Here is a 56,865-nt window from a genome sequence, read left to right as displayed (position 1 = left end):
AAGCGGAACTGAGGCCCGAACCCATGGCCCAAGACACGGTGCGCCGCACGCCGCTTTCCTCGCTGGCCTGGCAGGGGATGGCCGGTTCGGCGCTGGTGGCGGCCGCCAGCTGGGGGGTGGGCTGGTTCCCACGCAACCAGCTCTCGCAGCTGGCCCGTACCGGGTTTTTCATTGAGTTCCGCACCGAGCTGCTTGGCGTGCTGGTATGCATCGCGGCCATGGCGCTGGGCATCACCTGGCTGATGCGCGCCTGGCTGCTGACCCGGCCGTGGGTGTCGGATACCGGCAGCATCAGCGAACGCCAATTGCGCGGGCTGCTCATCGCCTGGGGTGCCCCGCTACTGGTCAGCTTCCCGATCCTCTCCCGCGACGTGTACTCCTACCTGGCCCAGGGACGCATGCTGCATGCCGGCAAGTCCCCGTACACCGAGGGGGTCTCGGCCCTGCCCGGATGGTTCGACGGAGGATCGGACGGGCTCTGGGCGCAGTCGCCCTCGCCCTACGGCGTGCTGTTCCTGGTCGCCTCCCGGGCGGTGTTCTTCATTTCCGGCGGTAGCCCCGAAATCGGTGTCGGGTTGTTGCGGGTGCTGGCCGTGGCAGGGGTCATCGGCTGCTACTACGCCACCGGCTGGCTGGCCGCCAAGCTCGGGCATAACCCGCGCTGGGCGTTGTGGGCGATCGTGGGTAACCCGCTGTTCCTGCTGACCATGATCGGCGGGGTGCATAATGACGGGCTGATGATCGCGGCGACCTTCTGGGCCTTCGGGCTGGCCGTCGGCGGGCGGGCGCTGTGGGCCACCCTGGCCCTCGCACTGGCGGTGAGCATCAAGCCGATCGTGCTGGTGCTGCTGCCCTTCCTGGGCCTGGCGATGTTGCCGGCCAACCCGTCGCTGCGTGCCCGGATCGCGGTGTGGAGCAAGATCAGCGCGATGAGCGCGGGGTGGTTGCTGCTTTTCGGCGCACTCACCAACCTCTGGTTCGGCTGGTTGCCGGCCATGTTCACCTCCGGGTCGGCCGCCTTCCCCTACGCCCCGGTGGGGCTGTTGGGCACCGTGCTGGGCCATCTGGGATCGATCTTCGGGCTGGACCCGGCCATGATCGCCACCGTGGTCTTCTCCCTGTTCCGGCTACTTTCGCTCTATCTGGTGGCCCGGCTGGCCCTGCACGGCGATACCTCCAGGCCGTTGCGGCTGGCCGCGTGGGCGCTGTGCGCAGTGGTGCTGCTGGCCCCGATCATCCAGCCCTGGTACATCCTGTGGATCTTCGCGCTGTTCTTCATCAGCGACCAGGTGTCCTGGCCCAGCGAAAGGCTGATGGCCTGGTTGACCATGGCGATCACCCTGGTCGTGTTCGTCGACCAGCTCTCCATCGAGCAGTGGCATTCGATTTGGCTGCTGAAGGCCGGCGCCGCGGTGCTGGGTATCGCGCTGATGGTGCTGCTGGTGCGCGTGGACCGGCCGGTGCGCCGGATGCTGGCCTCGGCCCCCTTCACCGCCGGCAGCCCGGGGCACGGGGCCTAGCGAGCCGGATCTCACACCCGGCGGATGCCGGATGTGACCAGTGGATGGTTTTACCCTAGGGTATGCAAAGGATTACGGAAATGCTGTGGCCAGGGGCGATTGCCATCCTGTTCGCCGGACTGTTCATCATGGCCGCCGGCATCTTCCTGCTGGCCCTGCAGTACCACAAGCACGGCCGGCTGTCCTGGCGCCGGACCATCACCAGCCTGGTCGTGGTCATCTACGTGTTCGGTTTGTTCAGCTATACGATGCTGCCGCTACCGGAAACCCGCGACGCCTTCTGCCGGCCCGGGGTGGCGCAAACCCAGCTGGTGCCCTTCCAGTTCCTCCAGGATTTCGAGCTGGCCCTGCAGGGCGGTCGGCGCGCCTTTGCGACCAGCTTCGCGCTGTGGCAGGTGCTGTTCAACGTGCTGCTGTTCATCCCGGTGGGGATCCTGGCGGTGCGCTGGGCGCGGGCCAATATCCTCACCGGCACACTGATCGGCGCCGCGCTCTCGCTGGTCATCGAGGCCACCCAGTTCACCGGCATCTGGGGGATCTACACCTGCGCCTACCGGGTGGCCGACGTGGATGACCTGATGGTCAACACCGCCGGTGCCTTCGTGGGCACGCTGCTGGCCTACCTTCCGGTCTTCGCCTTCCTCTCCGCGCCGAATGAGCGTGATGCGGCACGGCAACCACCCCGCCCGGTGACCCGGGCACGCCGGGCCATGGCTTCCTTCTTCGACCTGGCCTTCATCACCGCGGGCGTCTTCGGCCTGTCGCTGCTGCTGGAGGTCGGCGAACGGTTGGGCATGGATTCTCAACGGGTCACCATGCTGCAGGGCGCGGGAACGGTGGCCGTGCTGCTGGCGGTGGTGGTGATCCCGGCCTGCGCCCCGGCCCGGGCCACCCTGGGCCAACGCTGCAGCTGGTTCCAGGTGCGCGACCGGGCCAACCGCCCGATCGGAGCAGGCCGGGCCCTGGTACGCACGCTGCTGGGACTGGGCGGGATCTACCTGGCCAACACGCTGCTGCAGCTGCTGCCCGCCGAACACCTGCTGGGGCTGCTGTCGCTGCCCGTCACCGGATATGCCGTGCTGTCCCTGGCCTGGCTGGTCTTCGACCCGTCGGCGCGCGGGCTGTCCGCCCGGATGACCGGCACCCGGTTCACCGATCGGCGCGCGTAGCGTAGCTCACGGTGCAGTTCATGGTTGACTGGGGCTAAAATGACAGTTGGCGCCGCCGACTCGCAACCCGGCGCTTCGAAGTCACCAATGCCTGTTTCCCATAGACAAGTTAGGCCTGCCACCACGCATGGATAACCAGCCAGAAATCCCGAACGAGCCACATCGCGCCGTGTTGCGCACCGCAGTAGGCGCCACGGTGCTGATCGCGGTGGGCGCATTCGTGCTCTCCTTCGCCGCCCTGACCGACCTGGCCGAACGCTCGGGCATCGAACCGTCGCTGGCCTGGATCTGGCCGATCATCATCGACGGCATGATCGTGGCCGCGACGGTGGCGATCGTTGCGCTGAACGGATTCCCGCGCAAGGCCATGGTCTACCCCTGGGCCTTGCTGTTCTTCGGCGCGATCGTCTCCACCGCGGCGAACTCCACGCACGCGATCCTGACCGTGGACTCGATCTCCAACGGGGTGCCTCCGCTGGTTTCCGCCCTGGTCGCCGCCATGCCGCCGGTGGTATTGCTGGCCATCACCCACCTGACCGTGCACATGTACCAGAAGAAGTCCGAAGCCGCGAAACTGCGTGCGGCCTACGAATTCGATGCCGAGGCCGAGGCCGCCGAGAAGTACGGCGTGGCCTATGACGACGGCTACCAGGCCGCGGTGGGCGACACCCAGTCCGCCGAGGCCGAGCGCCTGGCCGAACTGGAACAACAGCACCAGGACGCGCTGGCCCGTACCCGCGCCGAAACCATGGCCGAGGCCCGCAAGGCCGCAGCGCAGGCCCCGGCACGGAACACCGCCGCAGCCCAGGCCAAGGGCCAGTCCAACGGCCAGGCCAAGGTCACGGCGACCACGGCGGCCACCGTGGTCGACGAGAAGGCTCCGCTCTACGACGACCTGGCGCAACGGCTGAACCAGAACTGAACGCGGGCCGCACACACCCAGACTCACAGCAACACCACCTTGAGGGGAGCAGCTGATGGCCGAACCGGTCGAGGCAGAGCATGATTTCGACGCGCTGATCGACGAATCGGTGGCGCGCTACGCCATGGTGCGGGACCAGCTGGACGAGGTGCTGGCTGCGATGCTGATCCGCATCCGGGCGCTGTTCGATGAGCACACCGAGATCCAGCCGCTGTTCATCACCGGTCGGGTCAAGACCGTGCAGTCCTTCCGCTCCAAGGCCGCCCGGGTGCTGCAGGGTGATCCGCAGGCCGAACCGGTGCTGGAGTTCCCCAATCCGCTGCGGGAGATCCACGACATGGTCGGCGTGCGCATCATCGTCCAGCTGCCGCACGAGATCCAGCAGGTGGCCAACATGATCAAGGCCCAGCGCGCGGATTTCGACTGCCGCAGCGACCGCGAGAAGGACATCGGCTCGGTGGAGTCCGGGACCTACGGGTACTCCTCGCGCCACCTGCTGCTCAAGACCCGCAACGAACCCACCGTGCGCCGCTTCCAGGAAAGCCTGGGCAAGCCCGTGGTACCCAGCGGCAACTTCACCTTCGAGGTGCAGATCCGCACCATCCTGCAGCACGCCTGGAGCGAGATGGAACACGACATCCGCTTCAAGAACACCGGCCGCCAGGTCTGGAGCCCGCAGCTGGACCGCCAGTTCACCGCCACCGCCGCGATGCTGGAGACGGTGGAGAACTACTTCACCGAGATCGACGAGCTGTACACCACGCTGGGGGACTACCAGGACCACAACGGCCTGGGCGGGCAGCCGCTGACCGGTGAACGCATCGGCGAGATCTGGCAGACCCTGCTGCCGCATGTGGACCGCAAACGCGATGACGACTGGACCTGGGCCGCGGAACTGCTCGGCGCCCATGGCATCAGCGCCACCTGGCAACTGGCCGAACTGTTGGACCCGAATGTGGTCACCGAGGTGCGTGCGGCCCTGGACCACCGCTATTCACCGGGCCCGGACCGGCTGCTGGATGACATGCTGCTCTGGCACTTCGGGGGCAGGCACATCGAGAAGACCAGCGGGGATGACGAACGCCGCGAGGCCTCGCTGCGCCGCCGGCTGATCCAGATGAACGACCACCGCAACCGGCAACGGTAGCCGCTGCCATCGATGCCCGTACCCCTGGCCGGGTAGGCGGGACCGGTTTGTTAGCTTGTGCACGTTGGCACCGGGTTTGCCCCGCACACCGGTAAACTGGACAAGTTGCCCGCATCGGGGCATGTCTAACTTGCATCCTTCGAAAGGGGTTCACAGATGATTTCCGTAGCCAACCTTGAGCTACGCGTCGGCGCGCGACTGCTGATGGACGAAGTGAACTTCCGGATCGACAAGGGTGACAAGATCGGCCTGGTCGGACGCAATGGCGCCGGCAAGACCACCATGACCAAGGTGCTGGCCGGCGAATCCCAGCCCAGCGGCGGCGAGGTCGCCACCCGCGGCTCGATCGGTTACCTGCCGCAGGATCCGAAGACCCCGGATATGGAACAGCTGGCCCGCGACCGGATCCTCTCGGCCCGTGGACTGGATGTCATCATCAACAAGCTGGCCAAGGCCCGCCTGGATATGGCCAGCGAGGACCTGGACGTGGCCGCGAAGGCCATGCGCCGTTATGACCGTCTGGATGCCGAGTTCATCGCCGGCGGCGGGTACGCCGCCGAATCCGAGGCCGCGGCGATCTGTTCGAACCTGGATCTGCCCGATCGCATCCTCGACCAGCCGCTGCGCACCCTCTCCGGTGGCCAGCGCCGCCGTGTGGAACTGGCCCGGATCCTGTATTCGGATGCCGGTACCCTGCTGCTGGACGAACCGACCAACCACCTGGATGCCGATTCGATCATCTGGTTGCGCGATTTCTTGAAGAACTACGCCGGCGGCGTGTTGATGATCAGCCACGATACCGGTCTGCTGGAAGCCACCGTGAACAAGGTGCTGTACCTGGATGCCAACCGCGCCACCGTTGATGTCTACAACATGGGCTGGAAACGCTACCAGGTGCAGCGTGAAACCGATGAGCACACCCGCCGCCGCGAACGGGCGAACGTGGAGAAGAAGGCCAGCACCCTGCTGGCCCAGGCCAACAAGATGAAGGCCCGCGCCTCCGGTGCCTCGGCGGCGCAGTCGATGCTCAAGCGCGTGGACCGCATGCTGTCCGGGCTGGAGGAGGAGCGCACCAGCGATAAGGTCGCGGCGCTGCGCTTCCCGGATCCCGCCCCCTGCGGCAAGACCCCACTGATGGCCGAGGGGCTGTCCAAGTCCTACGGGTCGCTGGAGATCTTCACGGATGTCTCACTGGCCATCGACCGCGGCTCCAAGGTGGTCATCCTGGGCCTGAACGGCGCGGGCAAGACCACCCTGCTGCGGATGCTCGCCGGGGTGTCGCAACCCGATACCGGCGCGATCCTGCCGGGGCACGGGCTGAAGATCGGCTACTTCGCGCAGGAACACGACACCCTGGACACCGAGAAGACGGTGCTGGAGAACATGCGCCGCTCGGCACCGAGCGAACTGGGCGATGCCGAGGTCCGCTCGATCCTGGGCTCTTTCCTGTTTGTGGGCGATGACGTGCACAAGCCGGCCGGGGTGCTCTCCGGTGGCGAGAAGACCCGCCTGGCCCTGGCCACCATCGTGGCCTCCAGCGCGAATGTGCTGCTGCTGGACGAGCCGACGAATAACCTGGACCCGGCCTCGCGCGCCGAGGTGCTCGGCGCCCTGTCCAACTTCTCCGGCGCCGTGGTCATGGTCTCGCACGACGAGGGGGCCGTCGCGGCCCTGAATCCCGAACGCGTGGTCATCCTGCCCGATGGCGACGAGGACCTGTACAGCGAGGAATACCTGGAACTGGTCTCACTGACCTAGCCCATACACACCAGCCGGCACCCCACGGGGTGCCGGCTGGTGAGTTCACCTTCGCCAACTGTCCTGGCAGATAGTGGGCGGCATCTAGGTGGCTTGTGCGGTTCGCTCGACTTCAAAGTTCAGCAATGCGGCGGTTCGCACGTTATTCTCGACACCCAAGGCGTCGTTCAGTCGGGCAATATCTTTCGCTCGAGCCGCAAGATCCTCAACCTGCGCCCCGGACAGCGGCCGGCTTAGTTCCTTGCCGTCCGTGCTGTGCAGAATAAACAGGTCTTCGTCGATCGGCACCAATTTTGCTGTTTCCCCACGACCCTGCTCATGAAATTCGCCTGAGACATTGCCCGCGGACAGTCTCACGTGTGCTCGCCGCCCTTCATCTCGGATGTGGAATCAATGGTATCGATTGCACTCTGCATTTTCGAAGAGTGCTTCGGTTGCACGTTGCTCAATGGGTCCTATCGCGGTCCAATATCCGTTCCATCAGACCACGTAGATACCGTGTTTCCCTGGCAGGAACTTTCCAGAGTCCACGGCTTCGCAGGGCGTGGAGGAGGCGGTCGCCCGGGCCTCCTTCAACCCCCGGTGAATCGCGAGATCGTTGCAGGCCGAGTAGCTTATGTGCTTCGTTGTTCAATGGTGCCTCGGGATCATTGGTCGGGTCTAGTGCGTACTCGACCCGCTTCCACCATTGATCGGATTGGTCAACACGCAACCGAAGCCAGAGCGTTCGGAAACCGGCAATGGCGACAGGCAGCGCGACGAATAAGGTCCCTGACGGTGCCAAGAGGATGATCATTTTCACCGGATCTGGCAGAGAAGTCAGCATACTGTTCCAGGGGCTACCCCATATTCTGGAGTGATTCTATTTCCCTGAAGACTGCTTGATCCGATGCCATCCGATACAGGCATGTTTCATGGGTATGTTTGCGAGCCTGAGGATTGGCTAAAGAGAATCATCGAGTCCGGATATCGATATGCCTGCTTAGTGGTCGCACGAACATCGGATGTTGCGACAGTTCCTCATGCCGGGTCGCGGCCAAGGTTTCTCCCTGCTCACGGTCGCTCGCGGTCCATCGCACGACGGTGAGTGAATCGTTCGGCGCAAGTACGGGTCATGACACCTGATATTGAGCTGTCGTGGGGCTCCTGCAGCGTCCTGATTCCTGGGTGTGCCGCGCACCGTTTATGCGGTACGCGGTGATGAGCAGTCCACCTGGTGCGATACGACTTCCGGGCTTTCAATACCCAGCTGGTTCCGCGCAGGCCGTGTGATCATCGCTGGACGACCTATCAGCCGGTGCCGGAGGCGGGCCGCCTGATTGCAGCACAGCGGGTAGTCCTGGCGGTTTCCCCGGCGGGGACCGACCTCCGACCCCGTTGCAGCCGGCACTTTGGGATTCCCTTGTGGCCGTCGTGCATGAGGGAAAGCGTCGGGTATGGTTTTTTCCAGCTCAAGGATTCCAGCGCAGGGGAGGAACCATGGTCCGGATATTGCTGACCGGCCTGTCCGGGGCCGGCAAGAGCACGCTGCTCAACGAGCTGGTGCGCCGCGGCCATGACGGTGTGGACACCGACTACGGAGGCTGGATGCCCCTGGGCGCCATCTGGGATGAGTCGCGCATGGATGCGCTGCTGGCCGATCCGGGGTACCAGGACGGTGCCGGGCACCTTCTGGTGGTCGGCACGGCCGAGAACCAGGGCCGCTTCTACGACCGCTTCGACACGGTGGTGCTGCTCAGCGCCCCGCTGGCGGTGCTGCTGGACCGGGTCAGCGGGCGCAGCAACAACCCCTACGGCCGCAGCGCATCGGATCGTGCCGAGATCGTGCGGTACTTCCACGAGGTGCAGCCGCTGCTGCGCGCCGGCGCAGATGTCGAACTGGATGGCACCCACTCGGTGGGTGACCTGGCCGATACCATCGAGTCGCTGTTCGGCAATGCCGGCTAGGGACGCCGCGTCGCGACAGGCAGGAAAGTTTGGCGTCGGGACCGGCGGTACTCAACAGACCGAGGGTCGCTGGCCGCAGATGTTCGGGGCTCACCACATCTTCACAAGCGCCGAATAGCCTAGGGTGCCTCATGTTGACTCTTCAGGCGATCCCGACACCCATAGCCTACTGCGAATCCGGAGATTGTCCAGAGCCTGCCCTGCAGAGGTTCCGGACGTTTCGGCCACAGCTCGCTTAACGGTCGCCCGCGCCCGGCCCGGCGACCTGGTCACTGCCATCGAGCATGGCGTCCTCGATGGCCTCATCGGTCAGACTGCCGTCGCGGCGGTACCTCTTGACCTGCTTGGTGCGGATCTTGCGGACCTTGTGGATCGGCTCGTCGAATCCCGCGGCCTTGGCCTCGGCCAGTTCCTCGGCATCCTCACGGTTCAGCCGGCGCTGCTGCTTGGCCGCGTACCAGAAGCCCACGAAAGCCAGCAGGCCGAAGGCGAACCACTGGTAGGAATACGACAGGTGCGGTCCCTCGTCGGTGTCCGGCTCGTCCAATGGTTGCGGTGCGGTCGCCGGAGCCGGGGTTTCGGCGTACATGATGCCGTACGCCCCCTGGGCGATCGGGTAGTCCAGGACCCCGGCGTAGGTGGGCAGGTTGACCGTGGCCAACTGCCCTTCGGGGGCCTGGCGGTCCAGGGTGGGTTCCCCGGGTTTCAGCCGGACCTCCACCTGCACAGTGCCGGCCGGTGGTTCGGGGATCTGGTCGGGCCAACCGGCCCGCTCATCGCCGATGGGCAGGTAGCCGCGGTCCACCACCACGGTGCGCCCATCGGTGAGCCGGAAGGGGACCAGCACCTCGTAGCCGGGGCGGCCGGCCTTGATGCGGTTGCGCACCACCCGGGTGTCCTCGGCCAGGTACTGCCCTTCCAGGGCGACGGTGGTCCATTTCTTGTCCGCGGGCAGCTCCTCGAAGAGTGCCAGGGCCTCGGGGGAGGAGCTGGCCGGGGCGAAGTAGTTCTCGTTGACATGGGAGATCTCGGTGAGCACCTCGGCCCGCCGGTCCATCTGCCAGCGGCCCAGGAAAACACAGGCGCCAGCGAAGATGCATACCAGCAGCAGCCAGCCGATCCAGCGGGTGCTGGCCAAAAAACGGTACATGGGTGTGTGTCCTACTCCTTTGCCGCGTCGTCGGTGGACGGTGCGGCCTCCGGCTGGGCCGCGTCCTGGATCGGCAGGGTCTGTTTGTACAGCAGTCGCTCGCGCAGGTAGGTTTCCAGCCAGTCACGGTGCCCGGGACAGGCCAGCCAGGTCTTGCGCCGTTCGGGGGTGTGGATCTTGGGGTTGTTCCACAGCAGCTTGTAGGCGGCGTCGTCGCGGCAGCCCTTGCGGCTACAGACCAGCCGTTCGGCAACCGGTGCGCCACCCAATGAGGAGAGCAGATCCATCAGGCCGCACCCCCGCCGGATCGCGGGTCGCCCCGTTCCCCGGTTTCGCCGGGGGATTTCGAGGTATCGGCAGTGGCCGCATCGGCCCAACTGCCATCGATCACGATGGTTTCGGCCCCGGCATCGTCCGGTTGGCCGGCTTCCGGCTCCCCGGTCTCCAGCTGGGTGGGGGCCTGCTCGGTGAAGAACTCGGCCGGGGGTTCGCGTTTGGTCACATCCGCCCCGCGATTGGCGATGACCACCGCGATATACGGCAGCACGATCGCGCCGACCAGCATGATCCATTGCAGCGGACCGCTGGTGAAGAAGGCGGCGATGAAACACAACACGCGGATGGTCATGGAGATCGTGTATTTGCGCACGCGCGAACTCTGGTCCACGGTATGCGCCTCGTGGGCCTCGGTGATGCGGTGAACGGGCACCGGATTGTTCTCACGGTGCGAACGGGGATGGGCCATTACCTCAGACTATGCTTCTCTCACGGGATTCCGTAGTCCATTCTCTCACCGAAGGCTGTGAGAAACGTAATTTCTACCCGGCGTCGAAGTAAGAATACCGCTGGGTAAGCAATAGGATGACAGGTGATGCTAGTTTTCGCCTCCCACCTGCCCCGACGGTCCAACCCATGTCACCGGGCGGTCGCTGGCGATATCAGGAACGAATTGGAGTACAGATGAGCAATGGGACCACGACCGGGCGCAGCGTCCTGGTCACCGGCGGAAACCGCGGCATCGGGCTGGAAATCGCCCGGGCCTTCGAAGCCAATGGCGACAAGGTGGCGATCACCTACCGCAGCGGCGGGGTGCCCGAGGGGCTTCTCGGAGTCAAGGCCGACGTGACCGATACCGCCTCCATCGATGCGGCCTTCACGGAAGTCGAGGCCGCGCACGGCCCGGTCGAGGTGCTCATCGCCAACGCCGGGGTGACCAAGGACACCCTGTTGCTGCGGATGAGCGAGGAGGACTTCACCTCGGTGATCGACACCAACCTGACCGGTGCCTTCCGTGTGATCAAGCGCGCCTCCAAGGGCATGCTGCGCAAGAAGTACGGTCGTGTGGTGCTGATCTCCTCGGTGGTGGGCCTCTACGGCTCGCCGGGGCAGATCAACTACGCCGCCTCCAAGTCGGGCCTGGTGGGCATCGCCCGCTCGCTGACCCGCGAACTGGGCTCGCGCAATATCACCGCGAACGTGGTGGCCCCGGGCTTCATCAACACCGACATGACCGCGGCGCTGCCCGAGGACGTGCAGAAGAACTACCTGTCCTCCATCCCCGCCGGCCGCTTCGCCGAGGCACAGGAGGTGGCCAAGGTGGTGCGCTGGGTGGCCAGCGACGAGGCCGGCTACATCTCCGGGGCCGTGATCCCGGTCGACGGCGGCCTGGGCATGGGCCACTAGGCCCCACGGCTACAGCCCCACAGCACACACGAACAACCTAGGAGAAGAAGACTTTGAGCGAATACAAAGGCGCAATCATCACCGGTTCCTCACGCGGCATCGGCTCGGTGACCGCGCAGATCCTGGCCGAGCAGGGTATCGGCGTGGTCATCAACTACCGTTCCAAGGCCCCGCGGGCGAACAAGATCGTCGCCGGGATCCAGGACAAGGGCGGATCTGCCGTGGCAGTGGGAGCCGACCTGACCACCGCCGAGGGCCCGGCGGCGCTGGTTGCCGCCGCCGTGGAGAACTTCGGCTCGCTGGACGTGCTGGTGCTCAACGCCTCGGGCGGCATGGAAACCAATATGGGCGAGAACTACGCGTTGCGGCTGAACCGCGACGCGCAGGTGGCGATGCTCGAGGCCGCGCTGCCGGCGCTCAGCGAGGGCGGCCGGGTGGTCTTCGTGACCAGCCACCAGGCGCACTTCATCAACGAGGTCTCCACCATGGAAGCCTACGACGCGGTGGCCAAGTCCAAGCGTGCCGGTGAGGACGCCCTGCGCGCGCTGATCCCGAAACTGGCCGAGAAGAACATCACCTTCGTGGTGGTTTCCGGGGACATGATCGAGGGCACCATCACCGCCACCCTGCTCAACCGCATGGAACCCGGGGCGATCGACGCCCGCCGCGAGGCCGCGGGCAAGCTCTACTCGGTGGAGGAATTCGGTGCCGAGGTCGCCAAGATGGTCTTCGCCGAGGTGGAAACCGGGCATACCGAACTGGTCGGCGGGGCCGGGGACTTCCTCAAGGCCTCGGGCAACTAGCAGACGCCCCGCCCCGGCGGGCACTGGAACCCAGCGGACCCCCGTACACCGGTACGGGGGTCCGCTGGCTTAATAGCCGTGCTCCGGTGCTACGGCTTCTTGCCGCAAACCACCTTGTTCCACGGTGAATAGGTCCAGGTGTTGGTGTCCGCCGGAAGGGTTGTCGAACCGTCCAGCGCGGTGCGGTTGCGCGTGATGGAGATCGTGAAGCCCTGGCGTCCCCCGGATTCCGGGGTGCAGTTGGCGGCCTCGTTGTACACGGTCTGCGGGTTGGTGTAGCTGTGCTTGCCGCTGGAGGATTCGGAAACCTTCCAGTACTTGGTGCTCCACAGGCGGGTGTGCACCGCGTCGGAGGAGACCCAGGCCTGGATCATCACACCGTACGGGGTGTTGTTCTTCCACTTCATATCCACCTGGCCCTCCCAGAGGGTGGCCTCGCGGCCGGCCGGGTAGCGTTCGAACCAGCGCGAGTGCGGTTTGTGCTCGATGTCGTCGTAACCGGCCAGGAAACCGACGTTATACATCTGGGTGGAGATCTGCGAGAGCCCGCCACCCACCGCTTCGGTGGCGAAACCGCTGTTCACCACGCCGGAGCTGTAATAGCCGTTGGCGGTGGTGATCGGGGCCAGCACGCCCAGCAGCGAGAAGGTCTCCCCGGGCTGCACCAGGATCCCGTTCAGCTTCGCGGCACCGGCCTTCAGGTTCTTGGTGCGCACCGTGTCCGAGGCCGGGTACGGGGTGGAGAAGTGCACGATCTCCTCCTTCACACCCAGTTTGGTGGCATCTTCGGTGCTGAAGTCCGGCTCCTTGGTTTCCAGCACCACCTCGGCGGTGCGGTTCTCGGTCTTGGCCGCGGCGAGCACCTTGGCACCCAGGCCGGAGGTTTCCAGTGCCACACCGGTGGTGGATTCGATGATCTTCGGTTTGCCGTCGGCCAACACGATCCGCGCGTCCTTGGCGGTACTGCCCAGCTCCGAGTTCTTGGTGGCCGCGTCGTACAACTTCTGGTCATCCAGCGAAAGCCGGGGGTGTCCATCCTCGGAAACCGAGTAGCTTGCCGCTGCGGCAATCGAGGCCGCGGAAAGCTCTACGCTCTTGCCCTCGGAATCCAGGGTGACCGGGGAGGCCAGCAGCGGGGTAACCTCGGCATCCAGGAAGGCCTGCAGATCCGCGGCGGAAACCTGCGGGGCCACCACCTCGGCGGGCAGCTCGATCACCGCGCCGTCGGCACGCCATGAATCGGCGATCTTCTCGGCGGCATCCTCGACCCGTACGGTGACCCCGTCCAGCGGCTCGACCAGGCTGGCCTTGCCATCGGCGAAATCGATGCCGCCCTCGGCCACTTCGGTGTCCGCTTCCCCGGCCACCGACTGCACGGCGGCGGTCAGCTTCTGATCGTCGGCGATGACCACCGGGGAGGCGTCGTAGGAGTCGGTCAGCCGCTGGTAGAGGCTGACCGGGTTGATCTCGTAGCGGGTCAGGTCCGCCACCGTGGCGGCGGTGTCGATATGCAGTCCGGCCTTTTCCGGGTCCAGCTCGTAGCCGGTGCCGTGGACCTGGAGCCGGATGGCCTCGGCGGCCCGCGGCAGCAATTCGGCATCCAGGGTGGCCCGGGCTTCGGACTGGTTCATCGAACCGATCTGCACCCCGGAGACGGTGGTGTTCGCCGGGATCTGCGAGCTGATCCAGGCCGCGCCACCGAAGTACAGGCCAGCGGCGGCCACCAGCGCGCCGCCGGAGATGATCCACGGCTTGGCACTGCGCCTGCTCTTCGTGGCGGCCGGGGTGGGCTGTTCGCTTGAATCCGGTTCGGGGGTCTGCACGGGTATTGGCTCTTTCGCGGGGATCATGGGGTAGGGCGGCACGGTACCGCGGCGGGAAATCCCTCACCGACGGCGTGCAGTGCGCCTTAAAAATACTATCTGTTTGAACAACTCCATCCGGCACATTTGGCCGGTTCGGTGCGAATCGTTATGCAGTTGTTGGAATTGACCGGGGCCGCCCCGCGGGGCAGGCCGGGCGGGGGACCTCAGCGTTCCAGTACCAGGTCCGCGATCACATCCAGCGCGGGGAAGTCCAGTTTCACCGCCGCCTGCTCACGCAGGGCGGGTTTGGCGTTGTAGGCGACGCCGAGCCCGGCGGTGTTGAGCATGTCCAGGTCGTTGGCCCCGTCGCCGGCGGCGATGGTGGCCGAAACCGGGATCCCGTGCGCTGCGGCCCAGGAGTGCAGCATCTCCTGCTTGGTGCTGCGGTCCACGATCTTCCCGTGCACGGTGCCGTCCAGCACCCCGTCGACGATTCCCAGGGTGTTGGCCAGCGCATGGTCCAGCCCCAGCTCGGCGGCCAGCGGATCCAGGATCTGCTGGAACCCGCCGGAAACCACCGCCACCAGGTGCCCGGCGGCGTGGAAGCGGGCCACCAGCTCGCGTGCCCCGGGGGAGAACTCGATGCGCTCGAGCACCTCGCCCAGCACCCGGTCCTCCAGACCTTCAAGGGTGGCGACCCGCTGCACCAGCGATTGGGCGAAATCCAGTTCCCCGCGCATCGCCGCCTCGGTGACTTCCGCGACCTCGGCCTCGCGCCCGGCATGGGCGGCCAGCAGCTCGATGACTTCCTGGCGGATCAGCGTGGAGTCCACGTCCATGACCAGCAGCAGCCTCGATGCCTCGGTGATCGCGGCGGGCACCACGGCCAGGCAGACGTCATCGGCGGCAAGGTAGCCCCGGGCGAACTGCGCGGCGGCGAACTGCTCGACCTGCTCACGCAGGGTGGACTCGTCGGTATCCAGCTGGATGCGGCACACTAGGCGCCCGGAGGATTCGGCCACCGGCAGGACGCTGCCGGCCGGAACCGGCCCGGACTCGGCGGCCTGGGCCAGCAGGGCCTCGAAGGTGGGCCGGGGCAGGTCGGGGCGGGAGACCAGTACAAAGGTTGAAGACATAAGACCATCTTGGGTCCGTCGGCGCTCTGCGTCCAAAAATGACGCGCCGCCGCAGGGGTCGGAACGCACCACACTACGCACCTCCCGTCGCCCAATTTAGGCAAATCCGTTGGAAAAGTTTAGGGTTTTACCCATGAGCGAAGTGCTATCTTTCAACGATGTCAGCGTGGTCCGCGGACGCAAGGAACTGCTCTCGGGCATCAGCTGGGATGTGGCCGAGGGCCAGCGGTGGGTGGTTCTGGGCCCCAACGGTGCCGGGAAGTCCACCCTGATGAACATTGCCGCCGCCCGGATGCACCCCACCCGGGGCACCGCCGGCATCCTGGATGAGACCCTGGGCAAAGTCGACGTGTTCGAGCTGCGCCCGCGCATCGGACTGAGCTCCACCCTGATCGCCAGCCAGATCCCGGCCCACGAGACGGCGCTGAACGTCGTGCTCACCGCGGCCTACGGGTTCACCGGCCGCTGGCGCGAGAAGTACGAGAAGATGGACGAGCGCCGCGCCTTTGCGCTGCTGCACGAATGGGGGATGAGCACCTTCATCAACCAGCCCTTCGGCAAGCTCTCCGAGGGCGAACGCAAGCGGGTGCTGATTGCCCGGGCGCTGATGACCGACCCGGAACTGCTGATCCTGGACGAGCCCTCGGCCGGCCTGGATGTGGCCGGACGCGAGGACCTGGTCCACCGGATGGGTCAGCTGGCCGCCGACGAGGATGCCCCGGCCCTGGTGCTGGTCACCCACCACCTGGAGGAGATCCCGCCGGGGTTCACCCACGCGCTGCTGCTCAATCGCGGCAAGGTGGTGGCCGCCGGGGAACTGGCCGCGACGCTGAGCGAGCAGAACCTGGCCGCGACCTACGAGATGGACCTGGCCGTACGAGTGGACAACGGACGCTACACCGCGTTCGCGCGCCGTTAGAAGGCTGCTGGGTCTTGGTTGAATACTGGCAGGAACTACTGATCTTCCTCGGTGGCCTGTGGGCCGGCACCATCAATACGGTGGTCGGCTCCGGCACCCTGGTCACCTTCCCGATCCTGGTGGCGCTGGGCATCACCCCGGTCAACGCGGTGGTCTCCAATGCGATGGGCCTGGTGGCCGGCGGCTTCTCCGGGGCCTGGGGGTACCGCCGCGAGGCCCTGCAGGTCAAGCGCACGCTGCTGAAACTGGTGCCGCTTTCGCTCATCGGCGGGCTGATCGGTTCGCTGCTGCTGCTGAACCTGCCCGAATCGGTGTTCGGGGTGGTGGCCCCGATCCTGCTGGCGGCCGCCCTGGTGCTGGTGATCTTCCAGCCGCGGCTGTCCGCCTGGGCCAAATCCCGGCAGGCCGCCCGCGGCGGTACCGACCCGGATGCCGCCGACCAGGCGAAGATCCCGCTGGTCCTGTACATCCTGGTGTTCCTCATCGGCGTCTACGGCGGCTACTTCACCGCCGCCCAGGGCGTGCTGCTGATGGCGGTGTTCGGCGTGTTCCTGCAGGCCTCGCTGCAGCAGTCCAATGCGATCAAGGTGATCCTCTCGCTGCTGGTGAACCTCATCGCCGCGGCCATGTACCTGATCATCGCCCCGGAGCGGATCCACTGGATCGTGGTGCTGCTGATCGCCGTCGGCTCGTTGATCGGCGGATTCATCGGCGCCAAGGTGGGTCGCAAGCTCTCCCCGTTCTGGCTGCGCGTGGTTATCGTCGCACTGGGTCTGGTGGCGCTGGGCAACATGGGCTACAAGTTGGTCAACGGTGGCTGAGCCGGACTACGCCCACCGGGTGCATGAGATCGCCGCGCTCTCCGACCCGCGGCTGGATGACTACCTGCGCCTGTCCGAGGCCAGCCTGCGCATGCGCAGCGATATTGAGAACGGGATCTACATCGCCGAGAGCACCATGGTGGTGCAACGGGCGATTTCCATGGGCCATGTGCCGCGCAGCTTCCTGCTGGCCCGCAAGTACCTGCCGCAGCTGGAAGCCGAGTTCGCCCGCTACCCGCAGGCACCGATCTTCGTCGGCGAGGACGCCGAGCTGGAGGCGTTGACCGGGTTCCACCTGCACCGCGGGGCGTTGGCGGCCATGGAGCGCCCGGCCCCGCTGGACCTGGATCAGGTGCTGTCCCGCTCCACGCGGATCGCGGTACTGGAGGACATCGCTGACCACTCCAACCTCGGCGCGCTGCTGCGCTCGGCCGCCGGACTCGGGGTGGACGCGGTGCTGATCACCCCGCAGTGCGTGGACCCGCTCTACCGGCGCAGCGTCCGGGTCTCGATGGGCACCGCGCTGACCATCGACTGGGTGCGGCTGGGCTCCTGGCCGGCGGACCTGGAACGTATCCGCGGGCATGGCTACCGTATCCTTGCCCTGGAACTGACCGAGGACGCCACGGCGCTGGATGAACTGCATCCTGCCCCGGGGGAGAAGATCGCGATGATCCTGGGCAACGAGGGGCGCGGGGTACGCCCCGAAACTCTGGAACAGGTTGATGAATGCGTGATCATCCCGATGGCCCGCGAGGTGGCCTCGTTGAACGTGGCCGCGGCCAGCGCGGTGGCCTTCTGGCAACTGTGTTCTTCACAACGCTGAGCCGGTTCGGCCAAAGCCCGAGGGGTGCGATAGGATGGAATGTCTGTGTGCGCGCCCGCGTGCCATGCAGGCACCAATTTTCCGAGTACGTTGTTGCTGGCAAAATCCAGTGGCAGATAACCAAAGGGTATAAAGCATGAAGGCTGACATCCATCCAAAGTACAACTACGTTGTCTTCAACGATCTGGCATCGGGCGAGAAGTTCCTGACCCGTTCCACCGTTGGCAGCTCCAAGACCATCACCTGGGAGGACGGCAACGAGTACCCAGTCATCGACGTCGAAATCTCGGCCGCTTCGCACCCGTTCTACACCGGTAAGCAGCGCATCATGGACACCGCCGGCCGCGTCGAGCGCTTCAACGCCCGTTTCAAGGGCTTCGGCGGCAAGAAGTAGGTTTTACCTGCCCCCGTTTTTCCAGTCGGCGGGTGGTGTGCGGATGATTTCCGTTCACCACCCGCCGTTGGTCTTTAAAACCAGAAGTCACCTTGATATTGGCCGGGCGCGTGCCGATATGATGAAGGCATGAGGCACCATGGCGAATACAAGGTAGTTGGCGGCAAGCTGGTCATCGCGGACCTGCTCAGCGACGGGAGCGGGATTGCCGAGGCATCAATCAACGGGGACTTCTTCCTGGAGCCCGATGAGGCGCTGGAGGACATCAACCGGGCGCTGGTCGGGTTGCCCACCGACGCCAGCCACTCCACGATCCGCGATGCGGTAGCCGCGAACCTGCGCGAGGGCGCGGTGATGTTCGGCTTCGACGCCGAGGCGGTGGCCCGTGTGGTGCGCCGGGCGCTGGGCCATGCCACCGGCTGGGCCGACCACGACTGGGAAATCATCGGCCCGCAGGCCATCCCGATCACCGAGCAGGTGGCCCTGGATGAGGTGCTGGCGCGCGAGGTCGCCGCGGGAAATCGCAAGCCCACGATCCGCTTCTGGGACTGGGATGAGCGCGCGGTAGTCATCGGCTCCTTCCAGTCCCTGGCCAACGAGGTAGATGCACAGGCCGCCGAACGCCACGGCGTGCAGGTGGTGCGCCGGATCTCCGGCGGAGGGGCGATGTTCATGGAAGCCGGCAACTGCATCACCTACTCGTTGTACGCCCCGGACTCGCTGGTGGACGGGATGAGCTTCGCCGATTCCTACCCCTTCCTGGATGCCTGGGTCATGGATGCGCTGACCCGCATGGGGGTGCAGGCCTACTACAAGCCGTTGAACGACATCGCCACCGCCGAGGGGAAAATCGGCGGGGCCGCGCAGAAGCGGCTGGCCCGCGGCGGCCTGCTGCACCACGTGACCATGAGCTACGATATCGACGCGCAGAAAATGGTCGATGTGCTGCGCATCGGCCGCGAGAAGCTCTCCGACAAGGGCATCGCCAGCGCGGTCAAGCGGGTGGACCCGCTCAAGAGCCAGACCCGGCTGGAGCGCGCGGAAGTCATCAACATCATGATGCAGACCTTCACCGAACGCTATGGAGCCACGCCGGGCGCCGTGGGCGAGGACACCCGGGCCGCAGCCCGTACGCTGGCAGATTCCAAGTTCTCCACCGATGAATGGACCGCCCGCGTACCGTAGGCCGGGGCCGCGACTCCTGGTAATTAGTTCGAAGATTTATTCGAATAACTCTTCAGTTCCCCCGTGTTCCTTGGGATAATGGAGTATGGATCTCAAAGAGGTATTCGATAGCGACGACGATTCCAGTCGTCTGCCGCTGATGCCCGACGGGATGCGCAAATACGCGGGGGATGACGGCAGGTTGTGGGCGGGGCCGGTTGAACTGGCGACGCTGGGCTTGGCCATGGAAGCCAAATGGGCGCAGGTCCAGGAGCTGGGGGTGCCCGGCTGGGCCGGTCCGGCGCTGGCCCGGATCAAGCTGCTGAACGAATACCGTTCGATGCTCGACGCCTACGAGGCGATGACCATGGCCGACGGACTGGAACTGGCCATGCGGGGCCCGTTGCGCTGCGAGGTCGAGACCCTGCCCGGCGAACCCCTGGACGTTCCCGCTGGCATGGAGATGGATCAGTATCTGGAGGAACGATGGGGTGTTGACCCCTCCGATCACGACGTGGTGCGTTCCAACTACGTGACCGAATTATCGACCATGAGCCGGAAGACGGTGCAGAAGGCCGGCCGGCGGCTGATGGTGTCCCTGGGGCTACGCGATCTCTGCCCGAACACCTTCCGGGCATTGTGTGACGGCGCCATCACGATGAATGCCGCCTCCACGATCGTCTCCCGGTCCCAGGAGCTTGAACCGGCGCAGGTGGCCGAGCTGGAGGAGCAGTTGCTGCCGGTGGCCCGCCGTGGCACCGATGAGCAGGTTATGGACAAGAGTCGGCGGGTGCGGCAAAAACTTCTACCTGAATCCGCACAACAGGCCAGGGACCGGGCCGAGCAGGACCGGCGGATCACCTGCCGCCCGCAACCGAACGGGATGGCCAGCATCGCCTGGTATCTGCCGGCCGAGGACGCTCAAACGGTGATGAACAGCGTGGATGCACATGCCAAGGCCCAATTCGCCGATGACGAGCGGTCCATGGCACAGCTGCGTTCAGATATCATGCGCGATGTCCTGATCGATGGGTGGCCGGCGAAGCCGGGGCCGGGGTACCAGGTCAAACTGATGGTCACGGTTCCTGCGGTCGAATTGCTGGTCGATCACGGCAAGGGGCTGGCCGACCTGCAAGGACACGGTCCGATCCCCATGGGTGTGGCTCTGAAGCTCGCCGCCCGGGCACCGTCCTTTGCCCGGGTACTTACCGACCCGTGGGACGGTGCCCCAATGGATGTGGGCCGCAAACGCTACCGCCCACCGCGCGCCCTGCGGGATTTCGTGGCCCTGCGCGACGGGTGCTGCACTTTTCCGGGGTGCCGACGGTCATCGCAGCATTCGGAAGTGGACCACATCGAGGATTGGGCCAAGGGCGGGAAAACCAGCCGCACCAACACCCGCCAGCTGTGCAAACGCCATCAGCTGTATCGGCATCTGCTGGGATGGACCAGTGTGCATTGCCCCGACGGGTCGATCCTGTGGCGCAGCCCGCACGGGATGCTGACCGAGTCGTTACCCAACAGCGTGGTCAACGGGTTGTGTACGTCGACGGATCTCTCGCGGGTACGCCAAGGGCCGGAACCGCCCAAGCTGCTGCTGACCGATCAGGTATGCCGGCTGTTGGCACTGGATGAGTACGGCCCGAGGCCGAAGGCGCAATGGTTCACCCCGGCCCGGGAGCAACAGGTCCTCCTCGGTTCGGGGGAACGGGTACCGGATAACGGTTGAGGACGGCGCGGCATCCTGCCCACCGGTGGGCCCACATCCCGCACAGCAGGTTGTGGGCCCATGGGCTGCCGGAAGGCTATACGCCTGAGGCTCGACGGGACACCTGCTGTGCTTCGAGGCTGCGTTCAAGTTCGGCCTTCTCCTCGATCAGGATGCGTCGCAGGGCCCGCGGTGCAGTTCCGTGTTCCTCCAGCCACTCCGTGACCGCGCGCAGCGCGGGATTGTGCTGCGGGGTATCTGACAGGTCCTGATTGCGCGGAAACAGCCCGCGGATGATCCTCGTGGAAAACTCCATGCTCATGGATTCGAACACCTGAAGGATCCGCGTCCAGTAGGTCTCCTCGAAACCCGCGAGCAACTCCCGAGATCCCATGCCGAACCCCTCGGCGATCGCGCTCAGAGCGTCATTGGACAGCTCCCCGTCATCATCACGTGCGGAAAAGACCTCCTCAAAGGCCTTCGCCTTGACCGCATGCTCGGGCCGGGCCGCCCGCGCGGTACGCACCGCATTCTGCGCGATCGTCGTTGGATTCTCTTGCAGTGCCGCGTGCATCCTTACCTGGGCGGTCTCATCCAGTCCCCGTGCGGCGGCCACGGCCTCCCAGCTCAACCAGAGCAGCTGCTCGTCGACATTGACCCGATGGGGATTGGGCTGCGGGGCCAGGAACGAGTCAACGACCTCTACGGCCACACCGCTGCGGGCCAGCCTAGCCAGAGCCCGGGCGGTGGTGGTCTGGTTGTCGCTGCCGGCCTCCAGCTCGCCGAGCCAGCCGGTCAGGGCCTCGGCGGCTCGCTGGCGGGCCGTGGGACGCAATTCGGGAGCCAGATAGCGGTTCACGCTGTTGAGCAACTGATCCACCAGCACGGCATACACGCCGGCGTCCTGGACCGTGGAGGCGTGGGAGAGTACGGCATCCACGTAGTGCTGCGTCGCAAGCCGGCCACCACGCACGGCATCCCAGAGCGAGGCCCAGCAGGTGGCCCGCGGCAGGGAATCGGTGAGGGATCCCAGGTGTTGCAGCAGCGTCCGCAGGGAACGCTCATCGAATTCGATGACCGCATAGGTCTCATCCCCGTCGTTGGGCAGCAGCAGGTCCGGGGCCGGGGTGCCGACCAGGAAATCCAGGGCCACCCGTTCACCGATGAGTTCAACGCGTTCACCACGGGTACGGACCAGGCGGCCTTCGCGCAGGTCGTAGCCGGCCACGGTCAGCACGTGCGGGCGGAGAATGCCCTCGCCGGTGAGCGGATCGGTGCCGCGTTGGACCAGGGCGGCCGAGGTGACCAGCCCCTGCTGGTCCGCGGCTAGCTCGATGCCCAGCCGCGGCACCCCGCTGGTGCGCAACCAGGCGTCGGCCCAGGCACCCATATCCCGGCCGCTGGCCTCCTCCAGGGCGGCGAGGAAATCGCCGAGCGAGGTATTGCCGTACTCGTGCTTCTGGAAATAGGAGCGGGCCGCATCTCGGAAGGCCTGCGCGCCGACGAAGGCGGCCAGCTGCTTGAGTACGCTGGCGCCCTTCGCATAGGTGATCCCGTCGAAATTCTGGTCCGCGGCCTGCAGGTCCGTGATATCGGCGACGATGGGATGGGTGGTCGGCATCTGATCTGCCACGTAGGCCCAGGCCTTACGGCGTGCCGCGAAGGTGGTCCAGGCGGTCGTGAAGTCGGTGGCCACGTCATTGGCCAAGGTGCCGATGTAGTCGGCGAAGGACTCCTTGAGCCACAGGTCATCCCACCACTTCATGGTGACCAGATCGCCGAACCACATGTGCGCCATTTCGTGCATGATGGTGTTGGCACGTTGCTCGTGCTGGGCCTCGGTGGCGTGGGAGGTGAAGACATAGCGCTCGGTAAAGGTCACCAGCCCGGGGTTTTCCATGGCGCCGAGGTTGTACTCCGGGACGAAGGCCGAGTCGTACTTGCCCCAGGGGTAGGGGTAGTCGAACAGCTCGTGGAAATAGCTCAGGCCCTGCTTGGTGACCTTCAGGATTTGCTCTGCGTCGAAGTCCTTGGCCAAGGCAGCCCGGCAGCTGGCCGCCAGCTCGATGCGCAGTTCCGACCCGTCCTTCAAGGTGAGGCTGTGCTCGTCGCGGACCACATGGTACGGGCCGGCGAGCACCGAGGTGATGTAGCTGGATATCGGGGGAGTGGGTGCGAAGGTGACCGTCTTGGTGCCATCCTCGTGGATGTGCTGCGATTCGGCCGGTTGATTGCTGGCTAGATGCCAGGATTCCGGGCCGCGGACGGTGAAGCGATAGGAAGTCTTCAGGTCTGGCTGTTCAAAGCAGGCGAACACCCGCCGTGCGTCGGCCGGTTCGAACTGGGTGTACAAATAGGTCTGCTGGTCCTGCGGATCCAGGAAACGGTGCAGGCCCTCGCCGCTGCGCGAATACAGGGCACGTCCGGCAATGACCACGGTGTTCACCGCCGTGGTCTGCAGATCCGACAGGTAGATCCGGCTATCGAGCACCGCACCGTCGACGGCGACCATCCGCCCATTGACCTGGATTTCATCCACACCGCCATGGATGAAGTCGATGAAGGTCTGGGTGCTGCCGGAGGAGAAGCGCAGGGTCGTCGATGACAGGTAGCCCTCCTGTCCGGCATCGGTGGCATTGCCCAGGTCCAGGAAGACATCGGCTGAATGCCAGACGATATTGGCTGCGCGCCAGGCGGCCTCATCGCGGGTCAGGTTTTCGTTCGGTGCATAGCGTTCAAGAGTGTCCACCACCCCAGCTTAGCTGTGAAACGTTTACTTTATAATCCCCAAGCCGGAATTCCTCTGGCCCGCTTCGTTCTGCCATGCGACGTGCCAGCGATTCCGCGTGCCCTGACGTCAAACACTTGTAAGTCATGCATGAAGTGTAGTTATTTATTACATTCGAAGGTCAATATCGTGTCAGAAGGTATGATCGGTAGGAGTCGGAAAGCTTCCTGGATGAAATGGGCCTTGCTGATGGATCGAAGCGCTGAGCGTTACCAGCGGCTGTGGCTGTGCGGGAATATGGCCCTGCTCGTGCTGGCCTGCGTGGCCATTGCGCTGTGGGCCTTTCTGGATTCCGCTCGCCTGCCTGCCGAACTCGCGGTGCACTGGAATGCCCGGGGTGAGGTCAATGGGATCGAGTCACTACCGGTCTTCGTGCTGACCACGCTGCCGATCAGGCTGTTCTCCGCCGCGGCGCTCATGCTTGCCGGCCTGTCCATGCGCGGGCAATCAACGCTGCTGGCCCGCTGCGGCATGGCCGCGGGGATGATGCTGGGCGCCTTCATCCTGGGTCTTGTCATGGCCATCATTGTTGGGCAGCGTGACCTCCAGGATTCCTCGATGGCAACACTGGAGGGTTGGCCGATGGCCGCCAGCATCCTGGCAGCCGCACTCCTGGGGGCTGGTGTCGCGATGCTCTACCGGCCGGAACCGGCGCCGGTCCCGGAATCGAGCCAGGCCCGGGTAGCCGACCGGATGGCCAACGACCTGCGTTCGCTGCTGGCCACCACCCAGCGCGCACTGGCGCAACAAAGCACTGTCCTGGAAATCGGGTTGAGTGCCATCGGCGCGCGAAACGCTTGCCTGCTCACCTGCCTGGCCGCCGGCGTAGCAGGTTGGTGGTGGAGCCTGCCGTGGCTGGCGATCTGTGCCGTCCTTGGCGCGGCGGGTGGCTGGATCCTGCTGACCGGTACGTTGCTCATAGGTCCCGACGGAGTGCAAGTGCGCCTTGGCGGAATGATCCGCTGCAAGCGCATCGGGTATGACCGGATCGCCTCGGCTCACGTGCGCGAAATCCGTGCGTTGGACTACGGCGGGATCGGCTACCGTTCGAATATCACCGACGGCGGGTTCATCGCCGGATCCGGGACCGCGGTAGTGCTGAAGGTCGACCAGTACCTGGAGCGGGTCTTCACGTTCCAGGGGCACCAGTGCGCCGCGAGGGTCTGTGCCCTGGTCAACGCCCATCGGGGACTGGGTGCCGTGCGACGCTGAGCGCGGCCAGGGAACCGGGGTGACCCAGAATGGTTTCCGTGGTGACGGGGTGTCCAACCCACCCACCCGGCCGCAATTGACGGCCGGTTCGCCGCCGCATTGCGGGACTGGGTCCATCCGGCCGGAATATACAGATTTCGCAATAGTCAGATTCATATCCAAAAAATGTAATAATATTGAGCATATCCGGAATTCGTCATAAGGAGGCCCATGTTCGGGACTATTGATACACCGAGCGATTTGGGTCGCGCCGTGCATGCGGCGCGCCTGGAGCTGGGGATCACGCAGACTGAGCTGGCCACCGCCTTGGGCTACAGCCAGCGCTACATCTCCGATGTGGAGACCGGGAAGGCCAAGACACTGAGCGCGAACCTCTTCGAACTGCTGGACCAATTGGGCATCCAACTCATGTTCCGGACGGTGGACAATGGGTGAGGTGCCGGTATTCCTCTACGACGAACACGTCGGTCTGCTCATAGATGAGGGACCGAACCGTGTGGGATTCAGGGCCTCCGCCCGGGCGCTCTCGCGCCATGGGCTCGGATCAACGGCGCTGTCCCTGAATCTTCCACTGGGCGTCGTGGCCAATGATGTCCACGCCGCGACCTCGTTCTTCGGGGGCATCCTCCCGGAAGGACGGGGGCGGCAGAACCTGGCCCGGCAGGCGGGGGTTCCCGGCACGGATCTCTACGCAATGCTCAACTACGCGGGAACGGATGTTCCCGGAGCGGTCGTCATCGGTCCCTACGCCTACCCAGAGGACCATGAGCTGGTCCCCGCCGGTGCGGACGAGATCGAAGCAATGCTCAACCGGACCGCCGACTACGCCATGGGGATGGTCGGCGGAGGTGGATCGCTGCCTGGCATCCAGCCCAAAGCCGTGCTTACCTGGAACGAGGGCTGGTACCTGACCTCGAAGGGTGCCTCGTCCACCCATATCCTGAAACCGGTGGCACCGGGCCAAGAATGGGGCGCCCAGTGGGAGGCCTATTGCCTGGCCCTGGGCCGGTCCCTCGGCCTGACCTCGTTCGAGGCCACCGTGCAGGGTTTCGGCCAACGCACGGCATTGGTCGTCGAACGCTATGACCGCATTGCCCAGGGCCGGCGGATCACCAGGCTGCACCAGGAGGATGCCGCCCAGGCGCTGGGCCTGCCCTGGGATACCGACGCGAAGTTCGAAGCCGTTGACCGGAGGGCAAGCCATGCCAATGTTGCGAACCTGCTTCCCCGGGTCAGGAAGCTGGCCAAGTCCAGGGGGCCGCGGCACCGGCTGCTGGCCTACATGACCTTCAATGTGGCGATCGGCAATACAGACGCCCATGCGAAGAACTTCTCGCTCCTGCATCTGCCCGACGGCGGGATCGATCTGGCGCCGCTCTACGACGTCACGGCCCTGGCGCTGGCCCCGGACGGCCAGCAGAACATGGCGCTGAGGGTCAACGGCAAGGCCCACCAACCATCGATCACCCTGGACGACCTGGTCAGCGAGGCCGAAACCTGGGGGATTGGCCCCGGGGTGGCGCGGGAGATCGTGAGCGAAACCCTGCAGGGACTGCTCCACGCCGTGGAGGTGACGGATCACCAGCAGGTGACCGAAAAGCTCGTTAGGTATATCTCCGTTCAGACCCGGAACCTGCTTGCGGGGCGCAAGGCCGCGGTATCCGACCTCCCTGCCTACCTGGGGATGTTCTAGGCCCGCGGGATCCGGCGTTGCCCAAAAAGACGTGATCCCGCGGATGCCCAGGAACAGGTGCCGGCGCCCAGCTCGAGTTCGACCGGTACCAGGCGCCGGTTCCGGTTCAGCTGCCTGAAACCCGCGGAGTCGAAGGTGGAGAGCGCCCCGGTGAACAACCCGGCGTTGCTTTACCCGGTGATCGCCGTATCAGTGGGCCGTACCCGACGGCAGCGTGCAATTGCCGTGTGGCGATGCCCCGGCCCCGGAAGGCGGGGCGTACCTGGTGGCGCAGGTCGGCTTCGTTGCGCCGGGCGTCGTGAGTCCAGCCCGGGTCGATGACGTGCCGGCACGTGCACCGGGAGGGATCGCCAGTCTCACCGAGGCTGGTGTCGACGTCCTTCCAGCGGTCGGCGGTGGCCGGAAAGGTCCCGATGGCCATGCTCAACCTCCCGCGGGCCATCTTCCGAGGTGACCCAGACTACCTGCGGCGGCGGGACGCAGGGAGTAGCATCGGTGCAGTGCACCACCGCTCCGCCAGCCGTTCACAGGAGGAACATCATGCCGGGAATCAAGCATCTTGACCATGTGGGGATCACCGTGAGTGATCTGGATGAGGCCACCGAGTTCTTTGTGGCCCTGGGCCTGCGGGTGGAGGGGACCATGGAGGGGATGGAAGGCGAGTTCCTCGATACGGTGTGCGGCATCCCGGATGCGCGCACCAATATCGTGATGCTCAAGGCCCCGGGGTCCGAGGTCGGCATCGAGCTATCCGGCTTCGAACGGCCGGCACCCGGTTCGGGGCAGCCTGCGGCAATGGCCAACGAGCCCGGACTGCGCAGCATCGCCTTCGAGGTGGAGGACCTGCATGGGCTGGTCGGGGACCTGGAAACCCGGGGCTACGGGCTGGTCGGCGGGATCGGGCGCTACGAGGGGCAGTGGCTAATGGCATACATCCGCGGCCCGGAGGGGCTGATCGTTGCAGTGGCCGAGCGTCTGCAGCCCACGGATCCGGCGCCGACCGCCGGCCATCGGCAGTAGAAGAGGTGCCACGTCCGTGACACGGCGACGCGCTTGCCAACGCAGCGGTGCCCGCACCCTGTCGGGGGATGCGGGCACCGGTGGCTCACGGGAGCGGAACCCGGGCGGCGGCTAGACCTTGGCCTTGCCCACCGACTTCTCGCTGACCGGTGCGTTGTCGCTGGCACGCAACCTGCGGAAGTACTCCATGGCCTCGTCCTGGCGTTCGCCCTCGATGCCGCTGGAGATCTCGGCGCGCAGGTGCTCCTGGGTGTAGCCGAAGGCATCCACCAGATCCTGGGCGTGCGGGCGCAGGCGGGCGAGCAGCCGGTTGATGTACTCCGGCAGGGTCCGGGCCCGCTGCATCGACAGCCGGCCATTGGCCAGGTACCAGCCCAAATCGTCCTCGATCACGCACAGCGCGAAGACATCGCGCACCCAGGTGAGCACCTCGCGGGTGTTCTGGTCGGTGACCTGCTCCAACGCCCGGGTGAAGGCCTCCCAGCGCAGCAGTTCACCGTGGGCGCGGGCCGCCTGGATCAGCAGGTCCTGGTTCTCGTTGAACTTCGCGGCGGTCTTGGCCTTGTCCTTGCCGGCACTGCGCAGGTTGGACGCCACCTCGGCGACCATCGCGTCCACCCGTTCGGCCAGCAGTTCCTTCTGGTTGGCCGGGTCCTTGAAGAAGTTGGCGCTCTTGCGCTCGTCGCTGGCATCGGCGAAGGTCTGCGCGACGGTGCGCAACCCGGTGCGGTGCAGGGCGGTGGAGCCGACCTGCTTGGCCACGTAGCGGGCGACCGCCCCGGTATCGAGCTTGCGGAACTCGGCGGCGTAGTCGGTCAGCAGCCGCTTGCCCACCAATTGCAGCAGGACGTTGTTGTCCCCCTCGAAGGTGACGTAGATATCCAGGTCGCTATGCAGCTGGTTGAAGCGGTTCTTGGCCATGTACCCGGAGCCGCCGCAGGCCTCGCGGGCCTCTTGCAGGGTATCCAGGGCATCCCAGGTGCTCAGCGACTTTAGGGCCGCGGCCAGGGTCTCCAGGTCCTGGCGGTCCTCGTCGCTGTCCTCGCGGCCGGAGAAGACCGCGTCGAACTTGGTCAGCAGCTCGTCATGGGCGAAGGAGGCCGCGTAGGTGCGGGCCAGCTTCGGCAGCAGCCGGCGCTGGTGGCGCTGGTAGTCCAGGATGGTGGTTTCCTCGGTATCCGAGGTGCTGGTGAACTGGCGGCGCTGGTTGGCATAGGTGATCGCGATCTGCAGGGCGATCTTCGAGGCGCTGGTGGACGCGCCGTCCAGCGACACCCGGCCCTGCACCAGGGTGCCGAGCATCGTGAAGAAGCGCCGGCCCGGGGAGGCGATCGGGGAGGAGTAGGTGCCGTCGGCGGCCACATCGCCGTAGCGGTTGAGCAGGTTCACCCGCGGGATGCGCACTTCGCTGAAGTGCAGCCGGCCGTTGTCGATACCGTTCAGTCCGCCCTTCAGCCCGTCGTCCTCACCGCCGATGCCTTCCAGGAAGTTGCCGTGCTCATCGCGGATCGGCACGTAGAAGCAGTGCACCCCGTGGTTCACGCCCTTGGTGATCAGCTGGGCGAAGACGGTGGCGGCGGTGCCGTGCAGGGCGGCATTACCCAGGAATTCCTTCCACGCGGCCTTGAAGGGGGTGTGGATGATGAATTCCTCGGTGTCCGGATCGTAGGTGGCGGTGGTGGCCACCGAGGCCACATCCGACCCGTGGCCGATCTCGGTCATCGCGAAGGCCCCGGGAACGGAGAAGTCCAGGATGCCCGGCAGCCACTTCCGGTGGTGCTCCCCGGTGCCCAGGTGCAATACCGCACCGCCGAACAGCCCCCACTGCACCCCGGCCTTGATCTGCAACGAGGGATCCGCCGCGACCAGTTCCTCGAAGGCGGCGATGGAGCCGCCGTGGTTGTCCGCCCCGCCGAAGGCGGCCGGGAAGGCCAGCTGGACGGCCCCCTCCTTGGTCAGGATCTTCAGCTGCTCGAGCACCCGCTCGCGGTGCTGGTCCATGCCCAGCGCGGGATCGCGCTGCAGCTCGGGGCGGGCGGCGCGGGCCCGCGAGGCCTTGCGGATGTCCGCCCAGGGACCGAGCAGCTGCTCGGTCAGTGCTGCGACATCAATGCGGTGGTGGTTCATGGTGGACCTTTCTGGTGTGGCTAGGCGCCGGGTTTGGTGGAGGCGATTCCGTGGGTGAGCCAGCTGCACAGGGCATCGGCCAGTTCTTCCAGGGTCGGGCGGTTCTCATCGTGCGGTTGGCGCAGCCAGAGCTCGCCCGCGGAGCGGACCATGCCCAGCGCGGCGCGCGGCCACAGGGCGACGGCCGGGTTGCTGGAGTCCGGATGGGCGCCGAAGTAGGCGGCCACCCGTTCGGCCATGATCTGCGTGATCTCATCGAAGAAGGCGTCGAGCACCCGGGTCGGGCCGCCGCCCGCGGCATGCGGTGTGGTTAGTGCGTCGACGGGTTGCGCGGTGACGAAGAAGTAGATGTTCGGACTGCTCTGGGCCAGTTCCAGGTAGGCGGTGACCATCGCGTGCAGGGCCCCGGCCTCGGCCTGCTGGGCCAGGCCCGCGGCCAGCACCTGGCCCCGGAATTCGTGGATCACCACGTCGCCCAGCGCCTGGCGCAGCCCTTCCTTGTCACCGAAATACCGGTAGTACACCGGCTTGCTGGTGTTGCCGTGGGCCGCGATGTCATCCATGGAGGCCTGCGGCCCCAGATGGTGGATGGCCTTGCGGGCCATGGACAGCAATTCCAGCCGACGTTCGCTGCGGTGGCGCTGCCACCGTGCGGCACGGCCGTCACCGGCGCCGTCGATTCCTGCTGAGATCTTGTTCACGTTACTCACAGTATCATGTACTCTTGGTTATAGTAATAATTGTCACAGCCGAACCACCCAGGAGCCCATTCATGGCAACACCTTCCGTTCGCCCGGCCGTCGTCATCGGCGGCAACCGCATTCCCTTTGCCCGCTCCAACACCAAGTACGCCAACGCCTCGAACCAGGACATGTTCACCGCCGCGCTGGAGGGGCTGGTGGCCCGCTTCGGATTGCAGGGCCAGCGCATCGGCGCCGTGGCCGGCGGCGCGGTGCTCAAGCATTCGAAGGACTTCAACCTGATCCGCGAGTCGGTGCTGGGCAGTTCGCTGGACCCGGCGACCGTGGCCTATGACGTGCAGATGGCCTGCGCCACCGGGATGGAGGCCATCGGCTCGCTGGCCAACAAGATCAAGCTCGGGCAGCTGGATTCGGGAATCGGCGGCGGTGTGGACACCACCAGCGACGCCCCGATCGCGGTGTCCGAGGGGCTGCGCCAGGTGCTGCTGGAGCTGGCCCGCGCCCGCAGCACCAAGGCCAAGCTCACCGCGCTGTCCAGGCTGCGCCCGGCCCACCTGGCCCCCAGCGCGCCGGGCACCGGCGAACCACGCACCGGCCTGTCGATGGGCGAGCACCAGGCCAAGACCACCCGCCACTGGGGGATTACCCGCACCGCCCAGGACGAACTGGCCCTGGCCAGCCACCGGAATCTCGCCGCCGCCTACGAGCGCGGGTTCTTCGACGATTTGATGACCAGCTTCAACGGGCTGAGCCGGGATAACAACCTGCGCGCGGACTCCACCCTGGAGAAGCTGGGTAGCCTCAAACCCGCCTTCGGCAAGTCCCTGGGGGAGGAAGCGACCATGACCGCGGGCAACTCCACCCCGCTCACCGACGGGGCCTCCACCGTGCTGCTGGGCAGCGAGGACTACGCCACCGAGCACGGTCTGCCGATGCTGGCGAACTTCGTGGACTTCGAGGCGGCAGCCGTGGACTTCGTGCACGGGGCCGAGGGCCTGCTGATGGCCCCGGCCTACGCGGTGGCCCGGATGCTCAAGCGCAATAACCTCACCCTGCAGGACTTCGACTTCTACGAGATCCACGAGGCCTTCGCCGGCACCGTGCTCTCCACGCTCAAGGCCTGGGAGGACGAGGAGTTCTGCCGCGAGAAGCTGGGGCTGGATGAACCGCTGGGAGCCATCGACCGCGGCAAGCTGAACGTCAACGGTTCCTCGCTGGCCGCCGGCCACCCGTTCGCCGCCACCGGCGGACGTATCGTGGCCACGCTGGCCAAGATGCTGCATGAGAAGGGCTCGGGCCGGGGACTGATCTCCGTCTGCGCCGCAGGCGGACAGGGTGTCGTGGCGATTCTGGAGGCTCGGAACTAATGGCGGACAAGTACCTTGACATGGTGAACTCCGGGTTCACCGCCACCCTGGCCAAGAAGTTGGGCCTGCCGCGCCCGGCCCGGTTGCGCCGCTGGTCCACACAGACCCCGCTGCTCCCCGGCCCGCTGCTGGTCCTGGGCTCCTCGGCCCGGGCCCAGGCACTGAGCGACACGTTGGTGTCCTGGGGCCTGGATGTGCGGCGTAACGATGCCGGGGGAGCGAAGCTCGGCGGGCTGATCCTGTTGCTCGATGAGCTGACCCACCCCGAACAACTCTCTCCGCTCATGCTTGCCGCGGGTCAGGCGGTCCGCCAGCTGGTGCCCGGCGCCCGGGTGGTCTCGATCTCCCGTCCGGCGTTGGCCACCGATGAACCGGCGGTTGCCGCGGTCCGCCAGGGCATCGACGGGGCGATCCGTTCGCTGGGGCGCGAACTGCGTGCCGGGGCCACCGCCAACGGCATCCTGCTGACCGGGGATGCCGAGGCGGACAGCCCCAGCGTGCTGGCGGCCACCCACTTCTTCCTCTCCGGACGCAGCGCCTACGTGGACGGGCAGTTCCTCCAGGTCTCGGGCAACGCCGGAGAACTTCCGGAAAGCTTCGATGCCCCGCTGGCCGGTAAGGTGGTTGCGGTCACCGGCGCCGCCCGCGGCATCGGCGCGGCCATTGCCGCGACCCTGTACCGCGACGGGGCCACGGTGATCGTGGTGGACATGCCCGGCGCCTCCGACGCCCTGAGCAAGGTGGCCAACCGGGTCTCGGGTACCGCCCTGCAACTGGATGTCACCGCCGCCGACGCTGGCACCCGGATCATCGAACACGCCCGGGCCCGGCACGGGCAATTGGATCTGGTCATCCACAATGCCGGGATCACCCGGGACAAGCTGCTGGCCAATATGGATGCCGGCCGCTGGGACTCGGTCATCGCGGTGAACATCGCCTCGCAGCTGCGGATGAACGAGCAGCTGCTGGCCGCCGACCTGCCCGGATTGCGCGTGGTATCACTGGCCTCCACCTCCGGGATCGCCGGCAACCGCGGGCAGAGCAACTACGCGGCCTCCAAGGGCGGGGTCATCGGCATGGTGCGTGCCAGCGCCGAGGACTTCGCCGCCAACGGCGGTACGATCAACGCCGTGGCCCCGGGGTTCATCGAAACCGAGATGACCGCCAAGATCCCGCTGGGTACCCGCACGGTGGCGCGGATGGTGCTGCCCTCGCTGATGCAGGGCGGGCTGCCGCTGGATGTGGCCGAGGCTATCGGCTTCCTGGCCTGGGATGCCTCCCAGGGGATCAACGGGCAGACGCTGCGGGTCTGCGGCCAGTCACTGGTGGGTGCCTGATGCCTGTCGAAATCGTCAACGAGCTGCCCACCATGGGCCAGGTCTACGCCAAATCCGTGAAGACCCTGGCCCGCAAGGGCAAGAACCCGGTGCTGCCCGATCGGACCCTGGTCTACCAGGGGGCTACGGCCGATGCGCAGAAGCTGGCCGAATACCGTCGTGCCGTGGGGGCGCGGATGACCGGGGAACTGCCCAGCCTGTATGTGCATACCCTGGCCTTCCCGCTGGCCATGTCGCTGATGGTACGTGAGGACTTCCCGCTGCCCCTGCTGGGAATGATCCACCTGACCAACAAGGTCACGGTACAGCGCCCGCTGGGCGAGGCCGAGGCCTTCGACGTGCAGGTCAACGCCGAGAACTTGGGCTCTCACGCCAAGGGGGTCAGCTGCGACCTGGTGGTGCGGATATCGACGCAGGGGGAGGAACGCATGGTGCTGCGCAGCACCTTCCTGGCCAAGGGGGCCACGCTCTCCGGCAGCACACCGGAGAAGGCCGGGCGCAGGGAGTTCAGCGTGCCGCTGCAAACCGCCCAATGGAAGCTGGGGGCGGATACCGGGCGCGGGTGGGCCGCGGTGGCCGGGGACTACAACCCGATCCACCTGGGCCGGCTCTCGGCCAAGGTCCTGGGCATGCCCAGGGCCATCGCCCACGGCATCTATCTCGCGGCCCGCACACTGGCGGATATCGAACCGGTGGGCGTGGGCTACGAGTGGGAGATCGAATTCATGACCCCGGTGCAGCTGCCGGGCACCGTGCACCTGGCCTTCGACGCCGAGGAAGACGGGTTCGAGGTCACCGCGTGGAATCCACGCAAGCTCAAGCCGCACTTCGAGCTCGAACTGGAGCTGCTGGACTAGGCGTGCCGCTGGCCGGCGACAACGAGGGTTAGCCGGCCAGCAGGGACTGCCGGGCGACCCGGTAGCTGGACAGGGCCTCGACCGCGGCGCGTTCCCAGGTGAACTTGGCACTGTGTTCCAGGGCGGCGTGCCCCGCACGGGAGATCAGCTGGGGATTGCGGGCCAATTGCACCAGCTGGGCTGCCCAGAGGTCCGGATCCGGTTGCGGCATCAGCCAGCCCGAGCGTTGGTCGTGCACCGAGTAGTTCAACCCGCCCACCTGGTTGGCGATGACCGGGGTGCCGCAGGCCTGGGCCTCGGCGGCCACCAGCCCGAAGGTCTCGGACAGCGAGGGCACCGCCACCAGGTCGGCGTTGGCGAAGACCGCGGCCAACCGGGAAGGATCCAGTGGGCCGTGGAACGCCACCTGGCGACGCAATCCGGCTTCGTCGACCAGGGCCGGCAGGTCGTAGTCGGCCGCCCCGGAGAGCGAACCGTAAAGGTCCGCGGTGATTTCCAGGCCCGGGGCCAGGGCCATGGCCCGGCCGACCGCGGCGATGAGCAGGTGCGCTCCCTTGAGCCGTTGCATGCGCCCGGCGTAGACGATATGCAGGTCATCGGACCCGTCGGGGCGGCAGAGCTTATCCTGCGCCGGATGGAAGATGCGGTGGTCCACCCCGGGCAGGACCACATCGAGCTTGTCCTGGTGTAGCGCGTAGAAGCGCACCAGCTGCCGTGCCTCGACCGGGGTGTTGGCGATGATGCGGTCCGCCTCGGCGAGCAGGATCTTTTCCGAGTGCTTGCGCACCATTGGTTCGGCAATCCCGGATTCGTACTCCTTGGCCTCGGCGGAGGTGTGCATGGACACCACCAACGGGACCTTCCAGCGTCCGGCCAGCTCCAACCCGACCATCCCCGAAAGCCAGTAGTGGGCGTGGATGACGTCGAAGTCGACGGGTGCGAAATGCCTGCCGGCGGCCTGGACGGCCTCGGCGATGATCCCGGGCAGCTCCTCCTTGGACAGGGTCCGGCCCGCGGCGACCTGCAGGTGGTGGATCCAGACGTTCTCGATGACCTCCTCGGTGCGGGAGGGGCCCGCGGTGCGGGTCACCAGGTGGATCCGGTGACCCAGCCGGCCCAGGGCGAAGGCCAGGTTCTTGACGTAGACGTTCATCCCCCCGGCATCCCCGGCGCCGGGCTGTTCCAGCGGTGAGGTGTGCAGGCAGAGCATGGCGATACGCATCAGGAAATCCTACCGGATCGGTAAAGGGGGATGATCCGATGGTACCAAGTCCGTGGCCCGGGCGAACTCACACGGTGTGCAACAAGCCGGCGGTGAAGAACAGCACGGCACCGCAACTGGCCAGCATCCGCAACGCATTCCACCGGTTCCACGGGGCCTCGAATTGCCGCCGGGCCCGGCGCTGCTGCCAGGGCGCATCAATGGACCGGGTGGCCAGCAGCTTGTTCAAGGGGACGTTGACGATGACCGTGATCAGGAAACTGGCCAGGGACAAGGCCGCGGCCGCCACCAGCAACCAGCTTTCCTGCCAGCTGCGGTAGAGCAGCAGGGTGCAGGCCAGCGAACCCAACGGGGTGAGCAGGAAAACCAGGAGGAATCCGGGATTCAGGATGGCGGCATTGATCCGCCGGAAGACGAGCACGTACTCCAGGTCGCCCAACGACCTGAAGCCGGGGCGGATGGCGCAGGTGAAGGCATAAAAGGTGCCGGCCAGCAAGGCGTTGCCGAGCATGGCGGCCAGCACCAGCGGCAACTGCCAGGTCGAGTCCATAGCCCCTCCTCGCGCCATCCGGTCCGGGGCTTAATCGTCGCATCCCGGACGGGTGGGGGAACAGGGCAGCAGGCAAACCAGCGGGTTGCCGCCGGATGCCGCGTGGGCGGTACCCGGAAAGGACCGGGTACCGCCCGCGCAGGAGGTGGGGTCGCCTACCAGCCCCAGTCCTCGTCGGCCGTTGCCTCGGCCTTGCCGATGACATAGGAGGAACCGGAACCGGAGAAGAAGTCGTGGTTCTCGTCCGAACCGGGGTTCAGCGAGGCCAGGATGGCCGGGGAGACGTTGGTGACCTCTGCCGGGAACATCGCCTCGTAGCCCAGGTTCATCAGCGCCTTGTTGGCGTTGTAGTGCAGGAACTTGATGACGTCCTCGGCCCAGCCGATCTCGTCATACAGGTCGTGGGTGTACTTCACTTCGTTCTCGTACAGTTCGAACAACAGCTCGAAGGTGAAGTTCTTCAGCTCCTCGCGTTCGGCGGTGGACAGCTGGTTGTGGTCCATCGAACGCTGGTGCTTCAGCCCGATGTAGTAACCGTGGATGGCCTCGTCACGGATGATCAGGCGGATCAGGTCGGCGGTATTGGTCAGCTTCGACATGGTCGACCAGCGCAGCGGGGTGTAGAACCCCGAGTAGAAGAGGAAGGACTCCAGCAGGGTCGAGGCGATCTTCTTCTTGTAGGGGTTCTGCCCGTCGTAGTACGAGCGGATGATGTTGCCCTTGTTCTGCAGCTCGCGGTTCTCCTCGCTCCAGCGGAAGGCCTCGTCGATTTCACGGGTGGAGGCCAGTGTGGAGAAGATCGAGGAGTAGCTCTTGGCATGCACCGATTCCATGAACGCGAAGTTGGTGTACACCGCTTCCTCGTGCTGGGTCAGCGAGTCCGGGATCAGCGACACCGCGCCGATGGTTCCCTGCAGGGTGTCCAGGTAGGTCAGGCCGGTGAACACGCGCATGGTCATGAGCTTCTCGACCTCGGTGAGCGTGCCCCAGGACTGGATGTCATTGGACAGCGGGATCTTCTCCGGAAGCCAGAAGTTGGCGGTGACGCGGTTCCAGATTTCCACGTCCTTCTCATCTTCGATCCGGTTCCAGTTAATGGCCTTGATGGGGGTGGTGGAAACGTTCACAGGCTTCTCTCCCTAACTTTCACTGCTCGGCTGATACCCGATATGAACCCGGAACCGGGCCGCAGGCGGTGGCCTGCACGGGGAAATCGGGCGCACGGGACAGCCTGCCAGATCAATCAGGACTGTGGGGTCGAACGACGTGGCGAGGACGGGCTCCCGAGGCTTTTCGTCAACCTCCACCATACCCAAGTCTGGGCCCGATGGACGTCACCGCGGACACCGCCGTCTGGCCCGATCCCCGCCGTTTCCCGGTGACCGGTTCGCCGACGTTGAGAAAGATCATAGTCCGGCGCCGGCGGCCGGGCACCGGCCAGGCCACCGGCCGGTGGCTATCCGTGGATCCGGCGGTAGGTTTCGGCGGCGGCCGGATGCAGGGGCTGGCCGGAGGTGGCAATGAGGTTATCCGGGCTGAGGAACTGGATTCCGGCGCTGGAGGAGGGCACCAGCTCCCCGGCATGTTCGATCAGCAACCGGACGGTCGCCTCCACCAGGTTGTCGGGCAGATCGGCGCGTCCGAGCAACAGGTTCGACACCCCGATCGTGTGCACGGTTTCCATCCCGGAATAGGTGTCCTGCGGGATGACGACCCGGTCGTAGAGGCCCGGATGGTCCGCCCGCAGGTCCGGAATCAGGGAGGCCAGATCCAGCAGACGCAGCGGGGTGCTGCGGTTCAGCTGCTCAATGGAGTTAATGGCAATGCCCCCGGAGATCATCATCGCGTCGATGCGGTCATCGGCCAACGCCTCCAGGCCGTCGTTCAACCCCAGCCGCTGCTCGGAGGCTTCCTGGCCGGTGTCCTTGAGACCCGCGGCCTGCAGGATGCGTTGGCCGGTCAGCCAGGTTCCGGAACCCGGGGCGCCGGTCCCCAACCGCTGGCCGGCCAGGTCCTGGACCGTGCCGATCGCCTCTTCCCGCCGAACCAGCAGGTGGAAGTAGTTCTGGTAGACCCGGCCCAGGGTGAAGATTTTCCCCTCGGCCACGGCCGGTGAAGCGGCGACACTGTCGGCCAGGGCCAGGCCCAACTGCGCCGTCCCATCAAGCAACAGTGCAATGTTGTCAGCGCTGGCCTGGGTCATCAGCGCGGTGGCCGAGGTGGCCACCGAATACCGCTGCAGCGCCTCGGCCAGCAGGGTGGCGAACTCGTGGTAGAGCCCGCCGGCCTCCCCGCCGGCGACCACCAGGGCATCGGCGTGGGTGGTGGTTGTGCAGCCGGACAGACCCATCGGGAAGGCCCCCGCCAGCAGCCCCAGCGCGGACAGTTCCAGTACCCGGCGTCGGGAGAAACCATGATCCGGGATTCTCATGCCTGCCCCTTTGGCTCCGGTGAGGAATCGGCGGCGGGGAAACGCAAGGTGGCCAGCAGTCCGCCGCCGGCGGCCGCGGCCAGTTCCAGGGTTCCCCGGTTCGCTTCGGCCAGCCGACCCACGATGGTCAGTCCCAGCCCGGTTCCCTCGATGCTCCGGTGCTCGCTGCCGCGCCAGAACCTGCGCCCGGCGTTCTTCAGTTCCTCCGGCCCGAGTCCCGGGCCGCGGTCGCGCACGGTGATCAGCACCTGGCCGTCACGGTTTTCCAGCGCCAGATCCACCGGTGCACCGTGCGCGTATTTCAACGCATTGGCCAGCAACTCGCCGACCATCTGTGCCAATTCGAATCCGTTGCAGGACAGGCGCAGGTCAGCGCCATCGGCCACCTTCATCCGCAGCGGGGTGTCCAATGCCCGGGCCCGGGAGCAGACCCGGTCGAATTCCTCGGTCAACACCTCGACCGGATCGATCGTGGCGTACGTTTCGAGACCGGTTCCGGCGTCCTGGTGGGCGGCCCGTTCCGAGGCCCGGTGCTCGGCGCTGGCCAGCCGCAGCACCGAGGCCAACAGGCGTTCGACGGAGCCCAACTCGTGTTCCACGGCCTCGATGGCTTCGGGTGCACTGTTTCCCAGCTTCAGCTTGAGCAGGTCCACCCGCAGGCGCAGCGCGGCGATGGGGTTGCGCAACTGGTGGGAGGTCTCGGCGATCAGCTCCCGTTGCGCCTCCAGGCTCTCGGTGACCACCGCGGACATGGAGGAGAAGGAGCGCTGCAGCTGGCGCAATTCCGGTGGCCCGTCCTCGGGTAGCCGCTTGGGGGTACCGGTGCTGGCGAATTCCTGCACCGCGACGTTCAGCCGGTGGATCGGGCGCAGCACCCAGGTGGTGACCCACCAGGCCAGGCCCACCAGGATCACCGTGGCGACCAATGCTGTGCCCACCACGGCCAGCCAGCCGGCCAACACCTTCTGCCGGGCGGTCTGCGGGTTGACTTCCAGCACCACCGCACCGAGCACCTGGCTGGAATTGCCGAAGGGGCGGGAGAGCAGTTCACTGCCGGTGCCGAAGGGATTCACCGTCGGCAGCTCGGTGTGGGCCAGGTTCACCCCGGCATTGCGCAGGGCGCGGGCCACGGCGGGGTCGGTGGCATCCAGCTCGCCGGTGTCCAGTACCTCGTTGCCCACCCGCACCACGATTCCCTCCCCGAACAGCCGGGAATAGCTGCGCATCTCGGTCAGCAGCCGGTCGTGGTCCGACTCGGCTTCGGCTTCCATGGCCAGCTGGACAAACCGGTTCAGCGAATCAAGCCGGCTGAACTGCAGGTCCTGGGTTGCGGCACGGCTCACCGATTGCAGCAGCACCACGCAGAGCACCGCCACCAGGATCGCCAACAGGGCGCCGAGCACGCCCAACACCCGCAGCCTCACCCGGCCGGGGCTTCCAGCCGGTAGCCGACGCCGCGGACATTGACGATCATGCCCGGGGTATCGAGCTTGGCTCGCAGCCCGGTCAGGTGCACATCCAGGGACCGGGAGACGGCCAGGAACGCGTCGCCCCAGAGGCTGTCGAGGATCTGCTCGCGGGAGACCACCACCCCGGCATGCTGAGCCAGCAGGGCCAACAGGTCGAATTCCTTGGCGGTCAGGCGAAGCTCGCGGCCGGCCAGGGTCGCGGTGCGTTCCTCGACGTCGACGGTCAGCGCACCGGTGACGATGGCCCGGGTCGATGCGCTGTGGCTGGGCATGCGCCGGGCCACCGTTTCGATGCGGGCCAGCAACTCGATCAACCGGATCGGCTTGACCAGGTAGTCATCGGCGCCCAGCCGCAAGCCGCGTACCACGCTGCGTTCGTCGTCGCGGGCGGTGAGGATCAGCACCGGGCAGTCGGTGACCAGCCGCAACTTGCGCAGCACCTCCAGTCCATCCATATCCGGCAGGCCCAGATCGAGCAGGATCATCTGGGCTTCACGATGGCGCAGCAGCGCATCGGCGCCGCGCGCCACCCGTTCGGCCCGATGTCCCGCGGCCTGCACCGCGTCGTTTAACGCCGCGGCCACCGCGTCGTCATCTTCGACGATCAGCAGATCCATACGTCCCGATTCCCTTGCCGTTTGCACTCGATTCCAGATGCACCTTACCAGCAGGCGCAGAAGACCTAAGGAAGTGTTAGGACTTCGCTTTTGCGTTGGTTGTGTGCTCGATCACCTCTACATTGGTAGCAGAGATACGTGAGATTGTGCTGTGGATCCAGCCCGAGCACGACTCGCCGCGGCGCTGCCCACCGGATGGTGGGCGCAGCACATGCCGCTTCATCAACCACGCAACGTGAAGGACTGAGATTCGCATGGCCGAAAACACGCCACCGGTTATTCCGGAAAGCGTCCGTGACACCGGGCTTGAGTCCGGTGGACCACCCAAATGGAAAATTGTCGGACCGGGGCTGGTGGTTGCCGCCACCGGTGTGGGCGCCGCCGATATGGTGGCCACCCTGGTCGCCGGTAGCCGCTACGGCTACGCGCTGCTCTGGGCCGTGGTGCTCGGTGTGATCCTGAAGATCGTCCTGGTGGAGGGCGCCGGGCGCTACACCCTGGCCACCGGCAAGACGATCTTCCAGGGCTGGCGTTCACTGGGCAAATGGACCACCTGGTACTTCGGCCCCTACATCATGATCTGGGGCTTCGTGTACGGGGCTACGGCCATGAGCTCGGCGGCCATGCCGCTGGCAGCGCTGTTCCCAGCGGTTGACCTGAAGATCTGGGCCGTGCTCATGGGCCTGGCCGGGTTCGTGATGATCTGGTTCGGCAAGTACGCGTTCTTCGAGAAGATCACCGCGGTGTTGGTGGGCATCATGTTCATCACCGTGGTGGGCCTGGCCGTGATCGCCGCGCCGAACATCCCGGAAATGTTCACCGGTTTCGTGCCGCTGATCCCCGAAGGCGGCGTGGTCTACACCCTGGCACTGGCCGGCGGCGTGGGCGGCACCATCACCCTGGCGGCCTACGGTTACTGGCTGCGTGAAAAGGGCTGGTACACCCCGAAGTGGATGCGCGTGATGCGCATCGACAACTCCATGGCCTACGTTGTGACCGGTATTTTCGTGATCGCCATGCTGATCGTGGGTGCCGAAGTGGTGCGCGCCGCTGGCATCTCGCTGTCCGCCGGTGATGCGGGCCTGCTGGATCTGGGCAATGTGCTGAACGAAAAGTACGGTGACGTGGTCGGCACCGGATTCCTCATCGGTTTCTGGGCCGCCTCCTTCTCCTCGATCATCGGCGTGTGGAACGGTGTGTCGCTCATGTTCGCCGACTTCTGGGGCAATATGCGCGGCAAGGAGTCGGGCCATGCCGATACTCGGGTAGGTGGCAAGTACTTCCGTTTCTACGTCATCTGGCTGACCTTCCCTCCGATGGTGCTGTTCCTGCTGGATCGCCCGATCGCACTGATCCTGGCCTACGGGGTGCTCGGCTCGCTGTTCATGCCATTCCTCGCGCTGACGCTGCTCGGCCTGCTCAACGGCAAGCGGATCCCCAAGGCCTGGTCCAACAAGCTGCACACCAACATCGCGTTGGGTATTACCGCGGCACTGTTCCTGGCCCTGGGTATCAATGAACTGATCAAGGCGTTGGCTCCGGTCCTCGGGCTCGGTAGCTGATAACCACACGGAAGAACCCACGGGCCGGTTCCGGTGCATCTGCATCGGAGCCGGCCCGTGGCGTCGTGCCGGACTACGGGGTTACTGTTCCTCGCCCGACTTGTTCTCCGTTGCCGCAGGCCCGATCTTCTCGATTTTGAACCCCGTGAAGCCGTACAGCACGCTGAGCAGTGGGCTGAAGATATTGAACAGCGCGAACGGCAGGTAGAGAAGCGTTGAGACCCCGAGGGTTGCGCTCATGAACGCACCGCAGGAATTCCAGGGAACCAGGGCCGAGGTCACCGTCCCGCTGTCCGCCGTCAACCGTGAGAGGTTGGTTGGCGCCAGGCCGCGTTTGGCGAATTCGACCTTGTAGAGCCGTGCCGGAAGGACCAGGGCGATGTACTGGTCCCCGGCCACCACATTGAGGCCGAAAGCCGAGATGAACACCGCCAGGTGCAGCTTCCCGGTGGTCTTGGCCCATGACAGCAGGGGCGTGATCAGCCGCGAAATCAGTCCGAACTTCTCCAGCAGCGTGCCGAAGGTCACGGCCCCCATGATCAGCCACAGGGTGAGCAGCATGCTGTCCATCCCGCCGCGTGACAGCAACCGGTCGATGTCCTCGATACCCGATTCCTTGACGAAGCCGGTGGCCATCGCGGTCCAGGTGCCCTTCAAACCCGCCATGAAGGGGTTCGACTCGCCGGTAAAGACGGCCACCACACCGGGCTGCAGGAAGGCCGCGAGTACGCCGGCAAAAAGCGCCGAGGTAATCAGGGCTATCGACGCCGGGACCTTGCGGGCGCACAGGATCCCCAATAGCAGCAACGGCAGCAGGTTCCACGGGGTGATGTTGAATAGGCTGCTCAATTCCGCCAACTCACTGGCGGTGTCCACCACATCACTCACGCTGGCGGTGAATCCCAGCAGCAGGAAGACGATGAACGCCAGCCCGAAGGCCGGCAGGGACGTCCACGCCTGGCGCTTGATGTGCTCAGTTGTCTCCACGCCGACCATCTGGGCGGTCAGGATCGTGGTTTCCGACAATGGGGACAGCTTGTCTCCCAGGTAGGCGCCGGAGATGACGGCACCGGCCGTGATCGCCGGACTCACCCCGAGCATGGTGCCGATGCCCACCAAGCCGACTCCGATGGTTGCCGCCGTGGTCCATGAACTACCGATGCTCAGGGCTACCGCACCACAGATCAATGCGGTCGCGGCGTAGTACCAGCTGGGGGAGAGCACCTGCATGCCCTAGTAGACCAGTGAGGGTATCGTTCCGGACATATTCCAGGTGCCAATCAGGGCCCCGACGGCAAGCAGAATGAAAATCGCGCTGGTGACCGAGGATAGTGCTTCCTGCCCGGTTTCCTGGATCATCTGCCACTTGTGCCCGTTTTTGAGGACGATTAGTGCAACAACCATGCAACACAGGATCAATGCCACCTGGATCGGTCCGGCCAGGGCGGCGATGCCGTAGAGGGCGATGGCGCCACCGATAAGAATTGCGAGCAGTGCCAACGGCACGAGTGCATCGGCAAGGCTCGGTTCCTTGGCAACCGAACCCCGGGAATCGTCGGACATGGTTCTTGTCCCCTCCACCACTATGCTTTTAGCGAGGCAACCGATGTGAAGACATCAGCTTCCGGTGTTCCGGAGCGGATTCCGGAACCCGACGAACCACGGGGTGACCACAACTCCCAAAGGTAACTCGCTGTGATCCCGACGTAGATTCCAACGACGATTCAATTGTCCTGAGCCAAGACGTGCCAATATAGGTTGTAGCTAATCACGAAGGCGGCTCGATGAACAGGGGTCCAGCCGGAATTTGCCGTCCATCCAAGGGGCCCGTGCCGTCATGGACATCAACGGGACCCGGCCCCCTGCCGGGGGAAGGCCCCGGGAACACGAAATCCGGCACGGCGCGCCAACATGCACCGCTAACCAAGTCAGGTGAACCGCTTCATGACAACAAGTTGCCAGACCTCCGGCAAAAGGGTTGAACGCATTGGGATCCTGGGAGCCGGACGCGCGGGAACCGCCTTGGCCCGGATAGCCGCGGAGTCGGGCATCCCGGTGAATATCGCGGCTTCGCGCCCGCCCCGGATGCTCAAGTACCACCTGATGCAGTACGCGCCGCAGGCGGTCGCCGTTAATGCGGAAGGTATCGCCGATGGGGTGGGGCTGGTGGTGCTGATGGTTCCCCAGGAAGACCTTGATGATATCGACCCTGGAACCCTGGCCGGGATCACCTTGGTCGACGCCACAAACCGCTGGCAGCAGGAGGAGCTGCCGGACTGGTTCGAGCAGGGGCTGCGGACCGGGTTATCCAGTTCCGAGGTGATCGCCGGGCACTTTGACCAGGCACGTGTGGTTAAGGCCCTGAACCACATCAGCCACTGGGACCTGGATTCCTTCGGACGCAAGAGTGCCAATCCACGACGGGCCCTGGGTCTGGCCTCGGACTACCCCGAGGATGCGCTGCTGACCGCGGGGCTGCTCGAAGCGCTCGGCTACGAGCCGGTTGTGTTGGATTCGTTGGCTGACGGAAAGCTGTTGGAACCCGGATCCGCCGTCTTCAACCAGCACCTGAGCGCCTCGGGACTGCGGCAACTGCTGCAGCTGTAGCCCAAAACGTGACAACAAGTTGTGATCCTTGCCACCGTGAGTGTGGATTCGGGTGAAATATGCCTAATCAACCTCTGAATAACCGCGAGGATACGGTGATTTGGCTGATAGATGCGCCGAATTGGAAAACAGCTTAAACTGGTGCTAGAGTTTTACTTCGTTGCCGGCGATAGATCGCAGACAACAAACAACCTGCGCGGGTGGCGGAATAGGTAGACGCGCTAGCTTGAGGTGCTAGTCCTCGAATAGAGGGTAGGGGTTCAAGTCCCCTTTCGCGCACGCAGGTACCCCCGATTGACCACGGTCAATCGGGGGTTTGCTTTACCCGTGTTGACAGCACTACCAAATCCGTTGACATGGGTTGACATGAGAGGGCCAGGTTACCGGAACGGCAACGCGATGCCACGTAGTCCAGATGAAGCGCAACTTGGGTAGATTCAGCGTGCCCGGCACTCGTTCAAAAGCAGCCGACTTCCCAGCCGGTGCTGCAACCAAAGCCAAGCTGATCAGAATCGACAAGCATGCCAGTCATTGCCGCGGAGTTCATCAAGAGTAGACCTCTCCTCTTGCGGTCTGCAGAGTTCCCGGTGAATTTTCAAGTGGATGGGTGATTTAGCAGTGTTGGACACGGGCCTCATCGCAGCAATTGAAGCAGAAGACCCGATCAGAGCGGCTGGAATCGCAACGCTGTTCACACCGCAGACACTGGTTGAGACGCTTGATTACCACCGAATAACCGACAACGCGGAACCGTATGGGGCATTCCTCAAGGCGTGGTTCGAAGTTGCCTCCCCTCTCGACAGACCAGTAATCGTTTCCTGGGGAATCGATATTGCGACTTCCGAATTCGCATATCTTGAGATCCAGGCTGAACTGGCGGAAATGCAGGTCCGCTCGGTACATGACGCGAAGGACTACCTGGCTGGGATCATTGAACACATGTACCTTCTGACAGACAATCCCGAAGCCGGGCTGGCCTAGACCGAAATGGAAAAACTCAGAGACACAGCCACGAACCTGCGTGCGCTGCCGTTGCCTGAATTGTAAATTACCCAGTTGCGGGACGTTGACGTGGATATACCGGAACGACCGCACCCAGCCTGGCTGGGCCCGGGGGGCTTCTCTTGGTCGGTGCCATCCAGTTGACAGTGTTGCGGGAATAGATGGAGAGTAACCACGATGATCACCAGGGCAAATGTCATCCCGCTGTTGGAGCGATACCTCGACTCATACGGACAGTTCTCTTGTCAATGGATCGACGATCTGGAGATGAAGACGATCCGGGAAGCAGATAGTGGGCGGCTGTTCATTTTCAAGTGTTCGCTGGACGACATCATTGATCGGATCAACATCCAAGAACCTGGCGACCTCTTTCGAGATGACACCCGTGATGGGGCCAGAATGACGTTGTTCGCCATTGAGGTGTGGGAGGCGATGGAATTCGCCGCCGACGGCATGAAATTCATTCGGGTAGAAACCCGCGGCGTTAGAGCCGAATAGTCGATCCAGCTATTCGGCAGCTAGAGCTGTCATCAATGCTGTCCCGTATCAGGGTCACACCGCTTCCACCGGCGGCAGGCAGAAACGCCAGTACGCAACGATCCTCCGTATGCCGGGACGTACCAGTCGAGGTGTCCGGTGGAGGTTGATAGCCCAATTTGCATGAGATCGGCAGGAACACCCGGCGTTCGCAGGCGTCGACCGGTGCCGTCTCCTACACACAGCCTGAAATTTTGGAGATTCCGGTGATTGACTGCCCTTTTGAGGCCTGTTATTTTTCTCTGCACGAGAAGTCAACATGCCGAATGGAGCAGGTGCCCGCATGACGAAGCGGCCGCCGGCAATCGGAACCGAGCCTCTCGGCCGGGTCCAACGCAGTTCCTCCGGCAATCCGGGCAGTCATGTCGAGGGAGCGTCCCAATGAGCACGCCTGAAGCCGGTTCGGACAACGGATCCGTCCGATTGCAATACCCTTACGACGGATGGCAGACCATTGGCGGGGTGCTGACCAGCAGGATCAGTATCGGGCAGAACCTGGACGGCAGGCTCGAAGCCTTTGTCCGGGGTACGGATCAGGGCGTCTTCCACGCCCGCCAAGTCACTGCGGGCGGTTTATGGGGCGGTTGGGCGCCATTGCATGGTAAGAAACTCAGCGATATCGCCGTGTCCCGGAACCGTGATGGACGGCTGGAGATCTTCGCCGTGGGACGGGACTACGGCCTGTGGCATCGCTGGCAACACCGGCCAGGCGGTGAATGGGAGCAATGGAAGCCACTGGGTGGTTTCATCTACGAATCCCCGACCGCGGCTGTCAACGCCGACGGGAGGATCGAGGTGTTCGGGCGGGGTAGGAACCTCGCGGCATTCCACCGGTGGCAGACCGCACCCAACGGGCCTTTTGCCCTGTGGAGCTCGCTGGGTGGCAAGCTCTACTCGAACCTCCAGGTCGCTTCCAACAAGGACGGGAGACTTGAGCTCTTTGCGCTGGGCGGGGACCACATGCTGTGGCACAAATGGCAGACATCCCCAAACAATGGCTGGTCGGATTGGAAGTCCCTGGGCGGCTGGCTAATGAAGGAAATCGCCGTGGCGCGAAACCACGATGGACGCCTGGAGGTTTTCGGTCGTGGGATGAACATGGAGCTATGGCATTGCTGGCAATTGGCACCGGGCGGCAGCTGGTCTTCATGGCGGCCGTTGGGACCCGGGTTCCGGCTGCGCAGCGATCCTGCGGTGGGCATCCATCGCAACGGGTGCCTTGAGGTGTTCGCCGTCGGTTCCAGCGGGGCCCTGTTCCGTATCTGGCAGGATGTGCCCGGTGGCCGCTGGTCTTCCTGGCAGCCGTTGGGCGGCATTGTCATCGGCCATCCGACGGTGGCCGCCAACCGCGACGGCCGGCTGGAGGTCCACGGGGAAGGTGCGGACCGGGGGTTGCACTACCGCCAGGAGAAGCGTTCTTCCTCCCTTGCCGGTACGACCGGAGTTGGGACACTCGCCAGTGATTCGATATCGGATTCCCTCCTCACCTCCCAACACCTGATGGAGGACGTGCCGGAGGCCAACCCGGCGGGGATGCCGGTGGCGTCCATGTCCGAGACCTCGGGGGACACAGTTTCGGATCGCGGTCCCCGGTACACGTCATAGCGCCCGCGGGCCGACGGACTCTGGCCCGGTCTCAACCGGAGTGGCTCCAGTGCGTCGCACGGCCGGTTCCCGCAACGACCCAACTAGAGTGGGAATCGAAGCGTATGCCAGGTAGCGGCCAACCCGTCGGTGGCCATCATGAAGGGGTCGGGACCAGATGACAACACCGGAAGCAGTTGAACTCATGGAGTCCGAGGCAGTGGAGTTCTGCCGCAAGCTGATCCAGATCGACACCACTAACTTCGGTGGCAACAAGGGCGCCGGGGAGCTCGAGGCGGCCCGCTACGTCGCCGGGCTGCTGGACGAGGTGGGGCTGGAAACCACGATCTACGAGTCCGCCCCGGGACGGGCCAACGTGGTCACCCGGATGGCCGGGGCCGATCGGTCCTTGCCGGCCCTAGTGGTGCACGGTCACCTCGATGTGGTTCCGGCCATCGCCGAGGACTGGAGCGTGGACCCCTTCGGCGCCGAGGTCATCGACGGGATGATCTGGGGCCGCGGCGCGGTGGACATGAAGAACATGGACGCCATGATCATCGCCGCGGTACGCCATATGCGCCGCCAAGGCATCGTCCCTCCCCGTGACCTGGTGATCGCGTTCTTCGCCGACGAGGAAGCCGGAGGGGACTACGGGGCAGGCTGGATGGTTCAAAACCATCCCGAGGTGTTCGCCGGGGCCACCGAGGCGATCAGCGAGGTCGGCGGGTTCTCCGTGGAGATCAACGGACGGCGCGCCTACATGCTGCAGACCGCCGAGAAGGGCATCGCCTGGCTCAAGCTCACCGCCGCCGGGATGGCCGGGCACGGTTCGCAGATCAACACCGAGAACGCGGTCACCCGGCTGGCCGGGGCGGTCTCCAGGATCGGCGAGCACCAGTGGCCGCTGTCGTACACCAAGACCACCCGGGCACTGCTGGAGGAGGTGGCCGAACTGACCGGCCTGGAATTCGACGAGCGGAACCCGCAGCCGCTACTGGAGGCGATGGGCAATGTCTCCCGGTTCGTCGGGGCCACCTTGCAGAACACCTCCAACCCCTCGGTGCTGGAAGCCGGCTACAAGCACAACGTGATCCCGGGCCAGGCCGAGGCGTTGATCGATTGCCGCACTCTGCCCGAGGAGCACGAGGCGGCCGTGGAGACGATCCGCGAGCTGGCCGGCGAACACGTGCAGCTGTCCATGGTGCACCAGCAGCAATCCCTGGAGGTGCCCTTCGCCGGGACCCTGGTGGACCAGATGGTCCAGTCCCTGCTCGAGGAGGACCCCGATGCCGTGGTGCTGCCGTACATGCTTTCCGGAGGCACCGACAACAAGTGGCTGGCTACGCTGGGCATTACCGGTTACGGATTCGCGCCGTTGCAGCTGCCGGCCGAACTGGACTTCACCGGGATGTTCCACGGTGTGGATGAACGCGTGCCGGTTTCCTCCATCAAATTCGGTGTCCGGGTCCTCGAACGCCTGTTGCGCGAATACTAGGAGTGCCCATGCAGATCAACGAGTTGCTGGATGACCAGCTGCTGGAAACCTTCCGCGCCCGGGCCGCCGGCTACGACCGGGACAACAGTTTTTGCACCGAGGACTTCGCGGACCTGGTGCGGATCGGGTACCTCAAGGCGCTGCTGCCGGTGGAGTCCGGCGGATACGGCTGGGACCTGCGCACCCTGGCCTTGGCCCAGCGCCGGTTGGCCACCGCGGCGCCAGCCACCGCCCTGGCGGTGAACATGCACCATGTCTGGGGTGCGGTGGCCAAGATCCTCGACGAGCGCGGCGATACCCGGCTGGCCATGGTCCAGGACTGGATCGCCGCCGGGGAAGTGATGGCCTTCGGCATCAGCGAACCGGGCAACGACTCGGTGCTCTTTGACTCCACCACCCGGGCCGTCGAGCGTTCAGACGGGGCGGTGGAATTCACCGGCACCAAGATCTTCACCTCGCTGGCCCCGGCCTTCACCCGGCTCGGGGTGTTCGGCAAGAACGCCGAGGGGCAACTGCTGCACGGGTTCGTGGCCCGCGGTCCGGGGGTGCGCAGCCTGGAGGACTGGAACACGCTGGGGATGCGCGCCAGCCAGTCGCACACCACCAAGCTCGAAGGAGCCGTGGCCCCGGCGCACTGGGTGCATTCGAGGCTCCCGGTGGGCCCGAACGCCGATCCGCTGGTCTTCGGCATCTTCGCCGCGTTCCTGTCCCTGACCGCCAGCGTCTACGTCGGGCTGGCCGAACGCGGGCTGGAACTGGCCACCGAGGCGGTCGACCGTCGGATTCACCATGACGGGAGCCCGTACAGCCAGGATCTGGGTCCCCGCTCGCTGCTGGCCGAGGCCGGCATGCGGATGATCACCCTGGACGCCCTGCAGCAACAGGTCACCGGGGACCTGGATGCGCTGGTCGATCACGGGCCGGCCTGGTTCCCGAAACTGGTGACCCTGCGCACCCGGGCGGGGGACTGGGCCCGCGAGAACATTTCGGTGGCCGGACAGCTGATCGGCGGCGGAGGGTATTTCCGCGGCAGCGAGTTCGAACGGCTCTATCGTGATGTCCAGGCCAGCTGGTACCACCCGTCCAATGCGGCCTCCGCGGCCAACACCGTGGCCTCGTGGCTAGTTGGTCCGCTGCAGGACTGACTCCTGCAGGGTGCCGGCCACCCGCATCACCCTCCGGCGCAACCAGTACCTGGAGCCGCCGCCCTCATACCGGCAGGTGCGCAACAGCTCCCATTTGCCGTTCTCGGCATGCTCCTTCAGCGCCGACCGGGCGATGTTCTTGGGTTCACCCGGAAACGCGGTGATCACCAGGTACTCGAACCGGTCGTCGTCCGGGAGAAACAATGGTGCCTTGATGTGTTTCTGGTTCACGTGGCCCCCTATCCTTTAGCTGACTGCGGTTGTAGCGTGAGTGCATGAGTATCGACCCAAACTACGCCTTGCAGGTCCTGATCGCCCGCTTGGAACACCACCTGTCGGTGATCTCCCAAAGCCGGGGCGATAACGACTCCGCCGTGGACGCCGCCTTCGGTTCGCTGGCCGATGCCTTCGAGGCCTACGACGACGCCATTTATGACAAGTATGGTGAACTCCTGCCGTTTTCGATACCCAATGACGACGCGTGACTACAACCACGGGCTGATTTTCACCCGCTGGGCGTTTTCGGTTCCGCAATGCCCGAGGCGGTGAAGTAATGTCGAGGGGTGAATTGGTTTGAAGCAGCTTTCTTGGGACTGATCCAGGGGCTCACAGAGTTCCTGCCCATTTCCTCCTCGGCCCACCTGCGTATCGTCGGCGAATTCCTGCCCAATGCGCAGGATCCCGGTGCCGCGTTTACCGCCATCACCCAGTTGGGTACCGAAACGGCCGTGGTGCTGTTCTTCTGGCGGGATATCGTGCGCATCATCGGCGCCTGGTGCAAGGCGATTGTGGGCAAGGTACCGCATTCGGATCCGGATGCCAAGATGGGTTGGCTGATCATCCTGGGTTCGATCCCCATCGGTGTGCTGGGCCTGCTGCTGGAGGACTACATCGATTCCAACTTCCGTTCGCTGTGGGTAGTGGCCACCATGCTGGTGGTCTTCGGCCTGTTCCTGGCCGCCGCCGACCACTACGGCAAACAGGTGCGGCCGCTGGAGAAACTCACCGTCAAGCACGGCATCCTCTACGGTTTCGCCCAGGCGATGGCGCTGATCCCGGGTGTTTCACGCTCCGGCGGTACCATCACCGCCGGTTTGCTCATGGGCTACACCCGTGAAGCGGCCGCCCGCTACTCCTTCCTGCTGGCGATCCCCGCCGTCTACCTCTCCGGGGTCTACAAGCTGGTCAAGTCCTTCTCCGAACCCATGGTGTACTCCATGGCGCAAACCGGCCTGGCTACCGCGGTCGCGTTCGTGGTCGGCTTCTTCATCGTGGGCTGGTTCCTGAAGTTCGTCTCCTCGCATTCCTACCGCCTTTTCGTCTGGTACCGGATCCTGCTGGGTCTGGCGCTCTTCATCATGCTCGGGGCCGGTGTCATAAACGCCTAGTGGGGAATAAAACCCTCCACCAGAGCACTTGGCACATGTAGAGACCGCCTTCGCACCCCTTGAAAGGAAATCCTGCGTGCACGCTTGGAACAGCCCGGAAGTACCGCACCTCGTCGGAAGTGCCCCCATCCTGGAACTCTTCGACACGGCCACCGGGCGAAAACGCCCGACGGCCCCGGCCGAGACGGCCAACGCCCCGGCCAGCATGTATGTCTGCGGAATCACCCCATATGACGCCACCCATATGGGCCACGCGGCCACCTATGTGGCCTTCGACCTGTTGCACCGCACCTGGTTGGACAGCGGGCGTACGGTCACCTATACGCAGAACGTCACCGACGTGGATGATCCGTTGCTGGAGCGGGCCCGGGACCGCGGGCTGGATTGGCGTGAACTGGCGCGGGAGCAAACCGAGCTGTTCCGCTCGGATATGGAAGCACTGAACGTCATTGCCCCGCACCACTACCTGGGAGCCGTGGAAACCGTCGACCTGCTGGTGCCCTACATCGAGAAGTTCGTTGACAGCGGGATCGGCTACACGGTGCCGGCCGGGGACGACGGGGTGGAAGGGGATATCTACTTCGACTCCATCGCCGCGCAGAACGGTGCCTGGCAGCTGGGAACGGTCAGCGGCTACGACCGCCAGCTCATGGAACAGTTCTCCGCCGAACGCGGGGGAGACCCGCAACGTGCAGGTAAACGCGACCCGCTGGACCCGCTGTTGTGGCGCGCCGCCCGGGAGGGTGAGCCCAGCTGGGACGGCGGCAGGCTGGGTCCGGGACGTCCGGGCTGGCATATCGAGTGTTCGATCATCGCCCGCTCCACGCTGCCTGCACCCTTTACCGTGCAGGGCGGCGGCAGCGACCTGATCTTCCCGCACCACGAGTTCTCCGCCGCCCACGCCTCGGCGGCCGACGGCAAACCGCTGGCCGAACTCTTCGCCCACACCGGCATGGTCGGTCTGGACGGCGAGAAAATGAGCAAGTCGCTGGGCAACCTGGTACTGGTCTCGAAGCTGCGCGAAGCCGGGGTGGAACCGGTGGCCATCCGCACCGTGCTGCTCGGCCAGCATTACCGCACCGACTGGTTCTGGACCGATCAGCTGCTGGAGGCGGCGCAGGAACGCGTGGCGCGCTGGCGTGAGCGCATTGAAGGCACCGGGCTGGCCGAAGCCACCGCGCTGCTGACCCGGATCCGTGCCCGGATGGCCGATGACCTGAACTCCCCGGCCGCACTTCAGGCCATCGACCAGTGGGCTGCCGGCAATCCCGAGGGCTCCGGCGAAGGCGAAGAAGTCATCCGCCGCGGCCTGGATTCGCTGCTGGGCCTGAAAATCTAGATCTCGTAGTTCGGTCCCGATTCGCCGCGGCCGGTATCGCGGCGTTTGAGGTACCGTTCGAATTCACGGGCGATCGACTCCCCGCTGGCTTCCGGAAGCCCGCTGGCGTCGGTCGCCTGTTCCAGTTGCCTGACGTAACGGGCCACATCGGCATCCGAACCGGCCAGCTCGTCGACACCGCGCTGCCAGGCCAGGGCGTCATCACGCAGCTGGTCCGCGGGGAAATGCGTGGCCAGCAGCTCCTCCAGGGCATCCACGATGGCCAGCTGCACCTTGGGGCTGGGTGCCTGGGCCACATAGTGCGGCTGTTGCGCCCACAGTGAGAAGGTGGGGATCATCTGCTGTTCGAAAACCATTCCCAGCACCCCGGGAATCCCGGTGGGGCCCTCGTAGTTCGAATGCGTTATGCCGAAATGCTCCTGCAGGGCGGGATTGTCGGAGTTCAGCAGGATCGGCACCGGCCGGGTGTGCGGCACATCGGCCAGCAGCGCGCCGACCGTGAGGCACAGCGCCACCCGGTGCGTGGAGGCCAGGTGGAAGACCTGCTGGCAGAAGGCCTTCCAACGATAGGTGGGTTCCACCCCGATGGCGATCAGCAGGTCGGCGGGCTGCTGCGGCAAGGACAACCGGTAGACGTCGGTCTGCGGCCAGTCGATCACCCGTCCGTGATCGGTGCGCCGCACCTTGGGTCGGCTGAACTGGTAGTCGTAGAACTCGTCGTCGCCCACGGTGCCCAGGTACTCGGGATCGGCGGACCCCAGGACCAGGCGGACCGCGTCGCTGGCGGCAGATCCGGCATCGTTCCAGCCCTCGAAGGCGCACACCAACACCGCCGGTCGGGCCTCGTGGCCCATTTGAGAGACGAACCCGGTCAGGGTTGGCCGTGATCCACCTGAAGTCATCCGTGCCCCATCCTCCTGCATCACCGATTCCAGCCGGTGCCTGCCCCGGCCGTTAATGCCGAGTCTTCCATGACCCGGTACGCAGGGCAACGCTGGCGCACCGGTTTGTGCATTAGCCGCCGAGCGGAACCCCGGTGGTCGGGGCGAAGTCCTCGCTGTCGATGCTGGAGCGCTGGGCGGGGCTGTAGCGGTGTCCGGCGATGGTGTCCTGGTTGATGATGGACCCGACCTGCGCCACCTGCTCCGGGCTGAGCCGCAATGCCCCGGCGCCCAGGTTCTCGATGACGTGCGCGGGGTTTCTGGTCCCGGGGATGACGTGGACATGCCCGCCCTGGGCCAGTACCCAGGCCAGGGACAGGGCCGCCGCACTGGTGTCCCACTGTGCGGCCAGCGCGGCGAGCCGGTCGACCAGTTGCAGGTTGTGCGGGTAGTTCCGGGCATCGAAGCGCGGCATGCGGTGGCGCATATCGCTGTGCGGCAGCGAGTCGACCTCGCGCAGGTTCCCGCTCAGGTAGCCACGGTAGAGCGGGCTGAAGCCGACCAGTGCGATGCCCTGCCCGGCGCAGGCCTGCAGCATGCCCAGCTCGGGGTTGCGGGTGGCCAGCGAGTACTCGTTCTGCACCGCGGCGATCGGGTGCACCGCCACGGCCCGTTGCAGGGTCTGCACCGAGACCTCGGACAGCCCGATGGCGCCGATCTTCCCGGCAACCGCCGCCTCGGCCAACGCGCCGATGGACTCCTCGATCGGCACTTGCCGGTCAAGCCGGTGCAGGTAGTACAGGTCGATATGCCCGGTATCCAGGCGCTGTAGTGAGGCATCGACCTGGTTCCGCAGCGTCTCGGGGCGCCCATCGATCATGCCCCGGCCGTCCACCACGGATAAACCGCCCTTGGAGGCCAGGAAGTACTCGTCGCGGCGGCCCGCCAGGTACCGGCCGATCAGCCGTTCGCTGCGGAACGCGCCGTAGAGGGTGGCGGTATCGATATGGTCCACCCCGGCATCCAGCGCCTGGTTCAGCAGCCGGCCGGCCTGCTCGTCGGTGGGGAAGCCGGAGTACCCGTGGGTGATGTTCATTGCCCCGAAACCCACGGGGTTGACCGGCTTGCCTGCAAGTTCTCGTGTTGACATGTAGCTATGTCTAGCACGTGGGAAGCCGTGGGGTGCGGAAAATGACGATTCGTGTGCGCCGGCCCTCCACCTGGTCCGGTTCCCTATTGGATCCGCGCGCCGCCGCGAATCCGTATGAACCAATCACTTGACTAAAACACGGGTGGTCCTTGATAGATTGGTGGGGTTGTTTATTCACAGCTAAAGGACAAGATGCGGCAGAAAAAGCAGGATCTGCAAGAACTGGTCAACCATGGGCGAAACCGAGTGCTCCGTGCTGCGTGCGCAGTCGGCCTGTTGGTCGGCCTATGCACCGCAATGGTCTTCTTCCTGCTCGGATATCTCCCCGATACACCGTTGCGGGAGGAACTGTACACCCTGCGTTATCGGTTGGCATTCGCTCTCAGGCAGGAGGGGTTGGCAGTGGTCTCCGTGCTAGCGGCCATCGCCATCGCCGCAGCAGTGGCCGTCAGTGATTCGGCGAAACGGATGGGGGAGATTGAATCCGGGCTACGTGAAAACCGGAGGAGCGGCCGACAGCCACTTCGCGTCCTGGTGTCTTTGGCCGGCCTGGAACGGATCACGACGCTTGAATACTGTTTCGCTGTGGGCATGGCCGTGGTGACCGCGGGCATCGCGGTGATTGGTGTGATCAACCGCCTCAACCCGCTGGTGATTGCTACCAGCGGATTGCTGTGCCTGTTCATCTGCATCGAGGCGGTCAGGATCAGCGCGCTGCGCCAGGATGGTATCCGCCTTTCCAACCTGACTCCGTCCTGGGTGGTCCGGGACCAGCTCGAGCAGTTGCGGACTACGCGCCTCGGGGAAGGACCGGCCGGCAACCGTAGTCGGCTGATGCTGCGTAGCGCACAGTTGGGACCACTGATCCTGGTTTCGGCCCATGCCCTGGTGCTGGGCGCTGACTTGCTGTTGCCTCCCGTCTTGTCAGCGGGTCAGTTGATATTAGCCGCCGGGGCGGTTGGCGGCGTGCTTCCCTATGCTGCCACCGTGCCGGTTTCCATGACCGGGGCCGGATCGGGGTTCGAGACGATGTTCATGTACCTCGTGTTGACCGGTTGCGCCATGGGCTTCGAGCAGTACTTTGCCCGCCCATCGCTGTACGATACGTTGCGGAAACGCCGTGTCGAAAACGCGTTCTACCTGGTGATCTTCCTGGTTGTATTGGTGTTGGTGCCGTTGGCGTCTTTCGGAGCGCTTGTCGATACGAGATCCGTGTGGACGCAGAACGCAGGCGTGGTGTTGCTCGTGCTGTTCTTGCTCCTTTTGCTCCTGAGATACCTGGGCCAGCGGGGCATCGGATGCTTCAGGATCCTGGCGCAGCTGTACCTCTCCGAGGCAGAGGGAGCCTTTTCGGGAGGGGAACTGCACCAGAAGGAGGCCGGTGGGAAGAAGCTGCGCACATGGTTCGCACGCCAGGGCTGCCGGGCGTTTTTCAGCCTCTTCCCCGTACTGCTCCCGACCCTTGTTGCGCTTGGAGCCAATGCGTGGCCTGTGGCTCTGTTGCTGATGGTCTTTGGGGTGTGCCTGGAGCTGCTCTGGCGCAGCCTGCGGGCGAAGGAGTTGGAATTGCAGCGGCATGTCGTTCCCCGCAGCACACCTCAGCCCGCAGCGGGTCCGATTGCCCTGGCAAGGGAATCCGCCCCGCTGGCCGTCGTGGCAGGCCTGCTGATGACGCTATGTTGGTTCCTGTGGATCTTCGGCGGCACCGTGAATCCGGCGTCCCGTGCGGTGCTCGGGATCATGTTGCCGTTGTGGCTGGCCGGTGTACTGGGAGGGCATCTGCTGATGTACGTAACCGACCTGGACGGCGCCGCGGCGGTGTTGCGCGATGCACGGCGACGGGATCTGGAGCGGAGCCTCGGCAGGGGCTGGCGCCGGCAGGCCAAGGTCCACCGGATGTACTTGGCTCCCT

The 56,865-nt window shown here is 65.2% G+C and carries 53 protein-coding genes and 1 tRNA gene (2 of these 54 running past the window's edge); 34 read left to right on the top strand and 20 right to left on the bottom strand.

What is annotated here, in order from left to right; all coding sequences use genetic code 11:
- The 6 genes from mptB (OK351_RS05455) to OK351_RS05430 all read left to right on the top strand — a co-directional run.
- Positions 1 to 12: the final stretch of a polyprenol phosphomannose-dependent alpha 1,6 mannosyltransferase MptB gene (gene mptB / locus OK351_RS05455; RefSeq protein WP_265156576.1), read on the top strand. Its footprint begins 1,506 nt before the window's first position; the window shows 12 of its 1,518 coding nt (coding positions 1,507-1,518); its start codon lies beyond the left edge, outside the window; it ends in the stop codon at positions 10 to 12.
- A gap of 11 nt (positions 13 to 23) precedes the next feature.
- Entirely contained in the window at positions 24 to 1,520 is a 1,497-nt protein-coding gene (gene mptB, locus OK351_RS05450; protein ID WP_265156574.1) for a polyprenol phosphomannose-dependent alpha 1,6 mannosyltransferase MptB, read from the top strand.
- 62 nt (positions 1,521 to 1,582) lie between these two features.
- Positions 1,583 to 2,689 carry a VanZ family protein gene (locus tag OK351_RS05445; RefSeq protein ID WP_265156572.1) on the top strand — a complete coding sequence of 369 codons (1,107 nt, stop codon included), beginning with the start codon at positions 1,583 to 1,585 and terminating at the stop codon, positions 2,687 to 2,689.
- A gap of 127 nt (positions 2,690 to 2,816) precedes the next feature.
- Positions 2,817 to 3,611: a DUF2637 domain-containing protein gene (locus OK351_RS05440; RefSeq protein WP_265156570.1), complete on the top strand. Its 795-nt coding sequence runs from the start codon at positions 2,817 to 2,819 to the stop codon at positions 3,609 to 3,611.
- Between the two features lie 55 nt (positions 3,612 to 3,666).
- Positions 3,667 to 4,758: a GTP pyrophosphokinase gene (locus tag OK351_RS05435; protein ID WP_265156568.1), complete on the top strand. Its 1,092-nt coding sequence runs from the start codon at positions 3,667 to 3,669 to the stop codon at positions 4,756 to 4,758.
- A gap of 156 nt (positions 4,759 to 4,914) precedes the next feature.
- Positions 4,915 to 6,516 (top strand): ABC-F family ATP-binding cassette domain-containing protein, encoded by a 1,602-nt coding sequence (locus OK351_RS05430; protein ID WP_265156566.1) that lies wholly within the window; start codon positions 4,915 to 4,917, stop codon positions 6,514 to 6,516.
- 84 nt (positions 6,517 to 6,600) lie between these two features.
- On the opposite strand, the gene OK351_RS05425 is transcribed toward OK351_RS05430, so the two are convergent.
- Positions 6,601 to 6,873 carry a hypothetical protein gene (locus OK351_RS05425; protein WP_265156564.1) on the bottom strand — a complete coding sequence of 91 codons (273 nt, stop codon included), beginning with the start codon at positions 6,871 to 6,873 and terminating at the stop codon, positions 6,601 to 6,603.
- Between the two features lie 1,122 nt (positions 6,874 to 7,995).
- On the opposite strand from OK351_RS05425, the gene OK351_RS05420 reads away from it, so the two are divergent.
- A complete protein-coding gene (locus tag OK351_RS05420) occupies positions 7,996 to 8,463 on the top strand; it encodes an AAA family ATPase (RefSeq protein ID WP_265156562.1) in 468 nt (155 codons plus the stop codon).
- A 235-nt stretch (positions 8,464 to 8,698) separates the two neighbouring features.
- Here the strand turns inward: OK351_RS05420 and OK351_RS05415 are convergent, their stop codons facing one another.
- Genes OK351_RS05415 through OK351_RS05405 form a run of 3 tightly spaced genes read right to left on the bottom strand, consistent with a single transcriptional unit; the run spans position 8,699 to position 10,358 of the window.
- Entirely contained in the window at positions 8,699 to 9,613 is a 915-nt protein-coding gene (locus OK351_RS05415; RefSeq protein WP_265156560.1) for an SURF1 family cytochrome oxidase biogenesis protein, read from the bottom strand.
- 11 nt (positions 9,614 to 9,624) lie between these two features.
- Positions 9,625 to 9,900 (bottom strand): acetone carboxylase, encoded by a 276-nt coding sequence (locus OK351_RS05410; RefSeq protein WP_265156558.1) that lies wholly within the window; start codon positions 9,898 to 9,900, stop codon positions 9,625 to 9,627.
- Positions 9,900 to 10,358, bottom strand: a complete 459-nt coding sequence (locus OK351_RS05405; RefSeq protein WP_265156556.1) for a DUF3099 domain-containing protein — start codon at positions 10,356 to 10,358, stop codon at positions 9,900 to 9,902. The genes OK351_RS05410 and OK351_RS05405 overlap by 1 nt, the downstream gene beginning before the upstream one ends.
- A gap of 215 nt (positions 10,359 to 10,573) precedes the next feature.
- Here OK351_RS05405 and OK351_RS05400 point away from each other — a divergent pair, with 215 nt between their 5' ends.
- Both OK351_RS05400 and OK351_RS05395 read left to right on the top strand, forming a co-directional pair.
- On the top strand, positions 10,574 to 11,296 hold the full coding sequence (locus tag OK351_RS05400; protein WP_265156554.1) for a beta-ketoacyl-ACP reductase: 723 nt from the start codon (positions 10,574 to 10,576) through the stop codon (positions 11,294 to 11,296).
- A gap of 53 nt (positions 11,297 to 11,349) precedes the next feature.
- On the top strand, positions 11,350 to 12,099 hold the full coding sequence (locus OK351_RS05395) for an SDR family oxidoreductase (RefSeq protein WP_265156552.1): 750 nt from the start codon (positions 11,350 to 11,352) through the stop codon (positions 12,097 to 12,099).
- 89 nt (positions 12,100 to 12,188) lie between these two features.
- On the opposite strand, the gene OK351_RS05390 is transcribed toward OK351_RS05395, so the two are convergent.
- Positions 12,189 to 13,922, bottom strand: a complete 1,734-nt coding sequence (locus tag OK351_RS05390; protein WP_265156550.1) for a VanW family protein — start codon at positions 13,920 to 13,922, stop codon at positions 12,189 to 12,191.
- A 206-nt stretch (positions 13,923 to 14,128) separates the two neighbouring features.
- Positions 14,129 to 15,040: a phosphoserine phosphatase SerB gene (gene serB / locus OK351_RS05385; protein WP_265156547.1), complete on the bottom strand. Its 912-nt coding sequence runs from the start codon at positions 15,038 to 15,040 to the stop codon at positions 14,129 to 14,131.
- Positions 15,041 to 15,173: 133 nt separating this feature from the next.
- Here serB and OK351_RS05380 point away from each other — a divergent pair, with 133 nt between their 5' ends.
- The 6 genes from OK351_RS05380 (at position 15,174) to OK351_RS05355 (ending at position 20,893) form a co-directional block, all read left to right on the top strand.
- Entirely contained in the window at positions 15,174 to 15,959 is a 786-nt protein-coding gene (locus OK351_RS05380) for an ABC transporter ATP-binding protein (RefSeq protein ID WP_265156545.1), read from the top strand.
- A 14-nt stretch (positions 15,960 to 15,973) separates the two neighbouring features.
- Entirely contained in the window at positions 15,974 to 16,780 is an 807-nt protein-coding gene (locus OK351_RS05375; protein WP_265156543.1) for a sulfite exporter TauE/SafE family protein, read from the top strand.
- On the top strand, positions 16,773 to 17,606 hold the full coding sequence (locus tag OK351_RS05370) for a TrmH family RNA methyltransferase (protein ID WP_265156541.1): 834 nt from the start codon (positions 16,773 to 16,775) through the stop codon (positions 17,604 to 17,606). The genes OK351_RS05375 and OK351_RS05370 overlap by 8 nt, the downstream gene beginning before the upstream one ends.
- Before the next feature lie 136 nt (positions 17,607 to 17,742).
- A complete protein-coding gene (locus OK351_RS05365) occupies positions 17,743 to 18,000 on the top strand; it encodes a type B 50S ribosomal protein L31 (protein ID WP_138173919.1) in 258 nt (85 codons plus the stop codon).
- Between the two features lie 129 nt (positions 18,001 to 18,129).
- Complete coding sequence (locus tag OK351_RS05360; RefSeq protein ID WP_265156537.1) at positions 18,130 to 19,185, top strand: lipoate-protein ligase LplAB; 1,056 nt, start codon at positions 18,130 to 18,132, stop codon at positions 19,183 to 19,185.
- 85 nt (positions 19,186 to 19,270) lie between these two features.
- Positions 19,271 to 20,893, top strand: a complete 1,623-nt coding sequence (locus OK351_RS05355) for an HNH endonuclease signature motif containing protein (protein ID WP_265156534.1) — start codon at positions 19,271 to 19,273, stop codon at positions 20,891 to 20,893.
- A 76-nt stretch (positions 20,894 to 20,969) separates the two neighbouring features.
- Here the strand turns inward: OK351_RS05355 and pepN are convergent, their stop codons facing one another.
- The gene (pepN, locus tag OK351_RS05350) at positions 20,970 to 23,621 is read right to left on the bottom strand and encodes an aminopeptidase N (RefSeq protein ID WP_265156532.1); all 2,652 of its coding nucleotides are present in this window, start codon (positions 23,619 to 23,621) and stop codon (positions 20,970 to 20,972) included.
- Between the two features lie 228 nt (positions 23,622 to 23,849).
- On the opposite strand from pepN, the gene OK351_RS05345 reads away from it, so the two are divergent.
- The 4 genes from OK351_RS05345 (at position 23,850) to OK351_RS05330 (ending at position 27,585) form a co-directional block, all read left to right on the top strand.
- Positions 23,850 to 24,872, top strand: coding sequence for a DUF1648 domain-containing protein (locus tag OK351_RS05345; RefSeq protein WP_265156530.1), 1,023 nt, complete (start codon positions 23,850 to 23,852; stop codon positions 24,870 to 24,872).
- Positions 24,873 to 25,082: 210 nt separating this feature from the next.
- Positions 25,083 to 25,307, top strand: coding sequence for a helix-turn-helix domain-containing protein (locus OK351_RS05340; protein WP_265156528.1), 225 nt, complete (start codon positions 25,083 to 25,085; stop codon positions 25,305 to 25,307).
- Position 25,308: 1 nt separating this feature from the next.
- Positions 25,309 to 26,565: a type II toxin-antitoxin system HipA family toxin gene (locus OK351_RS05335; protein ID WP_265156526.1), complete on the top strand. Its 1,257-nt coding sequence runs from the start codon at positions 25,309 to 25,311 to the stop codon at positions 26,563 to 26,565.
- A 540-nt stretch (positions 26,566 to 27,105) separates the two neighbouring features.
- Positions 27,106 to 27,585, top strand: a complete 480-nt coding sequence (locus tag OK351_RS05330) for a VOC family protein (protein ID WP_265156524.1) — start codon at positions 27,106 to 27,108, stop codon at positions 27,583 to 27,585.
- Between the two features lie 111 nt (positions 27,586 to 27,696).
- Here OK351_RS05330 and OK351_RS05325 read toward each other — a convergent pair whose 3' ends face one another.
- Together OK351_RS05325 and OK351_RS05320 are read right to left on the bottom strand one after the other, a co-directional pair.
- Complete coding sequence (locus OK351_RS05325) at positions 27,697 to 29,712, bottom strand: acyl-CoA dehydrogenase family protein (RefSeq protein WP_265156522.1); 2,016 nt, start codon at positions 29,710 to 29,712, stop codon at positions 27,697 to 27,699.
- Positions 29,713 to 29,732: 20 nt separating this feature from the next.
- Positions 29,733 to 30,413 (bottom strand): TetR/AcrR family transcriptional regulator, encoded by a 681-nt coding sequence (locus tag OK351_RS05320; RefSeq protein ID WP_265156520.1) that lies wholly within the window; start codon positions 30,411 to 30,413, stop codon positions 29,733 to 29,735.
- A gap of 71 nt (positions 30,414 to 30,484) precedes the next feature.
- Between OK351_RS05320 and OK351_RS05315 the strand changes: the two genes are divergently transcribed.
- From OK351_RS05315 to OK351_RS05305, 3 genes are read left to right on the top strand one after another with little or no spacing between them, the layout of a single operon-like run.
- Complete coding sequence (locus tag OK351_RS05315) at positions 30,485 to 31,780, top strand: acetyl-CoA C-acetyltransferase (protein ID WP_265156518.1); 1,296 nt, start codon at positions 30,485 to 30,487, stop codon at positions 31,778 to 31,780.
- On the top strand, positions 31,780 to 33,117 hold the full coding sequence (locus OK351_RS05310; protein WP_265156516.1) for a 3-oxoacyl-ACP reductase: 1,338 nt from the start codon (positions 31,780 to 31,782) through the stop codon (positions 33,115 to 33,117). The genes OK351_RS05315 and OK351_RS05310 overlap by 1 nt, the downstream gene beginning before the upstream one ends.
- Positions 33,117 to 33,974, top strand: a complete 858-nt coding sequence (locus OK351_RS05305; protein WP_265156514.1) for a MaoC/PaaZ C-terminal domain-containing protein — start codon at positions 33,117 to 33,119, stop codon at positions 33,972 to 33,974. Before OK351_RS05310 ends, OK351_RS05305 begins: the two co-directional genes overlap by 1 nt.
- 28 nt (positions 33,975 to 34,002) lie before the next feature.
- Here OK351_RS05305 and OK351_RS05300 read toward each other — a convergent pair whose 3' ends face one another.
- From OK351_RS05300 to OK351_RS05275, 6 genes are all read right to left on the bottom strand, one after another.
- A complete protein-coding gene (locus OK351_RS05300; RefSeq protein ID WP_265156512.1) occupies positions 34,003 to 35,196 on the bottom strand; it encodes a glycosyltransferase in 1,194 nt (397 codons plus the stop codon).
- 67 nt (positions 35,197 to 35,263) lie between these two features.
- Positions 35,264 to 35,746 (bottom strand): anthrone oxygenase family protein, encoded by a 483-nt coding sequence (locus OK351_RS05295; RefSeq protein WP_265156510.1) that lies wholly within the window; start codon positions 35,744 to 35,746, stop codon positions 35,264 to 35,266.
- Positions 35,747 to 35,901: 155 nt separating this feature from the next.
- Positions 35,902 to 36,873 carry a class 1b ribonucleoside-diphosphate reductase subunit beta gene (nrdF, locus tag OK351_RS05290; RefSeq protein ID WP_265156507.1) on the bottom strand — a complete coding sequence of 324 codons (972 nt, stop codon included), beginning with the start codon at positions 36,871 to 36,873 and terminating at the stop codon, positions 35,902 to 35,904.
- A 329-nt stretch (positions 36,874 to 37,202) separates the two neighbouring features.
- Complete coding sequence (locus OK351_RS05285; protein ID WP_265156505.1) at positions 37,203 to 38,177, bottom strand: TAXI family TRAP transporter solute-binding subunit; 975 nt, start codon at positions 38,175 to 38,177, stop codon at positions 37,203 to 37,205.
- Positions 38,174 to 39,601 carry a HAMP domain-containing sensor histidine kinase gene (locus tag OK351_RS05280; protein ID WP_265156503.1) on the bottom strand — a complete coding sequence of 476 codons (1,428 nt, stop codon included), beginning with the start codon at positions 39,599 to 39,601 and terminating at the stop codon, positions 38,174 to 38,176. The genes OK351_RS05285 and OK351_RS05280 overlap by 4 nt, the downstream gene beginning before the upstream one ends.
- A complete protein-coding gene (locus OK351_RS05275; RefSeq protein ID WP_265156501.1) occupies positions 39,598 to 40,263 on the bottom strand; it encodes a response regulator transcription factor in 666 nt (221 codons plus the stop codon). The genes OK351_RS05280 and OK351_RS05275 overlap by 4 nt, the downstream gene beginning before the upstream one ends.
- Before the next feature lie 254 nt (positions 40,264 to 40,517).
- Here OK351_RS05275 and OK351_RS05270 point away from each other — a divergent pair, with 254 nt between their 5' ends.
- Entirely contained in the window at positions 40,518 to 41,825 is a 1,308-nt protein-coding gene (locus OK351_RS05270; RefSeq protein WP_265156499.1) for an Nramp family divalent metal transporter, read from the top strand.
- An 81-nt stretch (positions 41,826 to 41,906) separates the two neighbouring features.
- Here OK351_RS05270 and OK351_RS05265 read toward each other — a convergent pair whose 3' ends face one another.
- Entirely contained in the window at positions 41,907 to 43,055 is a 1,149-nt protein-coding gene (locus tag OK351_RS05265) for a Na+/H+ antiporter NhaC family protein (protein ID WP_265156497.1), read from the bottom strand.
- A gap of 3 nt (positions 43,056 to 43,058) precedes the next feature.
- The gene (locus OK351_RS05260; RefSeq protein ID WP_265156495.1) at positions 43,059 to 43,388 is read right to left on the bottom strand and encodes a Na+/H+ antiporter NhaC family protein; all 330 of its coding nucleotides are present in this window, start codon (positions 43,386 to 43,388) and stop codon (positions 43,059 to 43,061) included.
- Between the two features lie 381 nt (positions 43,389 to 43,769).
- On the opposite strand from OK351_RS05260, the gene OK351_RS05255 reads away from it, so the two are divergent.
- The 7 genes from OK351_RS05255 (at position 43,770) to OK351_RS05225 (ending at position 50,195) form a co-directional block, all read left to right on the top strand.
- The gene (locus tag OK351_RS05255; protein ID WP_265156493.1) at positions 43,770 to 44,432 is read left to right on the top strand and encodes an NADPH-dependent F420 reductase; all 663 of its coding nucleotides are present in this window, start codon (positions 43,770 to 43,772) and stop codon (positions 44,430 to 44,432) included.
- Positions 44,433 to 44,626: 194 nt separating this feature from the next.
- Positions 44,627 to 44,711, top strand: a tRNA-Leu gene (locus OK351_RS05250).
- A gap of 324 nt (positions 44,712 to 45,035) precedes the next feature.
- Complete coding sequence (locus OK351_RS05245; RefSeq protein WP_265156490.1) at positions 45,036 to 45,413, top strand: hypothetical protein; 378 nt, start codon at positions 45,036 to 45,038, stop codon at positions 45,411 to 45,413.
- A gap of 198 nt (positions 45,414 to 45,611) precedes the next feature.
- Complete coding sequence (locus OK351_RS05240; protein WP_265156488.1) at positions 45,612 to 45,932, top strand: hypothetical protein; 321 nt, start codon at positions 45,612 to 45,614, stop codon at positions 45,930 to 45,932.
- Positions 45,933 to 46,352: 420 nt separating this feature from the next.
- Positions 46,353 to 47,576 carry a PLL family lectin gene (locus tag OK351_RS05235; protein WP_265156486.1) on the top strand — a complete coding sequence of 408 codons (1,224 nt, stop codon included), beginning with the start codon at positions 46,353 to 46,355 and terminating at the stop codon, positions 47,574 to 47,576.
- Between the two features lie 157 nt (positions 47,577 to 47,733).
- Positions 47,734 to 49,050, top strand: coding sequence for a M20/M25/M40 family metallo-hydrolase (locus tag OK351_RS05230; RefSeq protein WP_265156484.1), 1,317 nt, complete (start codon positions 47,734 to 47,736; stop codon positions 49,048 to 49,050).
- An 8-nt stretch (positions 49,051 to 49,058) separates the two neighbouring features.
- Positions 49,059 to 50,195: an acyl-CoA dehydrogenase family protein gene (locus OK351_RS05225; RefSeq protein WP_265156482.1), complete on the top strand. Its 1,137-nt coding sequence runs from the start codon at positions 49,059 to 49,061 to the stop codon at positions 50,193 to 50,195.
- Here the strand turns inward: OK351_RS05225 and OK351_RS05220 are convergent.
- Positions 50,172 to 50,426, bottom strand: coding sequence for a DUF5703 family protein (locus OK351_RS05220; protein WP_265156480.1), 255 nt, complete (start codon positions 50,424 to 50,426; stop codon positions 50,172 to 50,174). The genes OK351_RS05225 and OK351_RS05220 overlap by 24 nt on opposite strands.
- A gap of 44 nt (positions 50,427 to 50,470) precedes the next feature.
- Between OK351_RS05220 and OK351_RS05215 the strand changes: the two genes are divergently transcribed.
- The 3 genes from OK351_RS05215 to mshC all read left to right on the top strand — a co-directional run bounded on the left by OK351_RS05215 (position 50,471) and on the right by mshC (position 52,922).
- Positions 50,471 to 50,680, top strand: a complete 210-nt coding sequence (locus OK351_RS05215; RefSeq protein ID WP_265156478.1) for a hypothetical protein — start codon at positions 50,471 to 50,473, stop codon at positions 50,678 to 50,680.
- Between the two features lie 78 nt (positions 50,681 to 50,758).
- Positions 50,759 to 51,583: an undecaprenyl-diphosphate phosphatase gene (locus OK351_RS05210; protein ID WP_265156476.1), complete on the top strand. Its 825-nt coding sequence runs from the start codon at positions 50,759 to 50,761 to the stop codon at positions 51,581 to 51,583.
- 76 nt (positions 51,584 to 51,659) lie between these two features.
- Positions 51,660 to 52,922 (top strand): cysteine--1-D-myo-inosityl 2-amino-2-deoxy-alpha-D-glucopyranoside ligase, encoded by a 1,263-nt coding sequence (mshC, locus tag OK351_RS05205; protein WP_265156474.1) that lies wholly within the window; start codon positions 51,660 to 51,662, stop codon positions 52,920 to 52,922.
- On the opposite strand, the gene OK351_RS05200 is transcribed toward mshC, so the two are convergent.
- On the bottom strand, positions 52,919 to 53,824 hold the full coding sequence (locus OK351_RS05200; RefSeq protein ID WP_265156472.1) for a PAC2 family protein: 906 nt from the start codon (positions 53,822 to 53,824) through the stop codon (positions 52,919 to 52,921). The two genes, mshC and OK351_RS05200, sit on opposite strands and share 4 nt — an antisense overlap.
- Positions 53,825 to 53,936: 112 nt before the next feature.
- Entirely contained in the window at positions 53,937 to 54,953 is a 1,017-nt protein-coding gene (locus tag OK351_RS05195) for an aldo/keto reductase (protein ID WP_265156470.1), read from the bottom strand.
- A gap of 192 nt (positions 54,954 to 55,145) precedes the next feature.
- Here OK351_RS05195 and OK351_RS05190 point away from each other — a divergent pair, with 192 nt between their 5' ends.
- Positions 55,146 to 56,865, top strand: the 5' portion of a protein-coding gene (locus tag OK351_RS05190) for a hypothetical protein (RefSeq protein ID WP_265156468.1). It continues 101 nt past the right edge of the window; 1,720 of the gene's 1,821 nt are visible here — the first part of the coding sequence; the start codon lies at positions 55,146 to 55,148; its stop codon lies off the right edge, out of view.

Origin of the sequence: Glutamicibacter sp. MNS18, assembly GCF_026107515.2 — a bacterium.
Classification (GTDB): domain Bacteria; phylum Actinomycetota; class Actinomycetes; order Actinomycetales; family Micrococcaceae; genus Glutamicibacter.
The sequence above is the reverse complement of the archived record's forward strand: the minus strand, read 5'-3'. Positions and strand labels throughout refer to the sequence as shown.

Bases quoted from the DNA above. Each gene is read 5' to 3' on its own strand.
- mptB (WP_265156574.1), top strand. From the start codon at position 24: ATGGCCCAAGACACGGTGCGCCGCACGCCGCTTTCCTCGCTGGCCTGG.
- OK351_RS05445 (WP_265156572.1), top strand. From the start codon at position 1,583: ATGCAAAGGATTACGGAAATGCTGTGGCCAGGGGCGATTGCCATCCTG.
- OK351_RS05440 (WP_265156570.1), top strand. From the start codon at position 2,817: ATGGATAACCAGCCAGAAATCCCGAACGAGCCACATCGCGCCGTGTTG.
- OK351_RS05435 (WP_265156568.1), top strand. From the start codon at position 3,667: ATGGCCGAACCGGTCGAGGCAGAGCATGATTTCGACGCGCTGATCGAC.
- OK351_RS05430 (WP_265156566.1), top strand. From the start codon at position 4,915: ATGATTTCCGTAGCCAACCTTGAGCTACGCGTCGGCGCGCGACTGCTG.
- OK351_RS05420 (WP_265156562.1), top strand. From the start codon at position 7,996: ATGGTCCGGATATTGCTGACCGGCCTGTCCGGGGCCGGCAAGAGCACG.
- OK351_RS05415 (WP_265156560.1), bottom strand. From the start codon at position 9,613: ATGTACCGTTTTTTGGCCAGCACCCGCTGGATCGGCTGGCTGCTGCTG.
- OK351_RS05410 (WP_265156558.1), bottom strand. From the start codon at position 9,900: ATGGATCTGCTCTCCTCATTGGGTGGCGCACCGGTTGCCGAACGGCTG.
- OK351_RS05405 (WP_265156556.1), bottom strand. From the start codon at position 10,358: ATGGCCCATCCCCGTTCGCACCGTGAGAACAATCCGGTGCCCGTTCAC.
- OK351_RS05400 (WP_265156554.1), top strand. From the start codon at position 10,574: ATGAGCAATGGGACCACGACCGGGCGCAGCGTCCTGGTCACCGGCGGA.
- serB (WP_265156547.1), bottom strand. From the start codon at position 15,040: ATGTCTTCAACCTTTGTACTGGTCTCCCGCCCCGACCTGCCCCGGCCC.
- OK351_RS05380 (WP_265156545.1), top strand. From the start codon at position 15,174: ATGAGCGAAGTGCTATCTTTCAACGATGTCAGCGTGGTCCGCGGACGC.
- OK351_RS05365 (WP_138173919.1), top strand. From the start codon at position 17,743: ATGAAGGCTGACATCCATCCAAAGTACAACTACGTTGTCTTCAACGAT.
- OK351_RS05360 (WP_265156537.1), top strand. From the start codon at position 18,130: ATGAGGCACCATGGCGAATACAAGGTAGTTGGCGGCAAGCTGGTCATC.
- OK351_RS05355 (WP_265156534.1), top strand. From the start codon at position 19,271: ATGGATCTCAAAGAGGTATTCGATAGCGACGACGATTCCAGTCGTCTG.
- OK351_RS05345 (WP_265156530.1), top strand. From the start codon at position 23,850: ATGGATCGAAGCGCTGAGCGTTACCAGCGGCTGTGGCTGTGCGGGAAT.
- OK351_RS05340 (WP_265156528.1), top strand. From the start codon at position 25,083: ATGTTCGGGACTATTGATACACCGAGCGATTTGGGTCGCGCCGTGCAT.
- OK351_RS05330 (WP_265156524.1), top strand. From the start codon at position 27,106: ATGCCGGGAATCAAGCATCTTGACCATGTGGGGATCACCGTGAGTGAT.
- OK351_RS05325 (WP_265156522.1), bottom strand. From the start codon at position 29,712: ATGAACCACCACCGCATTGATGTCGCAGCACTGACCGAGCAGCTGCTC.
- OK351_RS05315 (WP_265156518.1), top strand. From the start codon at position 30,485: ATGGCAACACCTTCCGTTCGCCCGGCCGTCGTCATCGGCGGCAACCGC.
- OK351_RS05310 (WP_265156516.1), top strand. From the start codon at position 31,780: ATGGCGGACAAGTACCTTGACATGGTGAACTCCGGGTTCACCGCCACC.
- OK351_RS05305 (WP_265156514.1), top strand. From the start codon at position 33,117: ATGCCTGTCGAAATCGTCAACGAGCTGCCCACCATGGGCCAGGTCTAC.
- OK351_RS05300 (WP_265156512.1), bottom strand. From the start codon at position 35,196: ATGCGTATCGCCATGCTCTGCCTGCACACCTCACCGCTGGAACAGCCC.
- OK351_RS05295 (WP_265156510.1), bottom strand. From the start codon at position 35,746: ATGGACTCGACCTGGCAGTTGCCGCTGGTGCTGGCCGCCATGCTCGGC.
- OK351_RS05285 (WP_265156505.1), bottom strand. From the start codon at position 38,177: ATGAGAATCCCGGATCATGGTTTCTCCCGACGCCGGGTACTGGAACTG.
- OK351_RS05275 (WP_265156501.1), bottom strand. From the start codon at position 40,263: ATGGATCTGCTGATCGTCGAAGATGACGACGCGGTGGCCGCGGCGTTA.
- OK351_RS05270 (WP_265156499.1), top strand. From the start codon at position 40,518: ATGGCCGAAAACACGCCACCGGTTATTCCGGAAAGCGTCCGTGACACC.
- OK351_RS05265 (WP_265156497.1), bottom strand. From the start codon at position 43,055: ATGCAGGTGCTCTCCCCCAGCTGGTACTACGCCGCGACCGCATTGATC.
- OK351_RS05260 (WP_265156495.1), bottom strand. From the start codon at position 43,388: ATGTCCGACGATTCCCGGGGTTCGGTTGCCAAGGAACCGAGCCTTGCC.
- OK351_RS05255 (WP_265156493.1), top strand. From the start codon at position 43,770: ATGACAACAAGTTGCCAGACCTCCGGCAAAAGGGTTGAACGCATTGGG.
- OK351_RS05245 (WP_265156490.1), top strand. From the start codon at position 45,036: ATGGGTGATTTAGCAGTGTTGGACACGGGCCTCATCGCAGCAATTGAA.
- OK351_RS05240 (WP_265156488.1), top strand. From the start codon at position 45,612: ATGATCACCAGGGCAAATGTCATCCCGCTGTTGGAGCGATACCTCGAC.
- OK351_RS05235 (WP_265156486.1), top strand. From the start codon at position 46,353: ATGAGCACGCCTGAAGCCGGTTCGGACAACGGATCCGTCCGATTGCAA.
- OK351_RS05230 (WP_265156484.1), top strand. From the start codon at position 47,734: ATGACAACACCGGAAGCAGTTGAACTCATGGAGTCCGAGGCAGTGGAG.
- OK351_RS05225 (WP_265156482.1), top strand. From the start codon at position 49,059: ATGCAGATCAACGAGTTGCTGGATGACCAGCTGCTGGAAACCTTCCGC.
- OK351_RS05215 (WP_265156478.1), top strand. From the start codon at position 50,471: ATGAGTATCGACCCAAACTACGCCTTGCAGGTCCTGATCGCCCGCTTG.
- OK351_RS05200 (WP_265156472.1), bottom strand. From the start codon at position 53,824: ATGACTTCAGGTGGATCACGGCCAACCCTGACCGGGTTCGTCTCTCAA.
- OK351_RS05195 (WP_265156470.1), bottom strand. From the start codon at position 54,953: ATGTCAACACGAGAACTTGCAGGCAAGCCGGTCAACCCCGTGGGTTTC.